The organism is Cohnella rhizoplanae (genome assembly GCF_948329515.1).
GTDB classification, from domain to species: Bacteria; Bacillota; Bacilli; order Paenibacillales; family Paenibacillaceae; genus Cohnella; species Cohnella rhizoplanae.
Genome location: NZ_CAOJCN010000002.1, coordinates 57,672 through 115,342, shown reverse-complemented (window position 1 = coordinate 115,342; position 57,671 = coordinate 57,672). Strand labels below are relative to the sequence as shown.

At 61.9% G+C, this 57,671-nt stretch carries 52 protein-coding genes and 1 riboswitch (1 of these 53 only partly in view); of the genes, 8 read left to right on the top strand and 44 right to left on the bottom strand.

Features of this window, described 5'->3' with window-relative positions; genetic code table 11:
- The first annotated feature begins 84 nt into the window (after positions 1–84).
- Entirely contained in the window at positions 85–453 is a 369-nt protein-coding gene (locus PQG80_RS04805) for a MerR family transcriptional regulator (protein WP_271750055.1), read from the top strand.
- A 13-nt stretch (positions 454–466) separates the two neighbouring features.
- A complete protein-coding gene (locus tag PQG80_RS04800) occupies positions 467–1,468 on the top strand; it encodes an oxidoreductase (protein WP_271750053.1) in 1,002 nt (333 codons plus the stop codon).
- Between the two features lie 204 nt (positions 1,469–1,672).
- On the opposite strand, the gene PQG80_RS04795 is transcribed toward PQG80_RS04800, so the two are convergent.
- A complete protein-coding gene (locus PQG80_RS04795) occupies positions 1,673–1,873 on the bottom strand; it encodes a CsbD family protein (RefSeq protein ID WP_271750052.1) in 201 nt (66 codons plus the stop codon).
- 251 nt (positions 1,874–2,124) lie between these two features.
- Here PQG80_RS04795 and PQG80_RS04790 point away from each other — a divergent pair, with 251 nt between their 5' ends.
- Complete coding sequence (locus tag PQG80_RS04790; protein ID WP_271750050.1) at positions 2,125–2,934, top strand: immunoglobulin-like domain-containing protein; 810 nt, start codon at positions 2,125–2,127, stop codon at positions 2,932–2,934.
- A gap of 32 nt (positions 2,935–2,966) precedes the next feature.
- Here the strand turns inward: PQG80_RS04790 and PQG80_RS04785 are convergent, their stop codons facing one another.
- The gene (locus PQG80_RS04785; protein ID WP_271750048.1) at positions 2,967–3,143 is read right to left on the bottom strand and encodes an H-type small acid-soluble spore protein; all 177 of its coding nucleotides are present in this window, start codon (positions 3,141–3,143) and stop codon (positions 2,967–2,969) included.
- A complete protein-coding gene (locus tag PQG80_RS04780) occupies positions 3,140–3,325 on the bottom strand; it encodes a hypothetical protein (protein WP_271750046.1) in 186 nt (61 codons plus the stop codon). The genes PQG80_RS04785 and PQG80_RS04780 overlap by 4 nt, the downstream gene beginning before the upstream one ends.
- A gap of 135 nt (positions 3,326–3,460) precedes the next feature.
- Here PQG80_RS04780 and ku point away from each other — a divergent pair, with 135 nt between their 5' ends.
- Both ku and PQG80_RS04770 read left to right on the top strand, forming a co-directional pair.
- Positions 3,461–4,459: a non-homologous end joining protein Ku gene (gene ku, locus PQG80_RS04775; RefSeq protein ID WP_271750045.1), complete on the top strand. Its 999-nt coding sequence runs from the start codon at positions 3,461–3,463 to the stop codon at positions 4,457–4,459.
- Positions 4,460–4,699: 240 nt separating this feature from the next.
- Positions 4,700–4,828: riboswitch (cyclic di-AMP (ydaO/yuaA leader) on the top strand.
- A gap of 7 nt (positions 4,829–4,835) precedes the next feature.
- The gene (locus tag PQG80_RS04770) at positions 4,836–5,603 is read left to right on the top strand and encodes a CAP domain-containing protein (RefSeq protein ID WP_271750044.1); all 768 of its coding nucleotides are present in this window, start codon (positions 4,836–4,838) and stop codon (positions 5,601–5,603) included.
- 94 nt (positions 5,604–5,697) lie between these two features.
- Here the strand turns inward: PQG80_RS04770 and PQG80_RS04765 are convergent, their stop codons facing one another.
- Positions 5,698–5,931 (bottom strand): hypothetical protein, encoded by a 234-nt coding sequence (locus tag PQG80_RS04765; RefSeq protein ID WP_271750043.1) that lies wholly within the window; start codon positions 5,929–5,931, stop codon positions 5,698–5,700.
- A gap of 182 nt (positions 5,932–6,113) precedes the next feature.
- On the opposite strand from PQG80_RS04765, the gene ligD reads away from it, so the two are divergent.
- Complete coding sequence (gene ligD, locus PQG80_RS04760; RefSeq protein ID WP_271750041.1) at positions 6,114–7,010, top strand: non-homologous end-joining DNA ligase; 897 nt, start codon at positions 6,114–6,116, stop codon at positions 7,008–7,010.
- Between the two features lie 14 nt (positions 7,011–7,024).
- Here ligD and PQG80_RS04755 read toward each other — a convergent pair whose 3' ends face one another.
- From PQG80_RS04755 to PQG80_RS04560, 40 genes are all read right to left on the bottom strand, one after another.
- Positions 7,025–7,639: an SGNH/GDSL hydrolase family protein gene (locus PQG80_RS04755; RefSeq protein WP_271750039.1), complete on the bottom strand. Its 615-nt coding sequence runs from the start codon at positions 7,637–7,639 to the stop codon at positions 7,025–7,027.
- A gap of 1 nt (position 7,640) precedes the next feature.
- Positions 7,641–9,014, bottom strand: coding sequence for an FAD-dependent oxidoreductase (locus PQG80_RS04750; RefSeq protein ID WP_271750038.1), 1,374 nt, complete (start codon positions 9,012–9,014; stop codon positions 7,641–7,643).
- A gap of 25 nt (positions 9,015–9,039) precedes the next feature.
- Positions 9,040–10,053, bottom strand: coding sequence for a glycoside hydrolase family 130 protein (locus tag PQG80_RS04745; protein WP_271750037.1), 1,014 nt, complete (start codon positions 10,051–10,053; stop codon positions 9,040–9,042).
- A gap of 37 nt (positions 10,054–10,090) precedes the next feature.
- On the bottom strand, positions 10,091–10,894 hold the full coding sequence (locus PQG80_RS04740) for a carbohydrate ABC transporter permease (protein WP_271750488.1): 804 nt from the start codon (positions 10,892–10,894) through the stop codon (positions 10,091–10,093).
- A gap of 123 nt (positions 10,895–11,017) precedes the next feature.
- Positions 11,018–11,917, bottom strand: a complete 900-nt coding sequence (locus PQG80_RS04735) for a carbohydrate ABC transporter permease (protein ID WP_271750036.1) — start codon at positions 11,915–11,917, stop codon at positions 11,018–11,020.
- A 71-nt stretch (positions 11,918–11,988) separates the two neighbouring features.
- Positions 11,989–13,419 (bottom strand): ABC transporter substrate-binding protein, encoded by a 1,431-nt coding sequence (locus tag PQG80_RS04730; RefSeq protein ID WP_271750035.1) that lies wholly within the window; start codon positions 13,417–13,419, stop codon positions 11,989–11,991.
- Positions 13,420–13,523: 104 nt separating this feature from the next.
- Positions 13,524–15,164 (bottom strand): response regulator, encoded by a 1,641-nt coding sequence (locus PQG80_RS04725; RefSeq protein WP_271750033.1) that lies wholly within the window; start codon positions 15,162–15,164, stop codon positions 13,524–13,526.
- Positions 15,151–16,917: a cache domain-containing sensor histidine kinase gene (locus PQG80_RS04720; protein ID WP_271750031.1), complete on the bottom strand. Its 1,767-nt coding sequence runs from the start codon at positions 16,915–16,917 to the stop codon at positions 15,151–15,153. The genes PQG80_RS04725 and PQG80_RS04720 overlap by 14 nt, the downstream gene beginning before the upstream one ends.
- 248 nt (positions 16,918–17,165) lie before the next feature.
- Positions 17,166–18,596: a cardiolipin synthase gene (gene cls, locus PQG80_RS04715; RefSeq protein WP_271750029.1), complete on the bottom strand. Its 1,431-nt coding sequence runs from the start codon at positions 18,594–18,596 to the stop codon at positions 17,166–17,168.
- A 618-nt stretch (positions 18,597–19,214) separates the two neighbouring features.
- Positions 19,215–23,273: a choice-of-anchor I family protein gene (locus PQG80_RS04710; protein WP_271750027.1), complete on the bottom strand. Its 4,059-nt coding sequence runs from the start codon at positions 23,271–23,273 to the stop codon at positions 19,215–19,217.
- A gap of 164 nt (positions 23,274–23,437) precedes the next feature.
- Entirely contained in the window at positions 23,438–24,253 is an 816-nt protein-coding gene (locus tag PQG80_RS04705) for an ABC transporter permease (protein ID WP_432432718.1), read from the bottom strand.
- Positions 24,237–25,160 carry an ABC transporter ATP-binding protein gene (locus PQG80_RS04700; RefSeq protein WP_271750025.1) on the bottom strand — a complete coding sequence of 308 codons (924 nt, stop codon included), beginning with the start codon at positions 25,158–25,160 and terminating at the stop codon, positions 24,237–24,239. Before PQG80_RS04700 ends, PQG80_RS04705 begins: the two co-directional genes overlap by 17 nt.
- Positions 25,161–25,286: 126 nt before the next feature.
- Positions 25,287–25,889, bottom strand: coding sequence for a P-loop nucleotide/nucleoside kinase family protein (locus PQG80_RS04695; RefSeq protein ID WP_271750023.1), 603 nt, complete (start codon positions 25,887–25,889; stop codon positions 25,287–25,289).
- A gap of 102 nt (positions 25,890–25,991) precedes the next feature.
- Positions 25,992–26,219 (bottom strand): hypothetical protein, encoded by a 228-nt coding sequence (locus PQG80_RS04690; RefSeq protein ID WP_271750021.1) that lies wholly within the window; start codon positions 26,217–26,219, stop codon positions 25,992–25,994.
- Positions 26,220–26,404: 185 nt separating this feature from the next.
- The gene (locus PQG80_RS04685) at positions 26,405–26,884 is read right to left on the bottom strand and encodes a PilZ domain-containing protein (protein ID WP_271750019.1); all 480 of its coding nucleotides are present in this window, start codon (positions 26,882–26,884) and stop codon (positions 26,405–26,407) included.
- Positions 26,885–26,935: 51 nt separating this feature from the next.
- On the bottom strand, positions 26,936–27,466 hold the full coding sequence (locus PQG80_RS04680) for a VanZ family protein (RefSeq protein ID WP_271750018.1): 531 nt from the start codon (positions 27,464–27,466) through the stop codon (positions 26,936–26,938).
- A gap of 203 nt (positions 27,467–27,669) precedes the next feature.
- The gene (locus PQG80_RS04675) at positions 27,670–29,064 is read right to left on the bottom strand and encodes a sugar phosphate nucleotidyltransferase (RefSeq protein WP_271750016.1); all 1,395 of its coding nucleotides are present in this window, start codon (positions 29,062–29,064) and stop codon (positions 27,670–27,672) included.
- Positions 29,061–31,487 carry a glycosyltransferase family 4 protein gene (locus PQG80_RS04670; protein WP_271750014.1) on the bottom strand — a complete coding sequence of 809 codons (2,427 nt, stop codon included), beginning with the start codon at positions 31,485–31,487 and terminating at the stop codon, positions 29,061–29,063. The genes PQG80_RS04675 and PQG80_RS04670 overlap by 4 nt, the downstream gene beginning before the upstream one ends.
- Positions 31,484–32,671, bottom strand: coding sequence for a glycosyltransferase family 4 protein (locus PQG80_RS04665; RefSeq protein ID WP_271750012.1), 1,188 nt, complete (start codon positions 32,669–32,671; stop codon positions 31,484–31,486). The genes PQG80_RS04670 and PQG80_RS04665 overlap by 4 nt, the downstream gene beginning before the upstream one ends.
- Positions 32,668–33,384: a CatB-related O-acetyltransferase gene (locus PQG80_RS04660; protein WP_271750010.1), complete on the bottom strand. Its 717-nt coding sequence runs from the start codon at positions 33,382–33,384 to the stop codon at positions 32,668–32,670. The genes PQG80_RS04665 and PQG80_RS04660 overlap by 4 nt, the downstream gene beginning before the upstream one ends.
- Positions 33,381–34,061, bottom strand: coding sequence for a CatB-related O-acetyltransferase (locus PQG80_RS04655; RefSeq protein ID WP_271750008.1), 681 nt, complete (start codon positions 34,059–34,061; stop codon positions 33,381–33,383). Before PQG80_RS04655 ends, PQG80_RS04660 begins: the two co-directional genes overlap by 4 nt.
- A complete protein-coding gene (locus tag PQG80_RS04650) occupies positions 34,055–35,233 on the bottom strand; it encodes a glycosyltransferase family 4 protein (RefSeq protein WP_271750006.1) in 1,179 nt (392 codons plus the stop codon). Before PQG80_RS04650 ends, PQG80_RS04655 begins: the two co-directional genes overlap by 7 nt.
- Positions 35,230–36,417 (bottom strand): glycosyltransferase family 4 protein, encoded by a 1,188-nt coding sequence (locus PQG80_RS04645; RefSeq protein WP_271750004.1) that lies wholly within the window; start codon positions 36,415–36,417, stop codon positions 35,230–35,232. The genes PQG80_RS04650 and PQG80_RS04645 overlap by 4 nt, the downstream gene beginning before the upstream one ends.
- Entirely contained in the window at positions 36,414–37,376 is a 963-nt protein-coding gene (locus tag PQG80_RS04640) for a glycosyltransferase family 2 protein (RefSeq protein WP_271750002.1), read from the bottom strand. The genes PQG80_RS04645 and PQG80_RS04640 overlap by 4 nt, the downstream gene beginning before the upstream one ends.
- 17 nt (positions 37,377–37,393) lie before the next feature.
- Positions 37,394–38,713, bottom strand: coding sequence for a lipopolysaccharide biosynthesis protein (locus PQG80_RS04635; RefSeq protein WP_271750000.1), 1,320 nt, complete (start codon positions 38,711–38,713; stop codon positions 37,394–37,396).
- A 29-nt stretch (positions 38,714–38,742) separates the two neighbouring features.
- Entirely contained in the window at positions 38,743–39,858 is a 1,116-nt protein-coding gene (locus PQG80_RS04630; RefSeq protein ID WP_271749998.1) for a glycosyltransferase, read from the bottom strand.
- Positions 39,855–41,312 carry an O-antigen ligase family protein gene (locus PQG80_RS04625; RefSeq protein WP_271749997.1) on the bottom strand — a complete coding sequence of 486 codons (1,458 nt, stop codon included), beginning with the start codon at positions 41,310–41,312 and terminating at the stop codon, positions 39,855–39,857. Before PQG80_RS04625 ends, PQG80_RS04630 begins: the two co-directional genes overlap by 4 nt.
- A gap of 54 nt (positions 41,313–41,366) precedes the next feature.
- Positions 41,367–42,449, bottom strand: a complete 1,083-nt coding sequence (locus PQG80_RS04620) for a glycosyltransferase family 4 protein (protein WP_271749995.1) — start codon at positions 42,447–42,449, stop codon at positions 41,367–41,369.
- A 39-nt stretch (positions 42,450–42,488) separates the two neighbouring features.
- Positions 42,489–43,856, bottom strand: coding sequence for a UDP-glucose dehydrogenase family protein (locus PQG80_RS04615; protein WP_271749994.1), 1,368 nt, complete (start codon positions 43,854–43,856; stop codon positions 42,489–42,491).
- Positions 43,857–43,889: 33 nt separating this feature from the next.
- Complete coding sequence (locus PQG80_RS04610) at positions 43,890–44,585, bottom strand: sugar transferase (RefSeq protein ID WP_271749993.1); 696 nt, start codon at positions 44,583–44,585, stop codon at positions 43,890–43,892.
- A gap of 9 nt (positions 44,586–44,594) precedes the next feature.
- Positions 44,595–45,485 (bottom strand): UTP--glucose-1-phosphate uridylyltransferase GalU, encoded by an 891-nt coding sequence (gene galU / locus PQG80_RS04605; protein ID WP_271749992.1) that lies wholly within the window; start codon positions 45,483–45,485, stop codon positions 44,595–44,597.
- A gap of 204 nt (positions 45,486–45,689) precedes the next feature.
- The gene (locus PQG80_RS04600) at positions 45,690–46,340 is read right to left on the bottom strand and encodes a CpsD/CapB family tyrosine-protein kinase (protein WP_271749990.1); all 651 of its coding nucleotides are present in this window, start codon (positions 46,338–46,340) and stop codon (positions 45,690–45,692) included.
- Complete coding sequence (locus tag PQG80_RS04595; protein ID WP_271749989.1) at positions 46,340–47,107, bottom strand: YveK family protein; 768 nt, start codon at positions 47,105–47,107, stop codon at positions 46,340–46,342. Before PQG80_RS04595 ends, PQG80_RS04600 begins: the two co-directional genes overlap by 1 nt.
- Positions 47,108–47,439: 332 nt before the next feature.
- Positions 47,440–49,239: an ABC transporter ATP-binding protein gene (locus PQG80_RS04590; protein WP_271749988.1), complete on the bottom strand. Its 1,800-nt coding sequence runs from the start codon at positions 49,237–49,239 to the stop codon at positions 47,440–47,442.
- Positions 49,236–50,447 (bottom strand): nucleotidyltransferase domain-containing protein, encoded by a 1,212-nt coding sequence (locus tag PQG80_RS04585; protein ID WP_271749987.1) that lies wholly within the window; start codon positions 50,445–50,447, stop codon positions 49,236–49,238. The genes PQG80_RS04590 and PQG80_RS04585 overlap by 4 nt, the downstream gene beginning before the upstream one ends.
- 30 nt (positions 50,448–50,477) lie before the next feature.
- Complete coding sequence (locus PQG80_RS04580) at positions 50,478–50,921, bottom strand: lasso peptide biosynthesis B2 protein (protein ID WP_271749986.1); 444 nt, start codon at positions 50,919–50,921, stop codon at positions 50,478–50,480.
- Complete coding sequence (locus PQG80_RS04575; RefSeq protein WP_271749985.1) at positions 50,908–51,228, bottom strand: lasso peptide biosynthesis PqqD family chaperone; 321 nt, start codon at positions 51,226–51,228, stop codon at positions 50,908–50,910. The genes PQG80_RS04580 and PQG80_RS04575 overlap by 14 nt, the downstream gene beginning before the upstream one ends.
- Entirely contained in the window at positions 51,225–52,175 is a 951-nt protein-coding gene (locus PQG80_RS04570; RefSeq protein ID WP_271749984.1) for a phosphoenolpyruvate carboxykinase (ATP), read from the bottom strand. The genes PQG80_RS04575 and PQG80_RS04570 overlap by 4 nt, the downstream gene beginning before the upstream one ends.
- Positions 52,176–52,253: 78 nt before the next feature.
- The gene (locus PQG80_RS04565) at positions 52,254–52,376 is read right to left on the bottom strand and encodes a paeninodin family lasso peptide (protein ID WP_110468933.1); all 123 of its coding nucleotides are present in this window, start codon (positions 52,374–52,376) and stop codon (positions 52,254–52,256) included.
- The gene (locus PQG80_RS04560; RefSeq protein ID WP_271749983.1) at positions 52,336–54,324 is read right to left on the bottom strand and encodes an asparagine synthase-related protein; all 1,989 of its coding nucleotides are present in this window, start codon (positions 54,322–54,324) and stop codon (positions 52,336–52,338) included. The genes PQG80_RS04565 and PQG80_RS04560 overlap by 41 nt, the downstream gene beginning before the upstream one ends.
- 279 nt (positions 54,325–54,603) lie before the next feature.
- Between PQG80_RS04560 and PQG80_RS04555 the strand changes: the two genes are divergently transcribed.
- Together PQG80_RS04555 and PQG80_RS04550 are read left to right on the top strand one after the other, a co-directional pair.
- Positions 54,604–57,417 (top strand): hypothetical protein, encoded by a 2,814-nt coding sequence (locus PQG80_RS04555; RefSeq protein ID WP_271749982.1) that lies wholly within the window; start codon positions 54,604–54,606, stop codon positions 57,415–57,417.
- A gap of 86 nt (positions 57,418–57,503) precedes the next feature.
- Positions 57,504–57,671: the start of a glycosyl hydrolase family 28-related protein gene (locus PQG80_RS04550; RefSeq protein ID WP_271749981.1), read on the top strand. It continues 2,496 nt past the right edge of the window; the window shows 168 of its 2,664 coding nt (coding positions 1–168); it begins with the start codon at positions 57,504–57,506; its stop codon lies beyond the right edge, outside the window.

Below are 57,671 nucleotides of genomic sequence, written 5' to 3'. Positions count from 1 at the left end.
GCAGACGGGCTTGACCTTAACCATGGTTCAGGTATTACGATATTCGAGCAGGCCGGCCGGGCTGCCGTCAGAAGGAGCGTCTAAATGGAAACCACTTATTCGATCGCCGATATATCGAACGAGACGGGGCTGAGCATCGATGTGATCCGCTACTATGAGCGTATCGGCGTGCTGCCTGCGGTGAAGCGCAAAGAAAACGGGCATCGCGCATACTCCAAGTCGGATCTCGCCCGCTTTACCTTTATCACGCAGCTTAAACGAACGCAAATGCCGCTCAAGGAGATCGAGCGGTATATCCGCTACTATAACGAGGGAGATTTCGAAGCCTGCTACCGCACGCTGCATGCTCATAAACTCGGCATCGAGCGGCAGCTCGCGGAGCTGCACGACATCCTCGGCGTGATGAATTATAAGCTGGAGAACTACCAGCAATTGATCCAGTCCAAGGAATAAGGAGCGATACCACATGCTGAAGACAGCTAACTATACAATTACGCCGCAAGCGCCCATCCCATCGGGGTTCGGAAGCGAGACGACCGCTGCCGAAGCGTTAGGCGGCCGAGATCTCAGCGGCAAGATCGCCATCGTGACCGGCGGCTACTCGGGACTCGGGCTGGAGACGGCCCGCGTACTGGCGGGAGCCGGCGCCACGGTTATCGTACCCGCGCGTACGCCGGACAAAGCCTCCGCGGCGGTCGCCGGCATTCCCCGCGTGGAGCTCGAGGCGATGGACTTGATGGACCCCGCGTCGATCGACGCGTTCGCCGCGCGCTTCCTCGCAACGGATCGCCCGCTCGACATGCTGGTGAACGGCGCCGGCATTATGGCGGTCCCGCTGACGAGGGACGCCCGCGGCTACGAGTCTCACTTCGCGGTCAATCATCTCGGGCATTTCCAGCTGACGGCCAGGCTATGGCCCGCGCTGAAACGGGCCTGCGGCGCCCGCGTCGTTACGGTGTCCTCGCGGGCGCTCCGTTTTGCGGGCGTCGATCTGGACGACCCGAATTACGAACGCCGCGAATACGAAAAATGGCAGGCTTACGGCCAATCCAAAACGGCGAACGTGCTGTTCTCCGTCGAGTTGGACCGGATCGGCTATGCGCACGGCTTGCGGGCGTTCGCCGTTCATCCGGGCACGATCGTCACGGAGCTGTCGAGACACCTGTCCGACGACGAGATGCGGGCGATGGGCGCGCTCGACGACCAGGGCCGGCGCACCGCGCACGACAAGAGCCGCGAGTTCAAGACGGTCGCGCAAGGCGCCGCGACGAGCGTCTGGTGCGCGGCCAGCGCGCAGCTGGACGGGCGGGGCGGCGTCTACTGCGAGGATGCCGATATCGCCGCGATGACGTCGCCGGAGTCGCCTCCGGGTCCCGGCGTCGTGCCGTGGGCGGTCGATCCGGATATCGCCCGGCGGTTGTGGACGCTTAGCGAACGCATGACGGGCATTCATTTTAGCGGCGATTAAAGTAGGGTTGGCCCCTTATCGAACCGAGATACGGCTTCATATGCGCTTATCGCAGTGACATGCCGGGTCGCCGCGACCTGCCGAGCCGGCATGCCGGCGGCGACAGACAGCAAAAACACAGCCTGCGGGTGCAGGCTGTGTTTTTGCGTTTCCCTCCCCGGCGCATAGGCCGGCTCGGAACGCTATATATCGGAGGATTACGGATTAGCGATCGGTGCGAGTTCTGGTATTTTCCTTCCACTCGCCGATCTCTTCCTGCACCTTGCCTTTGACTTTATCCCATTTGCCCTTTGCTTGGAGACCCGGATCGTCGGTGAGGTTGCCCCACTGATCCTTGGCTTCGCCCTTCGCCTGATTGACTGCGCCTTTGATTTTGTCGCTCCAGCCTTCCGTATTGCGATCCATATAGAGCCTCTCCCTTCGCGTGCTTAATTTTAGTATACGGAATATTACCCGGCGGACAGCGTTTTCAAACAGCGGACGACCCGCCGGATACGCTCTGAATTCCGGTAACATCAATACCTATTCCCCTATTGCCGACCTTATGCGAGTCCCGCCCTTGATTGGAAGCGGCAACCTTTGGATAACGAGTATCGTATAATTTGTAAATCTTGGGAAGCGATCGAGTCCGAAGGAGTGAGGGAGCTATGAAGAGCATGCGGAGACTGATACCGTTGATGGCGCTTGCCCTGACCGCGGCTTGCGACGGAGAAGCGAACACGGACTGGCGTCCGGATGCCGCGATCGCGCGAGGCGATGTCGTCAATGTCTACGGACGCATCTCCAACCCTGGGGCATTGTCAGCGTTCTCGGCGTCTGTCGGCGAACATCGCGCAGCTATTGTCCGTATCGTGGAATACGACGCCGAACGTAACCCGATCTTGACAACCGCCGAATACGACGGACAGCAGATACGCTGGGCCCGCGGGTCCGTCGACGACGGGGATGGATCGTGGCGGACGACGACCGACTGTGCCGGGATGGAGAATAGAAGCGGCGCGGTTGCCGACACTTATGTCCTGACGGGCTGCGGAGGCGCGGAGATGGAGCTGGCGGTCGTGCCATACCGCGCAATGCCTCAGCGGATCGAGACGGAAAATTATGCCGCAGAGCTGACGCTCTTGCCTGTTGCAGCGGAGGAAAATATAAACGAATTCGCGACCGCATACGACATCGTGATGCGCAATCTGGGCGGACAGACGCTCGAATGCGGTTCAGCGTATTCGATCGAGAAGCAAGAAGCGGGAACGTGGGTCCCCGTAAATTTAAAAAACAATGCATTTACGGCCGACCTTCACCAACTGGCTGAGGGAGAAGAATACCTCATATCCTTCCGTTTCGAACAGCTTAAATCCAGTCCGCAACCCGGGCGATACCGGGTGGTCAAGCAGGCCGCTTCAAAATCGATCTCGCGGCCGAGTTCAGCGTCCCGCCCCAAAAGTAAAAGCCGTCCTCGGGTCTCATGAGACCCGTGACGGCTCTTAAGCCTAGCGTATCGCTACTCGGTCAGCCGATCGATGGCCACCGTCTGCACGTTCGTCGGCTTCTGTCCGACCTGGACGGTCGCCACGCCGTTGGCAGCGTCTACCTTCTCGATCCAGACCGGCTGTCCCTCCAGCTGCACGGCGATCGTGTCCTTCGATTCGAAAATTTGCATTGCCCGCTGCGCGTTCACGATGGATCGTCCCCCTCTTTTTCCCGCATCGTTTCGGTCGTCGTCTCTTCGATCAGCCCGTTGTCGAGCGTCACCTGGCCGCCGCCGAGTCCTTCGTTGACCATCCGGTCGATATCCATGTCGTAATTGTCGCGGCCCTCGTAGGTGTGGTCGCTGCCGTCCTTCGTATCGTCTTCGCTCACGAACGCCGCTCCCTTCGCGTCTTTTTGCCCATCTTCTGCAGAGAACGTCCGGTTCAGGATGCCCAAGCAGTATGAATTGCATACCGACATGGGAACGCTAGATGGTATACGGAATCATGAGGAGGGTTATGCGTCATGCATACGGTATGGAAAGGCGCCATCAGCTTCGGGCTGGTGCACGTGCCCGTCAAGATGTTCACCGCGACCGAGGACAAGGACGTTCATCTGCGGCAGATCCACAAGGCCTGCGGCACCCCGATCTCCTATGCCAAAAGCTGCCCGCATTGCGATAGAGCCGTGGAGTGGGAGGAGATCACCAAGGGATACGAATACGAAAAAGGAAGGTTCGTGCTGTTCGACGAGCAGGAGCTCGAAGCCGTGAAGCCGGAGAATACGCGTACGATTCAAATCCTCGACTTCGTGGCGCTCGAAGAGATCGACCCGATGTTCTACCAGAAGACGTACTATCTGTCCCCCGATCAAGCCGGAGCGGGCGCATACGGGCTGCTGCTCGAAGCCATGCGGCAGTCGGGACGCATCGGCATCGCCAAGATCGCGATCCGCAGCAAGAGCAGCCTGGCCGCCATTCGCTGCGTAGACAACTGCATCTGCATGGAAACGATGTTCTATCCGGACGAGATCCGCGCCATCTCGGGCGTGCCGGGACTGCCGCAGAACCAGTCCGTCAACGAGCGCGAGCTGGACATGGCGAAGCTGCTGATCGAGCAGCTGTCGGCGCCGTTCGAAGCGGCCAAGTATACGGACGACTACCGGACGTCGCTGCTCGAAGCGATCAACCGCAAGGTGGCGGGTCAAGGCTTGGACGTCGTCACGGCGCCGGCGGCGGAGCGGACCAACGTCATCGACCTCATGTCCGCGCTGCAGGCGAGCCTGGCCGCGGTGAAGACGGGCGACGCCTCGGCGGGCGGCGACGCGACCGGGCGCGGCGCGGGGCGTACGTCCGCGATCCGTGGCGATACGGGCGCCGCAGATGCGACGGCGGCGGACAAGCCGAAGCGCTCGCGCGCGAAGACAAGCCCGGCGGGCGCCGCCGCAGCAGGCGGCGAGGCTGCCGGTCCGAGCGGGCCCGCGGCGCCCTCGAGGCGTCGCAAGACGACCGAGCCCAAGCCGTGAGGGTGCGCTGAAGGCTGAGATGGCCCTGGCAGATTCGGATCATGGCGCTTCGCGCCGTGAGATCAATCTCGGATAAATGCCGTTTTTCCGATCCGGCCGGCTTATGAGAATATTTTAAGAAGCGACTAACGCCCCTTCCAACCCCGCGCGGGACAAGGATCGGGCGTTTTTTGGATTTCCAATATATGGATCGTGGTAATATTTATGCCGTGATCCTGCCAGATTCGGCTGGTAGAATGTGAAGCATCCGAGCCGAAGCCCGACAGGGCGCGGGGGAACCGAGCATTCGGGGTGAAGCCGCTTAGGCGGCAGGGCGAACTCCGACCTAACCCGTCAGCTAACCTCGCAGGCTTATCCCAAGGAGGAATTTCATTTTATGAGAAAGAACCCTATCGGTCAGCTTGCAGTATCCGGCGCGCTTCTGTTGTCGCTGGCGGTGCCGTTCGGCGCTTCGGCGAACGCGGCGACCGTATCCGGCACGCCGACGACCCAGACTTTCACATATAAGTTCGACGCTTCTCAGCTGCAGCAATATCTCGGCTCGTACGACTGGCAGTCGCTGCTATCCCAGCTGAACGGCGGCGCCGGATACTCGCCATCGCGGCCCGCGGCTACGCCTCCCACTACGGTTAAGCCTACGCCGGCTCCAATCGTCACTCCGGCACCGTCGACCACGCCGGCTCCAACCGCCACGCCTGCTCCGACCGCCACGCCGGCGCCCTCGGCCGCGCCGACTGCGCCTTCCGTACCGGCCGGGTCCGGCACGAGCGCTCAGCAGTCCAACTTCGCGGCCCAGGTCGTCACCATCGTCAACCAGGAACGCGCCAAGGCCGGGCTGTCCGCGCTGAAGACGGACGCCAAGCTGACGACGGTCGCCGACGCGAAAGCCAAGGATATGTACAATAACAATTATTTCGACCATAACTCGCCGACGTACGGCTCTCCGTTCGATATGATGAAGCAGTTCGGCGTGTCCTACAGCTATGCCGGCGAGAACATCGCCAAAGGTCAGCAGACGCCGACCGAGGTCATGACCGCGTGGATGAACAGCGCCGGCCACAAGGCGAATATTTTGAGCGCCAACTTCAAGTCGATCGGCGTCGCCTACTATAACGGCGAATGGGTACAAGAGTTCACGGGCTGATATACAAGTCCGCTTAAAAAAGAGATGTCCCGCATGTCATGAAAGGCGACTGCGGGACATCTCTTTTTCTGCTCCGACGGCGCATCTTCCGGCGCTAAGTGAGCATCGGCAGCGCCAGCAAGATCAAGCCTGCCAGGCTCATCATCCCGCCCTGCAGGCGAATCCGGCCCTGGCGAGCCGGCGTCGCTTCGCCCGCCTCGCCCTGGTCCTGCCCGCCCTGGGCCAGCGCGAGCACGATGCGCGGGTGCAGCACGGCAAACAAGGATGACCCCGTCCAAAATACGAGCGCGAGCGACAGCAGCGCGCCGGCATGGTGTAGAAGCGGCATATCCGTAGAGATCCCTCCCCGAGCGCTTTCTCTATTGTTGTATGAGGAGGGCCGGGCAAAAGTGCAGGCGAACGCCCGATTATTCTGAGGGGGAATGCGGCGGAAGCGATCCGGCTACACTAAAAGGATCACCGCCTCGAAGCGACCGGCCGAAGAGGCGAACCAGAGCGGAGGAAACGCCCATGCCCCCTGCTGCGATGTCACCCGTCGCCCTGCGCCTAGGCGATCGGGAGCTGCTGATCTCCCATCCGGACAAGCTCCTATGGCCCGATATGGGCATCGACAAGCTCCAGTACGTCCGGACGCTCGCGGACTTGGCGCCCTATATGCTGCCCCATTGCGAAGGCCGATATCTCACGACGATCCGATTTCCCGAAGGCTATGCGGGGAAGTCCTTTTATCAAAAAAACGCGCCGGCCCCGGTGCCGGACTACGTCCGCACGGAGACGGATAACGGGATTCGCTACGTAGTGCTCGACTCGCTGCCCACGCTGCTGTGGATGGGCAGCCTGTACGCGCTCGAGTACCATGTTTCCTGCGAACGCATCGGCATGCCCATGCCCGACCGCTGGATTCTCGATATCGATCCGAGTCTGGAAGTCGAGCCGAGGATCATGGAGGCGGCCGACAAAGTCGGGGATCTGCTGCATTCGCTGGGGCTGGAGGCCGTCCCCAAGACGTCGGGCGCGACGGGCGTCCAGGTCGTGATGCGCATCGAGCCGGGTCCCACCTACGACGATCTCCGTCGGTTCGGCAAGTTCGTGTCCGAATACCTGACGGCAAAAAATCCGCAGCTCTTCACCGTAGAACGGCTGAAAAAGAACCGCGGATCGCTGATCTATCTCGATTATCTGCAATATTATCCGGGCCGTACGCTGGCCGCCGCCTATACCCCGCGAGCCCGTGCCGGCGCGCCGGTATCGACGCCGCTGGACTGGGACGAGGTGCGCGCGGACCCGCGCCCTGCCGATTACAACCTGCTGAACGTCGTTGCCCGCCTCCGGGAGCGCGGCGATCTCATCGGTCAGATGAGGCCGCAGCGGCTCGGCGACGTACTGAAGCAGATCGGGCGGGCTTAAACGGGCCGTTAGGCTCAGATCCGCATCAGAAAAGGAATCGCCATCTCGGCGATGCGCGCATGCCCGCGCGCGTTGGGATGAAGTCCGTCGTCGGTGAACCAAGGCAGCGTGAGCTTGTTCAGCCCGCTTTCCCCGTACAGATCAAGCACGGGCAGGGCGTACTCGCGCCCAAGCGCGCGCACCGCATCGGCATAGTCGCTTAGCCGGTGTCCCTGCGCGTTCGGACGAACGATATCATAGCCGTCCTTATCCCGTTGCAGCGGCGTCCACAGGCTGAGACGGCAGCCGGGAACTGCTGTCAGCACCGTCTCGACCGCCGTCCGGTACGCCCCGGCGAACGTGTGCGGATCGCGGCTGTCCGGTCCGCCGAGCGGCTTATCCAGCCGATAGTCATTGGTCCCGGCGAATATCGTCACGCAGTCGAGCCCCGGGGCGAGGCGCTGCGCCATCCGCCAAGTGGAGCCTTCGTCCGTCGGGCCGCCGGCCGTCATGGGACAGCCGCTCTTGCCGTAATTCAGCACCTCCGCGAATTGGAGCGCGGCAGCCACGATCGGCTGATAACCGTTGGCCGCCGTGATGCTGTCGCCGAGCGTACCCCACCTTTTATGGCGCCACTTCGCGAGCTCCATCCTAGATACCGCGCGCCGAGCTGCCAGACGGAGCCGGCTCGCCCAGCCAGGCGCCCTGCTCGAGCAGCACCCGCTGCAGCTCGCCGATCTCGACGCCCCTGGCGCCGACGCCGTCCCGCAGCGCCAGCGCCGCCGCCGTGCCCGACGCCTGGCCCATCGCGAAGCAGTTCGGCATGACGCGCAGCGAGCCCTGCACCGCGCGGTCCGAGGACGCGGCCCGGCCCGGCACCCACAGATTGTCGATGCCCAGCGGCAGCAGCACGCGGTAGGGCACGCCGTGCGATTCGCCTGGCTTCAGATGCGTGAAATGCATGTTCGCCTTGCTATGCGCCATATGGATATCGATATAATATGCGTTGCGCGCGATATCGTCCGGGAAGGTCCGCGCCTCCATGAAGTCCTCCGCCGTCAGCACGTAGTCGCCCTGGATCCGGCGCGTCTCCCGGATGCCGACCTGCTCTCCGCTCGCCACCAGATGCGCCTGCTCGAAGCCGGGCACGTAGTTCTGGAAAAATGCCAGCTGACGCCGGGCCAGCCTCCGCCCTTCGATCGCGCCGCGGGTCAGATCCTCCGCCTTGGTCCCATCGATGCCGAACACGTGACCGAAGTTGACCCCGACGAGATAGTCGTTCACCCAGGCAAGGCCCGAGATCGACTTGCGCCCTTCGGGCAGCGCGCCCTCCGCGATCGCCCGCTCCACGGTTCGGTGCAGCTGTCCCGTATCCCCCGATTCCTCCAGGAAGCGGCGGAAGCGGCCGCGGTCCACGTTCGCCAGCAGATAACACATCGAGCCAGGCTGGAGTTCGCCCTGCTCGCCGCCCTTCTGGAACGGCACGCCGGCCAGCGCGGCGATATCCGCATCGCCCGTCGCGTCGATGACATAGCTGCACCGCACTGCCGAACGGCCGGTCTTGTTGACGACGACGATGCCTTCGATGCTCCGTCCGTCTCCGGACTTGATCACGTCGTAGACGAACGAATGGAACAGCGGCTCCACGCCGCTCTCCAGCAGCGCGTCGTCGTAGACGCGCTTGAGCGCCTCGGGGTCGATCGGCACCCAATCGAGCGTATCCGCGTATTCGCGGCGGTAGTCGGCATTGCATGCCTCCTTCATCCGCTCCATCAGCTCCATGCCGATGCCCCGGATGATCGGTTTTTCCTTGTCCGTGAACGGGCAGAAGGCCGGCACCAGCGATACCGTGCCCATGCCGCCCAGGAAGCCGCGCTGCTCGATCAGCAGCGTGCGCGCGCCGTTGCTCGCGGCGGCGACCGCCGCCCCGATCCCGGACGCCCCGCCGCCGACGACCACCACGTCGACCTCGCGGGATACCGGAATCTCCTGCGCGGGCAGCGATATATGCTTGACGTCGCTCATTGAATTCACTCCCCTCTCCTCTTCTCTACGCTTGCTCGCCTTCCAGGCAGAGCCGGACGAGGTCATCGACGTCGGCCGTAGCCAGGCACTCGACCGTATCAGCGGCGCCGTAATAGATCTTCACTTCGCCGCTGTCCTCGAGCACCATGCCGCCCGGGAAGATGACGTCGTTGCGGAAGCCGCCGTCCGTCTCGTAGACCGCTTCGGGCGCCAGCAGCGGCTCGCGGTACATGCCGACGATCTTGCTCGGGTCCTCCAGATCCAGCAGCATAATGCCTGCCGTATACCGCTTCTTCCACGAGGCCTCCCAGCCGTTCTTGCCGCGGCCGCCATCGATGTCGACCGCGTGGAAGGTCGTCAGCCAGCCCTTGTCCGTCCGGACCGGCGGAGCGCCGGGACCGACCTTGTCGTTGGCGAACGGCACGTGCTCCACCCCGAGCAGCAGCTTGGAGCCGCCCCAGTATCGAAGATCGGGCGAATCGCTCATCCACATGTCGAAGCGGTCGACGCCGCCCCGGCTGTACACCGGGAACGGCCGCTCAAGACGGACGTACTTGCCCCCGATACGCTCCGGGAACAGCACCATGTTGCGGTTGTCCGGAACGGACAGGCTCAGCACGTCGAACTTGGCGAAGTCGTCCGTCACGGCGATGCCGCCGCGCACGCCGTGACGCGTGTCGACCGCGAAGCACATATGGCAGCGGCCGTCGATGACGGTCAGCCGCGGATCGTACACGCGGACGACCTCTTCGTCGTGCCAGCTCCAGCACGGCGCGGGCTGGACCTCCCAGCGGATGCCGTCGTCGCTGAACGCCAGCCCCAGATTCGTGGTGCCGTGCGGCTCGATCGTACCGAGCTCGGCGTTGCCGTAGTCGTTGCGGAATACCATGACGTACTTCCCATTATATTTGACGACGCCGGCGTTGAAGACCATGGCCGGACCGTAAGGGACGTCGCCCGGGCTCAGGATCGGGTTGGCCGAGTGGCGCCGGATGAGCGGGCTGGAAGTCAGCGCGCCTATTGTCGTGGTTGCGTTCATCGGTGGGTTACCCTCCATTTCGGATAAAATTGCGCGTCTAACCTTTGACCGAGCCTGCCGTCGCCTGCATGAACGATTTGTTCGCGAGCGCATAGACGATCAGCATCGGCAGGATGGACAAGCAGGCGCCCGCCATCATGAGATTGGTCTGCATCGCCGCCGAGGAGCCGTAGCGGAGATTGGCGAGTCCCACGGTCAGCGTCTGCAGCTTGGGATCCGTCATCGTGAAGACGAGCGGCAGGATGTATTCGTTCCACGCGTGGCGAAAGGCGAACAGCCCCGACACGCCGAGTCCCGGCGCCAGGAGCGGCAGGATGATCCGGTAGAACGAACGGATAAAGCCGGAGCCGTCGATCATCGCCGCCTCGTCCAGCTCGCGCGGAATGGACTTGAAGAAGCCCAGCAGGATGAAAAACGTGCTGGCGTGGGCGCTCATCAGGATGAGGATGACGCCCCACAGCGACGAGTTGAGCCCGACGGCGACCATCAGGTCGAACTGGGGACGCAGGACGATGGCGCCCATCGAGATGAACATCGTCGAAGCCTGCAGCCCGACGTAAAGAGACTTGCCGGGGAAGCTGCGCCGGTCGACGACATAGGCCGCGGCCGCGGCCACGAGCAGCGTGCCGACCATGGACACGATGCTGATGAACAGGCTGTTCCAGGTGTAGCGCGCGAAGTTGCTCTGCTGCCAGGCGTCCGCGTAGTTGTGGAACTGCCACGTCTTCGGCAGGATATTGCCGCCGCTCATGAGCTCCGAGTTGGTCATCAGGGAGCCGACGATCGTCATGAGGATCGGGAACAAAGTAAGCGCCCCGACGACGAGCAGGAAGATCCACATGATCGCCCGGCCTGCGATCGTGAAGAACCTGGCAGCGCCGACGCTGGCGGGAGCGCCCTGCTTCTGGGCGGCGCCGGATGGCTTTTTGAGGATTGCCGTTTGTTGGGTCATCGCTGCAGCCTCCTAATACACTTTGTTCATCTTGCGGCTCAGCCAGTAATAGAGCAGCGTGATCGCGCCGACGATGAGCGCCGTCGCGAAGCCTACCGCGCTGCCGTAGCCGAACTGCTGGTCGGCCGGCGTGCCAGACGTGGCGAGCGGGAACAGCAGCTTGTACAAATACAGATACATGACGTCCGTCCTGCCGATCGGGCCGCCCTCCGTCATGACCATGATGCTCTCGTAGCCCTTGAACGAAGCGATGATCGCCAGCATGATGATGATCTGCATGACGGGTCCGAGCATCGGCACCGTGATGCGCCAGAAGCGCTGCGCCGGACCCGCGCCGTCGATCGACGCGCTCTCGTACAGATCCTGCGGAATGCTCTGCAGGCCCGCGATGAACAGCAGCATGTAGTTGCCCACGGCGCCCCACGCGGCGGCGATGACGACGGTCATCATCGCATGATCGGGGCCTAGCCATTCGAACGGTCCGCCGAGCAAGCCGAGCTTCATCAGCAGCTGGTTGACCATGCCGTTGTACGAATTGAAGATCAGGTAGAAGACGACCGAGATGACCGCGGTACTGATGACCGTCGGCATGAAGAATACCGCTCTCATGAAGTGCCGGCCTCTGAGCTTGCCGTTCAGCATGACCGCGAGGATGAGGGACAGGGGGATGGTAATCAGCAGCTTGCCTCCCGCGAATACGAACGTATTGCGGACGGACGCCCAGAACGCCGAATCGCGCAGCAGGCGGCGGAAGTTATCGAGACCGACGAACATCTCCTGGCCGTAGCCCGGGTAATCGTAGAACATATATCGGAGCACCCAGAGCAACGGATAGATGCCCAGGGCCAGCGTGAGCGCGATGCTCGGGAACAGCAGGAGGGAATTTTCCCACAGGCGCGTCCAGCGTGTCATCTCTATACTCCACTCCCTTCGGGAATGCGAAGGGCCTTCGCCAGTAATTCACGAAAGCCCCCGCTTCCTTTCTATGAATTCGTCTTCAGCTTGGATGGATCGAAGGACGGATCGGCCTCGGCCTTGACCTCGCCCTTCTCGACCGCTTTGGCCAGCGCGTCGTTGTAGCGCGCGTTCAGATCCGCGGTCACCTTGGCCAGATCGCCGCCGGACAGCATGTACTTGAAGAAGGCGTCGCCGTAGTTGGCGCCTTCCGGCGTCACGGTCGGAGATACCGGCCAGATCGAGTCGCTGTCGCCGACCAGGAAGCCCTCCATGCCGGGCACGTCCGGATTCTTGGCCTTCTCCGCGATGCTCGGGACGACCGAGATGCCGAAGCCCTGCTCATGGTAGGCAGTCAGAACTTCATCGCGATACAAGTACGCCATGAACTTCCACGCGGCATCCTTGTTCTTGGACTTGTCGCTGATGCCGAGCCAAGTGCCGGCCGATACGATCTCCGAGGTGCCCTTGCGCTTGCCGTCGATCGTCGGCGCGAGCGCGCCGCCCCAGTTGATCGTCGTCGGGAACTGGTCCTTGTAGACGCCGGGCTCCGTGGAGAACGACAGGTACATCCCGATCTTGCCTGCGGCGAATTGGGCGCGCATCGGATCGATGTCGAGCGTCTCTGCGCCCGGGAGGATGCTGCCGTCTTCCCACATTTGCTTGAAGTAGTCGATGACTTGGCCATACGGGCCAAAGTCGAACTGCGCCGTCTTGAGGTCGTAGCCGAGGCCTTGGTACCCGCTCAGCGACAGGATCTCGCGGATCGAACGGTCGAAGGCGCTCTTGGGGTTCTTGAAGTTCAGCGCGAATCCGTAAGCGCCTTCGCTCTTGCCGGCTTCGGTGATCTTCTTGGCGTCGTCGACCATCTCCTGCAGCGATTCCGGCGGCTTGGCGATGCCCGCTTTGTCGAACAGATCCTTGTTGTAAACGAGGCGCAGCGTCTGGCCGGAGTTCGGGAGGCTGTACAGCTTGCCGTCGAACCGGTTCACGCCGTCGAGCAGCAGCGAGGAGAACTTCGTCTTCATCTCGTCGGTGACGTACGCGTCGATCGGCGCGAGATAGCCTTTTTTCACGAACGTCCCCGTGTTGGCGCTCTTCAGGCGGAGCAGGTCCGGCGCCTTGTTGCTCGAGAACGCGATATCCACGCTCTGGTTGAAGTTCTCGGAGAGCACGGTCAGCTCGACTTCGATGTTGTCCGCATTGTCGGCGTTGAACCGATCGATCAGCGACTTGATGTATTCCTGGTCGTGGCGGTCGTCCGTCCAATACGAGATGACCTTCTTCTCTCCCGTCGCGGCCTTGGAGGCGGGCGCCGAAGCAGGCGCAGACGCCGATGCCGACCCCGATGCAGGCGCAGACTGGCTTGCGCCGTTGTTGTTGTTCGAGGAATTGCCGCAAGCCGCCGTGCCGACTGCCAGAACGGCCGTCAATGCCAGACCCATACCCCTTTTCCACATGTAAAACGACCCCTTTAAAATGTTGATTTGTTGTTCGTGTCCCCATTATAAAGCCCCGTTATAAAGAGGATGGGACGGCAACTCCACTCTCCAGGGCGACTATTTTATTGTCTTTCCTGCTTCTTCCCTTCGCCCTGATAGCTGTCGCGGAATTCCGAGGGCGTCATACCGGTCACCTTCTTGAACGTCTCGCTGAAGTACCGCCGCTCCTCGTAGCCGACCTCGGCCGCCACGTCCTGAACCGGTTTGCCGCTCAGGATCAGCGACTTGGCTTTGGCGATCTTCTCGTTCGTCACATATTGGGTGAAGGTCATGCCGGTCACGCGCTTGAACAGGCTGGAGTAATAGCTGACGCTAAGATGCACGTGCGCCGCGCACTCCCCCACCGTGACGTTGCGGTCGAGCAGCGTCTTCATATGCTCGATCGATCTGTATACGACGGCCTGCCCTTCGGACAGCGTATGGCTCCTCACGAGCTCGGCGCCGCCCGCGCACAGCCGGAGCAGCTGCTGCTGCAGATCCGCCAGCGTGGCCCCGGGCGCGATCCGGTGCGCCTTGTACCGGTCCACGAGCGGCTGAAGCTCCGCCTGGGGGACTAGCTCATACAGCGTGCGGATCGCCGCTGCGGCAAGCTCCTCATAGAGACTGCGCAGGTAATCCGGATTGGGCTGGGGCTTCATCGCGAGCAGGGACTGCGCGAGCTCGTCCAGCATCGCGGCAGCCCGGTCGCCGCTGCCGGAGCGCAGCAGGAGCAGCAGCTCGTCCTGACTGCCGAGCGCGAGCGGCTCCTGCAGGCCGGCGTTGGGCAGGCTGTCGTAGCCGATCGCCCCGTTGCCCCCGGTGAACAGGTGATAGGCCAGCGCCGACTCGGCCTGCCGGTAGGAGTCGGGCAGCTCGTGCACCGACGCTACGCGTCCGCCCGTGCCGACGGAGACGGTGAACTTGGTATAGCGCTCGATATTCTGGCAGCACCGCTCCGCGATCTCGTCCGCCGAGAACAGCTGAGGATCGTTGAGCACCGCCGCAAACCGGTCGTCGCCCGCCCGGAACACCACGGTCCGGGCATGCTTGCCGATCGTCTCCTCCGCGATGTTCTGGAGCGAGAAGCGGATGAGTTCGATCTCGCGGACCGACATCCCGGCGACCCGCTCCGGGAAGCCGTCGATCTTCAGCAGCATGACGGTGAAGCCGCTGGGGGCGAGCTCGATGCCGAGAAACGCCCACCGCTTAGCGGCGTTCTCCCAAGCCGTGCGGTGATGGACGAGCAAGGAGAAGTATTCCTGGCGGAGGAGCGGCATGCTCTCGCGGACCTTGCGCTCCATCTCCTTCTGCCCGAGGAATCGCGTCCGCTCGCTCTCGACCTGCTGCTTGGCCCGGCGCACGGCGTCCACGATCTCTTCCTCGGTAAAGGGCTTGACGACGAAGTCGAACGCGCCGAGCTGGACGGCCTGCTTGGCATATTCAAAATCCGCGTAGCCGGTGATCAGGATCACCTTGCATGCCTGCCCCCGCTCGAGCAGCGCCTTGAACATCGAGAGCCCGTCCATGCGCGGCATCCGGATGTCGGTGATGACGATGTCGGGCTTGACCCGGCCCGCCAGCGCGAGCCCGTCCTCCCCGTTCGACGCGACGCCGGCCGGCTCGATGCCGTGAGCGGCCCAGTCGATGGCGGTGAGTCCGGCGACCACGCTCTTGATATCGTCGATTATAATGAGGGTTGCTGCGTTATCGCTAGACGCGTTCATCTTCGGATCGGCCTCCATTCATCGGAAAGATCAAGGTGACGACGGTGCCCCGACCGGGCTCGCTCGCGACCGACAGCTCGGCCTCGTCGCCGTAGACGAGCTTGAGGCGGCTGATCAGATTGCCGATCGCGTAGCCGCCCTCCGCGTCGGGCGGAGCCGGCTGCATGGGGAGCGGTTCGTCCATCCCCCGCCCGTTGTCCTCCACCCGCAAGGTCCATCGGCGGCCCGCAGGGTCCAGATCCGCGTCGATGCGGATCGAGCCGCCGGTCTCCATGTCCTCGAAGCCGTGCAGGATGCTGTTCTCGACGAGCGGCTGCAGCACGATGCGCGGCACCGGCTGCGCCAGCAGGGACGGATCCCGGACCGCGATGTCGTATTCGAACAACCGCTCGTAGCTGTAGCGCTGAAGCTCGAGGTATTGGCGCACGTGCTCCAGCTCCTTGTCCAGCGTCGTCATCTCCTGCCCCTTGTTGAGCCCCAGCCGGAATAGACGGGACAGCGACATGACCATACGCTGCGAGGGCTCCACCTCGCCCACCTTCAATTTCCAATAGATCGTATTCAGGGTGTTGTAAAGGAAATGCGGGTCCATCTGCGCGGACAGCGACTTGATCTCCGCCGCCCGCTTGCTCGCCTCCGCGGACTTCACCTCGTCGATCAGCACGACGATCTGCTCCAGCATCCGGTTGAACCGGAAGCCCACCTGCGCCAGATCGTCCTCCCGGCCGCTCTCGAAGCGGGCGTTCAGATCGTTGCCCTCGACGCGCTTCATGACGAGCTGCAATCCCTTGAGCGGGCGAAGCAGATAACGCGTGAACCAGCCCGACAGCAAGAAGGTCACGACGAAGCTGATGCCGGTAATGCATAGAATCGTCCACTTGATGACGTTCAGATCCTTGAGCACGTCGTCCTTGGACTGGATCGCCACGACCGTCCATTCGTTAAGGCTCATCTGCGCGTAATTCAGCAGATAGTCGTCCCGGTCGAGCTTGATCGTCGTGTAGCCTGCGCCAGGCTCGTCGCGAAGGATCCGCGCCGCCTGCCCGCTGCCCGCCGCCTGCCCGATCAGCGGATCGCGCTCGGCGTATACTAGCGTGCCGTCCGCGTTCAGCAGGAACGTCTTGGAGTCGCCGTTCGAGGCCGGGGATACGATCTTGCGCAGGCCATCCTCGCGGATGTTGACGACGACATAGACGTCGCGCACCGGATACTCCGCGATCGGCTGGAGGATCAGCGACACGACGCGCTGCTGTCCCTTGAACAGCGGGTCCTCATGTCCCTCGATCCAGATATTCCGCTTGGCCGCCGCGACGCGCTGGTAGAGCGCCGTGTCGGTGAATGCCACGGACCGATTGAGATTCATCGACAACGGATAGAAGTCGCCGATCGGCGTGGAGATAAAGATCGACTGGATGAGCGGCTCCGCGATACGCGCCTGAGAGAAGACGTTGTCCATGTTGGAAAGATGGGTGAAATAGGCGGCGGAGTTTCCCCCTTGGGCGTCGCGCAGCATGTTCTGGAACGAATTGCTGATCATGAAGGTCATCATGACGAGCATCAGATTGTTCAGCTTCTCGTCGACGACCTGCGCCGACTTCTCGACGGTGTCCTGGGTCAGCGTCAGCGCCTTGTCCTCGAGAATGCCCGCCGTCGTCGTGTACGAGAACAGACCCGTGATCAGGATCGACAGGACGGAGATCACCATAAAGGCCGACTTGAGCTTGTTGCGAAAGGATAGCTTGCTGATGTCCATCGGGATCTCGCCTCGCGTATTGGGGTCAACAGAATATCACGATTATGTCACTGACCGGATGCCTGCACAACCGCGGCGCGGGACAGACGCTACCATTCTAATCCGGAGGGAGGCGGAAGGGGGAGCGGCGGGCATACGGAATAGGGGGACAATCCGACGGCGTTGCGGGGAAAACGAAAAGGGGACGGCGCAGCGTACGGGTCTGCGCCGTCCCTCATTAGTTTGGTTCGTTAGACCGGTCAGGTCCGTTACAGCAGCGGCGACAGCATCCGGCAGAGCGCCTCCGCCGCCTTGCGCCCGCCCGAGCGCTTGCGAAAAGCGGACAGCTCCAGCTCTCGGCTGTCGCTCAGATCCTGCAGGAAGTCCCGCTCGAGCGGCGCGATCGCATCCGGGCTGAACAAGTAGGCGTTCGTCTCGAAGTTGCTGAAAAAGCTGCGCAGATCCATGTTCGCCGTCCCGACGGAAGCGAACAAGTCGTCGACGATGACGACCTTCGCATGGATAAACCCCCGCTTGTACTGCCAGAACCGGATGCCGCAGCTCATCATCTCGTCCACGTAAGACATCGTCGCGGCATGGACGAGCTTGGTATCCGGGATGAGCGGCACGATCATGCGCACGTCGACGCCGCTCAGCGCCGCGGTCTTGAGCGCCATGACGACGCCGGCGCTCGGAATGAAGTAAGGCGTCGTGATCCAGATCCGCGCCTGCGCCGCGGAGAGCGCCGCGAACAGCGTCTCGTGAATCGCGTCCGCCCGCCTGTTGGGGCCGCCTGCGACGATCTGCACGACCTCGTTGCCCTTGCATTCATGCAGGGGCATAAAGCCCGGATCGCTGGGCCGCTGCTTGGTCGCCAGCTCCCAGTCCTTCAGGAACACCTCTTGCAATCCGTATACCGCGTCGCCTTCGAGCTCGAGATGGGTATCGCGCCAGAAGCCGAGCTTCTTGTTCCTGCCTATGTATTCCTCGCCGACGTTGATTCCTCCGACGAAGCCTTTGGTGCCGTCCACGACAAGAATTTTCCGATGATTACGGTAGTTCATCCTCTTCTTCATGAACGCGGGCCTGAGCGGGAAAAAGCAGGCGTACTCCGCGCCGGCTTCCTCGAACGCCTTGAAGAAGGACTTGCTGAGCTTCACGCTGCCGATGCCGTCGTAGATCAGTCTGACCTGTACGCCCTCTCTGGCCTTCTCGATCATCGCATCGCGGAACATCCGGCCGATCTCGTCGTCGCGGTATATGTATGTAGAGAAATGGATGTGATGCTGCGCGCCCCGGATCGCCTTCATCATCGCGTCGTAGGTCATCTCTCCGTTCGTGAGCACCCTCGACCTGTTGCAGCCGGTGATCGGGGACGCGCCAGCCTTGCGAAGCGTGCGGAACAGACGCGCCTCGCCGGCGAACCTGCCGCCCGGGATGTCCTCCGGGTCATTGATCAGATGGCTCTTCGTCAGAATCTCGCCGCGGCGCTGCTCGTCGATACCGCCTCTGCGCCTCACCTTGCGCCGCCTGACGTACTCGCGGGCGAGGAAGTAATAAAGAATGAAGCCCACGATCGGAAACAAAAACAAGATGAACAACCATGCCATAGCGTTGGCAGGGCGCCTATACTCCAGCACGAGGATCGTGCCCGACTGGAATACGAATACGATAAGTGCCAGCAGCAGCCATGTCGTCATCCCTCACCCCTCCTCCGTATGTATGCGCGGTGCATGTCTATCTATCCTTACCCATAGTTGATGCGGGCAATCGAACCATCGGGAGCTGGGGGCCGCTGCCGGCACGCGCGCTTAATGTCTACCAGTATAACCTTGAGGACGGGGCTGCGCACATTTGAGGAGGCGGACATGGGAAAAAAGCGGAGCCGCGTCCATGTCAGGGGAGGACATGGGCGCAGCTCCGCTTGGATGGTATGCGGGAGCGCGAGAGCGGTTGATCGGATCGCCGCTCGCGACGATGGCGATGGAGCAAATTGCTCGCCCGAGGCGGCGATCGCCTCTTTCTAGTGAAGGCGTTGGGCTAGTTTGCCCGCCCGAGGCGGCGATCGCCTCTTCTAGTGAAGGCGTTGGGCTAGTTTGCCCGCCCGAGGCGGCGATCGCCTCTTCTAGTGAAGGCGTTGGGCTCAGTTGCCCGCCCGAGGCGGCGATCGCCTCTTCTAGTGAAGGCGTTGGGCGAGTTTGCTCGCCCGAGGCGCCCATCGCCTCTTCTAGTGAAGGCGTTGGGCTAATTTGACCGCCCGAGGCGGCGATCGCCTCTTCTAGTGAAGGCGTTGCGATGTTGCCCCGGTGCGAGCCCCCTTAGTTCTGCGCCGACAGCTTGACGAACGCGGCCAGCATCTTCGCCAGCTCCTCGCGCGTGGCCGTCGCCTTAGGCGCGAACGCCAGGCCGGATCCGCCGGCGGACGGCCTGCCCGACGCGATGCCGGCGCGCTGCACGGCCTCTACGGCCTGCGTCGCGTACGCCGGGATCGCGGCTGCGTCCGCGAATGCCGCGGACGGCTGCCCGGACGGCAGCGCGATGCCTTGGGCCGCGGCGAACTTGACGAGCATGACCGCGAGGTCCGCCCGGGTCAGCGCGGCACGCGGTTGGAAGCGGCCGTCGCCCGTGCCGGTGACGATGCCGTCGTCCGCCGCCCATGCGACGGCGCCGGCGAAGTAGTCGCCGCCGTTCACGTCGGCGAAGCCGGTGGGCTTGCCCTGGTAGGCGGTCAGATCCGCGTCGGCGATACGGGCGAGCATGACCGCGAGATCTGCGCGCGTCACGTTACGCTTCGGCGCGAAGGCGTTCTGGCCCACGCCGTCCAGGATTCCGCGAGCCGCCAGATAGGCGATGTCGCCGACCGCGAAGCTGCCCGCGGTATCGGAGAACGTACGGGCCTCGTAACCGATGCCGTAAAGGGAGAAATGCGCGACGGCAAAGCGCAGCGTCCCCGATGCCGCGTCGTAGACGCCGCCGGGCAGCGTCACGATCCGGCCGTCGTCCGCGATATACCGGACGACGATGCCGGATGCGTCTTCGCCGGCCGGCTTCGCGTAAGGCAGCGCGATCTTGACGCGGCCGCCGCCGAAATCGTGCACGGACTTGCCGCCAGCCGTCAGCTGCAGATCGATCACGGGGCGGTCTCCCACCGCCGCCAGCAGATCGTCGCGCGCGCCGGCCGGCAAGCCGGCTGCCGCGTCCGCCGCGGAGAGCTTGCGAATATCCAGCTTGAGCGCGCCGGCGCCCGCCGCAGCGCCGATCGCCGCGATGGCGTCGGCGTCGAACGAGAGCGATGCCGCGCCCGTCTCGACGGTCAGCTTCTTGAGCGCGCCGCTCGTCAGCTTGGCGACTGCCTCTGCCGGCAGCTCGACGACGGCCTTGGAAGCATCTCCTGCCGCCTCGCCGGACAGCTTGATGACAGCGGCACTGCCATTCACGTTAACCGTCACGTCGCCGTACGTCTCGGTCTGGCCGGACGGGGCCGGCGAAGGCGTAGGCGTCGGGCTTGGCGAAGCAGGCGGAACGTAAGGACCGCCGGACGAAGTTACCGTCGCCACGGCTTCGGCCTTGGCGTAGCCGTCCGCCGTGACCGCCGCGATCACCGCGGTGCCGGCGGACAGCGGCGTCACGCGCCCTTGACCGTCAACCGCGGCGACGGCCGGATTCGAGCTGGTCCAGGCGACCGTCGCGGCCGAGCCGTCGGCCTTGGTCGCCGTGGCTGTCAGGCTTCCGCTAGAACCTCCCGCGGCAAGAGAAAGCGCCGATCGGTCGAGCGTTACTTTGGATACGTTCAACTTCAGGACGGACACCGTGCCGCCTACTTCGTTGGCGACCAGCAGCAGCGGGTACCCCGTCAGGTTCGCCGCCGCCGGGATGAATTCCAGACCTTCAGGCGCGCTGTCCGTGTTGACGCCTGCGCCTGCCGTGAAGTCCCGCGTATTCGCGTAGTTCAAGAATAACGGATGGGACGGATCGGTCACGTCGTACGTCATGACGCCGCCGATGCGCTCGAGGCCGGCGAAGGCCAGCGTTTTCGTGCCGACGAGCGCCGTCTTCACGTCCTCGGGCTCGGGTCCCTTTTTGCCGCTGCGCTCGTCGACGCCGGTCTTGCTGCTGCTGTTGCTGGCGTTGAAGTTGTTGGGCAAGCGCTGCGCCGTGATGCGCTCGAAGTCGCTGCCCGTGTCGGATACTTGCTTCATCGTCTCCGCGTCCCAGATCGAGAAGGAGCGGCCGCCGTACAGATACAGGCTCTCATGGCCCATGTCGCTCATGACTTCTACGCCGTCGTACCTCGTCGTGCCGCCGAGGAACTTGGCCGCGGCCGAGTCCGGATCGAGGCTGCCCCTCATCGACTTGACCGTGCTCACGGTGACGCGGTCGTCCCACTCGGTCGCATCGCCTTCGTTCCCCGTCACCAGGTACGTCTTGCCGCCCGCCTGGAAGGATGCGATACCGTCCGGCATGTACACGCCCTTGAACGGCGCGTTTTCCAGCTGAATGACGCCGTCCTTCACCAGGTCCAGTCGGTTCTCCGGCTTGGCGAGATCCTTCAAGCCCAAGCCTTTGACCCACAGCACCTTCCCCGCGTCGACGTCGATCGCGGCTACGGCATTGTTCTCCTGCAGCGTCACGTAAGCCGTGCCCTCGTCGGAAGAAAGCGCGATGTACTCCGGCTCTAGGTCGCGAATCGCGTCCGCCTTCGTGCCGCTGCCGGTAATCTGGCCCGTCGCCGGGTCGCCTGCGCCGCGGATATGCACGTCGTCCGCGATAACGGACGTGTCGCCAAACTTGACATGCGATACGGCGCCCGTCTGCGTATCGACGATCGTGATGCTGCCCTCCGGATCGCCTGCCGTCGTGCGAGGCTCGCCCTCGTCGGCGGTCAGGATGTACCTGCCGTCGCTCGTCGACTTGATCATGTCCGGCTGCACGCCGGTAACATAGGAGCCGAGCGGCTTGCCGTCATAGTCCAGCGTCAGAATCTTGCCGGGCTTCATGGGGTCGGCTTCCTGCACCGATACCGCGATCCGCTTGGCGGCCGTATTGATGTCGACGCTGGTCAGATCGCCGTAGACGAAGCCGCCCGTCTCGGCCAGCTCCTTCACTTCAACCTCGCCCGTCTGCTTCGGATTGGCGCCGTCGCCCAGCTCGACGATCTTCAGCGATGGCGGATCGCCCGCGCCGTCCACTAGATAGAACTTGCCGTTGTCCTTGTTGTACTTCACGATCTCGGCGACGCCGCCGTCGTCGTTGGGCTTGTCCGCGACGAACCCGCCGAGCTTCGTGACCTGAATGCCGTTTTCAAAAGGCGCGCCCGTCGTCGACGCGTTGATTCGCAGCGCAACATTCGCAGTTACCGCCTTGCTCGTCGGATAAACCGCGTCCTTCACCGATAGCAGAAGCGTGAACTGTCCGGCAGCCTTCGGGATACCGACAATCTTGCCCTTCGGCGCGTCGAGCATCAGACCCTCGGGCATTCCCTCGATCGTGTAAGTATAGGGCGGAGTACCGCCGTACACGGAGATCGTCGCCGAGTAAGGCGAGCCCGCGTAGGCGTCGGCCAGCACGCTCGTCTTCAATCCAAGCGGCTGCGCGATCGGCTTCAGATGGGGTCCCACCGCCGCCAGGTCCAGCGAACTCGAGGAGTAGTCGATTTGGACGAAGTCTGTCTGATTGTTGTCCGTATCGGCGCCGCCGACGCGGCGGATCGCCTTTTTCTTGGACGTGCCCTGGGTATCTCCGCTCGGATAGGCCGTCTCGTAACCGTCGATGTCGCTGCCGCTGTCGTTGCTGCCGGAACCGACCATGTCCACATAGCCGTCGGCCTTGTCGTGCGTCGCGCCGATGTCGAACGGATTGACGGCCGTCAGCAGCGTTTTGTTGTTGACGAGGGCCACCTTGAGCCCTTTGTTATTGATATAACGGTCCCAAGTCAGGTCGGCTCTGCCCGTCAGATCGACCGCGGGCGTCGCGGCGCCAGTCGCCTTGCCGGCGATGACATAATATCCGCCTGCCGGAATCGAGCCGGCGAGATCGAGCTTCTCCCATGCCTGCGTCGGACCGGTCTTGGCGTTGCTGCCTCTGTCCGCGTATTGCATCGACCACCCGGTTAGATCAACGGCCGCTTGCGTCGGGTTGTACAATTCGATAAAGCCGTGCGAAGCCCAGGCATCGGACGCGGCAACCAAGCCCGCGCCATACACCTGATTGATCACGATATGCGGTACCGCGACATCGTAATGCCCCGCAGCATCGCAAGGCGTGCCTGCTGCCACAGCTGCCGCAGCCGTCGCCACGCCGCCCGCCGAACCGATCGTGCCCGTCAGCAGCGCCGCCGCAGCGACCAACGCCGTTTGTTTACGCCATCCTTTTAACATAAGACCGCACCCTCCTCGTCTAACGATACACTTCATCGTAGTAGAGAAGTATTATCGCAGACATGCGTATCGCGTTAACGGAAGGTTAAATCGTGCCCGCGCATACAAAAAACGCGGCCCCCGCTAAAATAGCGGAAGCCGCGTCTTGCGAGCCGTCCGGCGTATCAGGCCGATACGTCGCGCTTGGTGAACACTGTCCAAGAGATGACGTTAAAAATTACGAAGTAGACGGCGAGGACGCCGAGCGAGAACGCATAGGTGGTCGGGTGGTCCTGTACCGGCGTCCCCCCGTTCACGTAGGTGGAGAGACCCAGGTGCGGGAACAGCACGAACTTGACCCACTCCTTGTCCGTCAGCGACAGCAGACCCGAGATCATGCTGCCCGAGAACAGCAGGAACAGCGACAGCCCGATCGCGAGTCCGCTGCTGCGGAACGCGGAGGACAGCATGAATCCGAAGGTCACGACGACGATCAGGACGATGAATTCATCCAGATAATAGCGCAGCGCGTACGCCCACGGCGAGCTGCCCGCCAGAGGCGACTGCTCGGAGATCAGGTTGGCCGGATGGGACGTATAGCCGAACGCGACGACATTGGCCAGCCAGGTCACGGCAAAGCTGACGACGGTGAACAGCAGCGCAAAGAGGACGATGGAAATGAACTTGGACAGCAGAATCGCCGAGCGGCTCCAGGGACGGATCAGCAGCAGCTTGATCGTGCCCCGCGAGAACTCGCCCGCGACGGTCTCCGAGGACTTGACGACCGCGAAGATCGTGATCAGGAGGAACAGAATCTGCGACTCCAGCATCATCGCTTCCCAATTGTTCGCATTTTCTTCCTCGGCCAGCAGGACGAACGCGAGCGTGAACAGCAGCGGAATGACGACGGTGATGCCCAGCATGATCCACGTGCTGACCCGGCGGTAAATCTTCATATTCTCGTTCTGCACGAGATTCCAAAAACTAGCCAATGGTCTCACCCCCGGTCACCTCGAGGAACTGATCCTCGAGCGACTTGATCTTGACGCGGATTCCGTAGACCCGGATCCCCGCCGCGACCAGCCGGGCGTTCATGTCGGCGATCGTCTCGCGGTCGGCCGTCACGCTGAAGCCGCCTTCGACGAAGCGCGCGGAACCCCTGCCTTCCAGCACGGTCACGGCTTCGCTCGCGCGGTCGACCTCGAACACGACTTCCTCCAGCCCGATCGAGGCGCCCGCGGACTCGGCGCGCAGCGAGCGGATGTCGATGAGCTCGCCCTTCTGGATGATGGCGACGCGGTCGCACATGAGCTCCATCTCCGAGAGCAGATGGCTCGACACGAACACGGCGGTGCCTTCCTCCCTGGACAGCTTGCGCAGATAGTCGCGCAGCTCGCGGATGCCCGCCGGGTCCAGCCCGTTCGTCGGCTCGTCCAGGATCAGCAGCGCGGGACGGTGCAGGATCGCCTGCGCGACGCCGAGCCGCTGGCGCATGCCGAGCGAATACTTTTTGACTTTGTCGTGGATGCGGTCCTGAAGGCCGACGAGCGCGACCACCTCGTCGATGCGCGCCTTCGTGATGCCCGGGTTCATGCGTCCGAAATGAATCAGATTCTGATAGCCCGTCAGGTATTTGTACATCTCCGGGTTCTCGACGATCGCGCCGACCCGGGCGATCGCTTGGGGAAAGGATGTCTTGACGCTATGGCCGGCGATCGAGATATCGCCGCCCGACATCGTGATCAGGCCGACCATCATGCGGATGGTCGTCGTCTTGCCGGAACCGTTGGGGCCGAGGAATCCGAACACTTCTCCGGGATTCACTTCGAGCGTGAGACGATCGATGATCGTCCGGCCGCCGATGCGCTTCGATACGTTCTGCAAGCTGACGACGGGCGCTTGGGACATAAATTCTCCTCCATATGTATATTTGTCAATCATCGCCATTATAGCAAATATCGACAGTACCGACCAAAAAAGGTTGAAAACCGGGCGCGACGCCGAGCGAATGCCGGGGACGGCCGTCGCAAACGGTCAATCCGCGTTTTGGAGGCTGCCATAGATAAAAAGTTCGATCTCGTCGGCCGCGCGATCGGGAGACGCCGTCGAATTGTCGAAGTATAAGACGGCATTCGGCAAAAGTCTCCAAGTTACTTCCCTGCGTCCCAGGGTCGTCTTGAAGCGCTCCCAATGCTCCAGCTTCCAGCGGTCGAGCCCGCCGCCCCTGCCGGCGATCCGCGCCTTGTAGCCTGCCTCGTCCGCAAGATAGACGGATATCGCCTTCACCGTGACGGATGCGGCATCGAGTCCTGCGCGGGACAGCTCCGCCGATACCCATGCGGGATCGTTCAATTCTCGCGAAAAGGGACCGATGACGATCGCGTCCGTGCCGAGCGCCACGTTCTCCAGCGCGGCGTCCATCGTGATTCTGTAGCCCAAATCCCTGCACAGGCGCTTGTACGCCTCCGAATCCCGGTCGGCCGGATCGAGCCCGGCCTGGGCCATAAGCGCCTCGGCCGCCGGGCGGAGGAGCGTGTCCATGTCGAAAAGGGCCGCATGGCGTCTAGCCGCGACCCGTTTGGCAAGCGTCGTTTTGCCCGCGCCCGCCCCGCCTACCACAAATACGAGATTTGCCATCGTATCCCCCGCTCGTCCGATCTTTTTCATTCATTATCGGGCCGCAAGGGGCACGGGTCAAGGGAGGGAGGCCGTGCGGCCCGACGGGCCGGACGATCGTCCTCAGATGGCGATCATGGCCGTGGGCGGCGCATGCCAATCCTCGCTTTTCTGCAAGCGGAGCAAGTCCGCCGAATTTCCCGCTTCGCTCAGGCCGTGCCTGGCGCAGCAGCTCTTGCAGCACCCCAAGGGATAAATGACCGCGTAATAACCCGACTTGAACAGCAATCTCGCCTCTTTCAATCCGATCAGCTCGTTGCACGCCACGCAGTAAAATTGACCTTGGTGCATCGCGGGCCGCCTCCGTTCTAGACTCAGGATCGTCTGACCATTACACATTCTGTCAGGTATTGATACACATCGTATCTTATTACTTGATCTTACTTACCCTCATGTATCTTGTCAAGACACAATCCGCAATAAAATTTGATCTTCTCCACTGAAATGGTAGCGCTTTCTATAATAGGCAAAAAAAACTACCGCCTCAGCAATTGGTCCAGCTGCGTGCGGTAGATGCGGTGAATACGCTCCTGGCGCGGGCAGGTCTTGAGAATCAGGGCATTGAGCAGGCGAACGAGCAGGATCGTCTCCGCCGCGCCGGAAGCGAATTGTACGCCGTAGCGGTATCCGTTCTCCTCTTCGCGGCACCAGCGGAGCTGTCCTCTCATCTTCAGCGAGATGCCCTCCAGCTGCCACTCGAACCGGTAATAAGCGTCGTCGCGGACAGGAAGCCGCAGGCTTGTGCGGAAGGCGCAGCCGCCGGGGCTAAGATCGGCCAGTTCGACGGAGGCCGGCGGCAGCTGCGGCCGGATGGCGCCGATCCGCACGATATGGACGCTGGCGGCGGCGCTTCCTATCAGCCGCAGGCGAATCTGGCGGCGCTGCTCCCGGCCGGATACGCCCTGCGCCGCCGGCGCGGCGGCCGATCTGTCGATATCGGTAAATTCGAATGACATGGGCTGAAGCCTCCAAACGAAGATGGATTGCGGCGGTAGCCGCATGAATCGTCAAGTCGATGCCGAGCCGAAACGCCGTCGGGCCGCCTTCAAGCCCCGGGCCGCAGCCAGGAAAATCGCGGTCAGCAGCAGTCCTCCGGCCGCGTCCAGCAGGACGTCTACCGGCTGGCCGGTCCTCCCGCCGACGCGCGCCTGGTTCCACTCGTCGACGGCGGCCGCCGCAGCCAGCAGTCCCGCCGCCGTCCATAGCCTGGCGACGGGCCTTGCGGCGAGCCGCGGCAGCGCCTTCAGCGCCAGGTACAGACAAGAGCAGAGCAAGGTATACCAGAATAGATGCGCGCCCTTGCGGAACAAGAATTCGACGAATGGATACGGCGCCTGCTTCGCGGAGAGCAACGAGCGGCCGTATCGGAACGAGATGTCGGGCAACATCCCGGACAATTGGTACTCGGAGATATGGCGCCGCAGCAGCGGAATGATCGTCTGCTCTCCGTACGTCTGGGACGAGAAATAAAAAATCAGCGCGAGACATGCGACGGCCGGCAGCGTCTGCGCGAGCGTCGCGATACGGTTACGGCTCATGCTTCCCGGCCTCCGCCGCCGTTCTCCCGGGCCATTGCCGACGCTCTGCGGCGGGTGCCGATCGGCACCACGGACAGCCCGTTCACGCAGTAGCTCAGGCGGTACAGCATGTCATGGGCTTTTTTCTTGCCATATACCGGGCAATACGTGCCGCCCTTGTAATGAAGGCCCCATTTGACGAGCTTGTTCGTGCCAATCGTGTATCACTCCCCTCCGCCGATCGACGCCCTATCCTTCCCGTCCCACGCCGTCTCCCTGAAGTCTTCGACGGACAGGTCCGCCCCGATCTGCACCTCGATCAACGTCAAGTCCGTCACGGCGAGAAGGCCGTGCTTCGCAAAAGCCGGGATGTGGACGGCATCGCCGGGCCGCAATCGCCGCCAGACGCCGTCCAGCAGCAGCTCTCCCTCGCCCGAGGACACGGTCCAAGTCTCGCTGCGAAGCCGATGGGCGTGATACGGCAGCTGCTTGCCGGCATGCATCTGGATCAAGCCGACCTTGGTATGCGTCTCGTCATCCGAGACGTTGCAGTCGAGCACCCGGTAGGATCCCCACAGGCGTTCCTCGAACATCGGCGCGTCGTCCCGGCTTCCGATCAGCTCTTTTACCTTGGGACTTTTCTGCTTGTCCGCGACCAATATCCCGTCCGGGCCGGCGGAGACGATGACGTTCGGCAGGCCGAGCAGGACGATCGGCAGACCGAGCTCGTTGACGATATGCGAGCCGCCCGACTCCCCGCACATGGTCCCGTTGCCGATCACGCCCGTCTTGATCTCCTCGGTGAGGGTGTTCCACGTGCCGAGGTCTTTCCAGTAGCCGTCGTATTCCGACACCGCGATCGCGTCCGCCTGTTCGACGACCTCATAATCAAAGCTGATCTTGGGCAGGCGCTCGTAGTTCCGGGCCAGCTCCTCGTAGTTGATGGGCAGCTGCTTGTCGATCAGCAGATCGATCAGCATGCCGAGGCGGAAGGCGAACACGCCGCAATTCCAAAGGGCGCCTTCGGCGATCAGGCGCTTCGCCTCTTCTTCGGACGGCTTCTCGGTGAACCTGGAGACGAGACGATACGCCGTTCCTTCTTCCCGAGCCTCCCCAGGCGCATCCGCGCTTGCTGTCTCCGGCACGATATAGCCGTATTTCTCCGACGGATGCAGCGGCTTCACGCCCATCAGCGCGAGCGGCGCGCCGGACGACCGGAGCACCCCGTCCAGTTCGGCCACGCGATCGAAAAAACGGTCCTCGACGTACGGATCGACCGGCAGCACGACCACCGTCTCCTGCAGCGATACGCCTTCGATCGCATACAGGTAGACGGCGGCAAGCGCGATCGCCGGGAACGTATCGCGCCGCACGGGCTCCAGCACCATCGGCACGTCGCCGAGCTGCGAGCGGATCATCTCCGCCTGCCGGCTGCCGGTCGCGATATAGGCGTGCTGGTCAAGGCCCGACGCCGCGAGCTGGCGCCATACGCGCTGTACCATCGACTCCATCGTGCCGTCTTCGCGCCCTAGCACCTTGAGGAACTGCTTGGACCGGGTCTCGTTGGACAGCGGCCACAACCGCTTGCCCGAGCCTCCCGACAATAAGATCAGCTTCATACGACCGCTTCCTTTCTGGAGCCCGCCGGACTCGCCGCCGGCTGTTCTCTTGCGGACAGCGCCGCAGACACGGCCGCCCTGAATTCCCGTTCGAACCGCTCCTCGCCGAAGCTCGCCGCGTATTCGCGGATGCGCGCCGCATCCCAGTTCCACGCATGGAATCCAAGCAGCGTCCTGGCGAGCGATTCGCGCGTCTGCTTGTCGAAAAACAAGCCGTTCAGGCCCTGACGGACCGTATCCTGCGCGCCGCCCTCGCGGTAGGCGATCACCGGGCGCCCGCAAGCGTTGACCTCGAGCGGCGTAATGCCGAAGTCCTCGATCCCCGGGAACAGGAGCGCGCGGCATCCCCGCATGAGGCGCTCGACCTCTTCGTCCGGCAGTCTGCCGGCGAAGGTGACGTTCGGGCTCGCCAGACGCGTCAGCCGCTCGCGGTCCGGGCCGTCGCCCACGACGATCAGGCGCTCGCCCAGCAGGGAGCAGGCTTCGACCGCAAGGTCGATGCGCTTGTAGGAAACGAGCCGCGATACGACGAGGAAGTAGTCGCCGACGCCGGCTGCGGCCCGCGCCTTGACGCCGTTTTTGGTTCCGGATGATTGTTGGCGTTGCGTTCGGATCGCAGGCTTCGCCTCGCCGGCGAACCGTTCCGTGTCGACCGGCGGATGGACGATCGCGGCCTGCCTGCCGTAGTGCTCGCGGATCCGCTCCTGTACGACGCTCGAATTCGCGATGAACGCGTCCACGCCGTCGGAGTTCGCCGCGTCCCAGCGGCGCAGCGGCCCGACCATGAGGCTGGACAGCTTCCGCACCGGGGCGGGCAGCTCCATGCCCTTCACGTATTCGTCGAAATTCCAGGCGAACCGCATCGGCGTATGGCAGTAGCAGACGTGGACGGCGCCCTTGGGCACGCGGACCCCTTTGGCATACGCGCTGCTCGAGCTGACCACGAGGTCGTAACCGGTCAGGTCCATCGAGCGCACCGCCAGCGGATACAGCCAGAAGAACAGCTTGAAGCGCTTCTGCACGCCCGGGATGCGCTGCATCCACGTCGTCCGGACGTCCGCGGCGCGGAGATCCGCCGGCAGCTTGGACGGATCCGCGATCGTCGTGAAGATCGGCGCGTCGGGGTACATGCGCCGGAGCGACGAGACGACGCGCTCCGCGCCGCCCATCTGGTTCAGGTAATCGTGGACGATCGCCACGCGCGGGCCTGCCGGCCGCGCAGGCCGCAGCGCGCGGTAGAGCGCCTCGACCTTGGCGACCGTAGACGAGATGCCGAAGTTCTCCCGTACGCGGCGAGAGGCCGCGCTTCCCATCCGCAGCCTGCGCTCCGGATCGGTCACGAGCGCGCCGACGCGGTCGGCCAGCGCCGGAACGTCGCCGATCTCGTAGAGCGATCCGGTCTCGCCCTCCGTCACGATCTCGACTACGCCGCCCGCCCGCGTGCCCACCACGGGTATGCCTTCGGCCATGGCCTCGATCAGCACGCGTCCGAAGGGCTCGTTGTCCGAACAAAGAACAAGGAGATCCGCCGCCCGGCAGATCTCCTTGATATCGCTTCTGAATCCCGTGAATACGACGCGCCCCGCCAGCCCGGCACCGGACGCCATCGCCCTCAGCCGCTCGGCGTACGCCATGTTTTCCTCGCGGAACTTCGGCTCGCCGACCACCCACAGCATGACGTCGAGGCCGCGCGCAAGTAGCAGCTTGACCGCTTCGATCGCGTCCTCCTGCCGCTTCCATGGCGCGATCTGGCCGATGATCGTCACGACGGCGGTGCCAGGGGAGGCGCCGAGCTCGCGCCGGATGCGCGCGCGGTCCGCGGCGTGCTCGGCGGCGCGGTCGGTTCCGTCCTCGCGTTCCAACGGAACGCCGTTATGGATCACGGCGACGAGCTCCCGGGACATGCGGCCGTCCTTGCCCGCAGCGAACTTGCGGGCGGGCCGGCGCGCGAGTTCGCCCGTTCCTTCCCGCACCGCCTGGGAGATGCACACGAGAGAAGCGGCGCTGCGGGCGGCTACCGCCCTCACCAATCGCCCGAGCATGCCTTTCGGCATATGGTCCCGGATATGCCAGACGACGGGAAGCTTCTTGGGCCGGGCGAACAGCGACACGATCAGGCCTGCCCGTATCGAATTGGCGTGCACGATATCCAGCTCGAGCTCGCGGATCGCGCGCGCCAGTCGCCTCCCCTCGGCAGCCATGCCCGCCAGATGCCCGATCAGCTTGAGCGGATTGCGCGTCATGCGTGGCCGATAGCCGGGCACCTCCACATACTGAATGCCTCCGGCGCGGGCGCGATCTGCCAGCTCGCCGGGCGGCCCCAGCACGACCGCTTCGTCCTCCCGCAGGTGGCCGGCCATCGAGAGCAGGCTGATCTCCGCGCCGCTCACGTCGGAAGTGTGGTTGTAATAACCGACCTTCATCTGGCCGACCTCCTCCTGCGCGACGACGTCGCGGCGTTGAATACTTCGGTAACTTGCTCCGTTACTTTGACCCACGTATAGCGCTCGAGAACGTGCGCTCTGCATTGCTCCCGCGCCGGGAGCGCCAAGCGGCCGCCCAGCCAGCGCTCGATCGTGCTTGCCATCGCCGAAGCGGAGTCGTCGGCGAACAGCAGAGAAGGCGCGAAGGGCTCGAGTATTTCTTTCGTGCCGCCGTTCGGCGTACCTAACACAGGCGTTCCGCAGGCCAGGGACTCTACCGTTACCAGTCCGAATCCCTCCAGCGTCACCGTCGGCACGACGCTGCAATCCGCCGCTTGGTACCATTTCTCCAGATCTTCGTTGGATACGCGTCCGACGAACCGCACTTGGGCGCCGAGTCCGAGACTGCCTGCCAGCTGCTCCAGTTCCCCCCGCATCGCTCCGTCGCCTGCAACGACGAGCAGCGCCTCCGGATGGCTCGGCGATACCTCGGCCATCGCCCGTATGAGCCTGTCGATTCCCATCCGCCTCACCAGCCTGCGCACGCAAAAGAGTACCTTGCGCCCCTCCGGGATGCCGAGTTCAGCGCGGACGCGCGAGATGTCTTGGGCGGGCCGGAAACGTTCGACGTCCACCGCGCCGGGTATACGGACGATGCGTTCTCCGGGAATGCCGTAATCGCGCTCCAGCACCCGGGCGAAGTGCCGGCTTAGGACGATAAAACGGTCCGAGCGTCGGTATGCCAAGCTTTCGACCGACTTTTTCATCCTGTACCGAAGCAGGCGCGCAGGCGAGGCGCCGCGGTCCTCGACCATCGACTCCTCCGCCCACGGTCCGTGGAAATGCGTAACGATCGGTATATCCTGCGACAGCGCCCCCCTGTTGACTAGGGAAGCATACAGCGCAAAGTGGGGATTGTAGACATCGGGCACCCAGGCGCCGCCTGTCCCGCTGCCGACCGCGCGCCGGAAAGCCCGCATGCGCGCCCAGGTTCCCGCGCCTTCCCCGCTGCCGGGAACCGCCTCCACGTAGGACGGAGCCGTGAGACGGCCGCCCCCGGCGGTAACGAGCGCTCTCAGATCGTGTCCCGCCGCGGTCATCGCCTTGGAATAGTCCGAAAAATAGCGATTCAACCCGCCTGGCGCGTGGTCGATCCATCCCATGCCGGTCGTCAATATGTTCATACCGCTTCCCCCTTTTTCGCAGCCGTCTCTAATCCTGTCCCTTCAGCGGCATCAGCGTCTTCATTGCGGGCGTCCTTCTCCAGCGCAGCCAAAAAAGCCTGCGGATCGGCGAACAGGGGCCGCAAGCGCGCGATCTCTTCCGCCTCCTTCTCCCACCAGCGGGATTGAAGCAGCCGTTCCCTCGTCTCGGCGTCGAAGCGGTACCTCACGACCTTGGCCGGCATGCCGACCGCGATTCCGTAAGCCGCCACCCGCCCCGTCACGATCGCCCCCGCGCCGATGACCGCGCCGTCTTCGACGACCGCGCCCCGCAGCACCTGGGCGCCGGCGCCGATCCAGACGTCGTTGCCGATGACCGGCGCTTCCTTGGGCTGCCGCCACCCGGCCGCCGCCGAATCTTGCCGGGGAAGCGTGAGTCCGTCCCGTGCATACCAGAACGGATGCGTGGACACGGCATCCAGCGGATGATCGTCTCCCCCGATGAGAACGTGAGGCCCGATGGAGCAAAAAGCGCCGATCCTCCCGGCATCGATCAAGGCGCCTCCGCGGACGTAACTGTACCTTCCCACGGACGCTTCCGGCGACACCCTCGCCGACTGCAAAATAAGCGCGGTCTCGTGAATCAACGGCTGCTCCTGCACGGCCCGGGCGCTCCAGTATTGGAGGAATCTGCTCAGGGCCAACGCTGCGCGGCGCTTCATGCCTCCGCTCATATGGCCTTGCCCCCCGGCCTGGCGTCGCCGGCTTCGGGCGAGCGCACGCAGCGTTGCAGAAAAGCCTCCGGATCGCCGAATAATGGGGCCATCGCCTGCAGTCTGCCGGTATCCCACTCCCACCAGCGCGTCTCGCGAAGCTGTCCGGCCGTCTTCTCGTCGAACAAATAACGGATCACTCTCGCCGGCACGCCGCCGACGACGGCGTACGCCGGCACGCGGCCCGTGACGAGCGCGCCGGCGGCCACGACCGCCCCGTCTTCGATGACCGCCCCTCGCAATATGGTCGCTCCCGCTCCGATCCAGACGTCGTTGCCGATGACCGGAGCCGGTTTGACCTGGCTCCACCTTCGTTCGCTGGCCCGCAGTCCCCGATGATCCGGCGCGTACCAGAACGGGTGCCTGGATACGCCGGTCAGCGGATGTTCGTCCGCGCCGATGGTTACGTTCCACGAGATCGAGCAAAAGGCGCCGATCGTGCCGGCGTCCGCGTGCACGTTATGGCCGACGTACGTATGCCGCCCTATGGTTACGTCCGGATGGATCCGGCTCCCGCTCTCGATCGTAACGGTCGGATCCGCGTCCGCGCCTTCCCGCTGCACGGTCCAATACTGGATGAACCGGATCCAGCGATGCATCCTGCGGGCGAGTGAAATCTTCATTGAACGCATCAGCATGGCGCCGCCTCCCATGCAGGCCGCATAGCATCCGCGTAACGTCTCGCGGCAAGCTCCGCATCGTAGCGCCTGGCCTTCGCCGCCGCAGCCTCGCCCATCGACGCCCGCAAAGCCTCGTCCCCCTTGAGCCTGGAGATCGCCTCCGCAAGGCTGGACGGATCGCGGCTCGGCACGATCAAGCCGTCTCGGCCGTGGTCGATGAGATCCTGCATCCCCGTCTGATCCGTCACGATCGCCGGCAAGCCGGTCGCCATCGCCTCGAGCGGCGCCAGTCCGAAGCCGTCTTCGACGGACGCGTGAACGTATAGATGCGCTTCGCGCAGCGCGGGCAGCGGGTCGCCTCCCGCTTGACGAATCTCGATGCCCAGCCGCCTGTAGCGGTCGATCGTATCTCGTATCGCCCGCCAGCCGATGCCGCCCAGGAGCACGACTTCGATCTCCGGATCGTCCAGCCGGCGGACCGCTTCCAGCAGATAAATAAAGCCTTTGCGGAGCGTGATCTGTCCGACCTGCACGACGCGGAACTTCGCTCCCTTTTCCCTCCGCCTGGTCTCCGGGCCGGGGCCCGCAAATCTCGCGGTATCGATCCCGAGCGGCGCGTAGAGCAGCTTCTCGGGCGGGAATCCCCGACTGATGAAGCTCCTCCGTTGAAGCTCCGAGGCGATCGATATATAATCTGCCAGCTCGTATTCTCTCCGCACCTTGCGCACCCACTGCCTGGAGAACGGAGATCCGCCCATCCGGTAACGTCTGTGCTCGGCCTCGGTCACGCCGTAGACATGATCGGCGTGCGTCGTCGCGGCCTCCAGCACGGTGATGCCCCCCCATCGCTTCACCTTGCGGAAGGAGGCTTCGGCAAACCCGGGGAAGCTGTGATAGACGATCGGACGATCGGGCAGACGGTCTGCCGCCAGACTGTCGAATTGACGGCCGGTCAGACTGGTCTGAAGCGCAGGAGACCACCTGAGCGGCGTATACTTCAGCGCGGACGCCCACCTGGGCGAAGGAACGGAATCGTAACGCTCGCGCGGCAGAGCGTCCGCTTCGCCCCGGCATAAAATATGAATCGGCCGGCCGGCGGCGCTTGCGGCTCTCTGGATGAAGCCCAGATGTCCGCCGAGACCGCCTTCGCCGAAGCCCGAAGAACTTCCGGCGTATATCGGTAAATTCATCGGCCGGCCGCCTCCTTTCGAATATCGATGCTCATCGCCAGCAGATCCTCGACCAGGTCGATTCGCGCCGATGTATTGGATTTGTCCCGGCTGCGTTCTTCTTTATAAGAGCCGTCCTTCGCCGCTTCGATAATCTTGGCCGCCAGGTCCTGCACATCGGCGTGCCTCGCGGCATAGACGCCGTCCATGTAGGAACGCCATTCGGCGAGCCCGCCCGCGTCGAAGACGACGACCGGCTTGCCTCTGCGCCTGGCCTCCGGCACAACGAGTCCGGCCGGCTCCGGCCAGATCGACGGCACCACGAGGATGTCGGAGCGGTCGTAATAGGCGTCGATCGCGGAGCCGTGGACATGCCCGGTAAAGCGGACCTCGCGCGCGAGCCCCAGCCCGGCCGCAAGCTCGCGCATCTTGTCGACATACCAGCCATCCCCTACGATCGTGGCCCGAACGCGCTGGCCGCCGTCCAATAGCTTCCGGACCGCTCTAAGCAAATATTGCACGCCCTTGGTGTAATTGATTCTGCCGACGTACAGCAGCTCCAGCTCCTCTTTGCCTTGGAGCGGGCTCAGCGGCGGATAATCCGCGGCGCCGCCGCCTCCGAACGAGTTGTCGATCACCCGCAGCCGGACCGGGTCGATCCCTTCAAGCGCCAAAAAATCGCTCATCGACCGGCTCACCGCGTATACGCGGTCGCTGCGCCGAAGCGCGCCGATTAATCCGCCGCTCCGCTTCAGCGCCCGCAGCGCCTCGAGCGGGGAGATATCCGTGCCGCACTTGCGCGCGTACCAGCGGATCAGGCAATTCGCGCCGGTGGGATGGACGCATATCTCGTCCGTGTCCCTGAAAAGCCGCGCGCCGGACGGACACAGCGGCCGATGCACGGTGGCGGCCACCGGCGCATGCGCCGACAGATATTCCGCGATTTTGGCCGTTTCGGGTCCTGCGTGCCATACGATCAAGTCGGGCCGCATGCGCATCGCAAGCGCGTCCCAGCCTTCCCGGTCGTCGGCATGCAGGCAACGGACGTCGATGCGATCCGCCCCCCAATCGTGGCGGTCGTCCAGATCCTGCACGACGACGGTCGTGGCGATGCCCCGATCGTTCAGGCGCTTCGTGAATTCGTAAATAAACCTCTCCAGCCCGCCTGTCGGACCGAAATGGTCCGCGATCTGCAAAATGTTCAAACCGGATCACCCATCCCTACGTTTGCCGAATGGCGCTCATCGCGTTCGGGCCGGCGCAGCCAATGGCTCAAGCCCTGCCAATAACCCCGCTGTCCCGGAAAAAAGGAAGATACGACCGCGCGCTCGCCGCGCAGCCATGCCGCCGCCAGCCGTATTAGCCCCGGCGCGGTCCGGTCGCCTGCCAGCGCAGCATATGCGAGCCGGGCGGCCGCCCTGAACGGCCCGCCCCGTCCGAGTATGCCGAGCTGCAGGTTATAAGCCGCGTTGGCCGTCGCCTCCGGTACGGCCTTGCCGCGCTGATCCTCGTCGAAGCGGGCCGCCGGGTAATGATCGACGACGGCGTCCGGATCGTAGACGAGCGTATAGCCCAGACGCCTTGCCCGCAGGCACATATGGACCTCGAAGTGAACCTGCGCCCCGGTTCCCCTCAGGCCGCGCGGGAATATGGCCAGCGGCTTGCGGAACGACATGTTCACGCCTTTCAGTACGTCCGCTTCCCGCGAGGGACCGTCGCCCACGTGATGGTTGCCGATCAGCTTGCCGTACCAGGTCACGATGCCGACGGCGCATCCCGGCTTGACCGGTACGCCCGGCTGGACGTCCCTTCCTCCGGCTCCGCCCACGCGAGGATCCTCGTAATGGCGGACCAGCTTCGCCAGCCAGTCAGGTCGCGGCACCGCGTCATCGTCAGTGAAGGCGACGATATCCCCTGCCGCCGCATCCGTCCCTGCCCGCATCGCCGCGAGCACGCCGGTCTCGGACACCTCCGCAACCGACTTGCCGTAGTCGGCGGGGGACGCCAGCCACTGCGCGGCGAGGGCTTTCGTTTCCTCGTCGGTATTCCTGGCCACGATCACGATGTCGAAGTGCGGGTATTGCTGGCGGTCAAGTCCCTCCAGGCAGCGCGACAAATCGCCGGGGCGCTTGTACGACGGGACGACGACGGTTACTCGATGCACGCTATACACCTCATTATTCATTGGACTCGACCCTCTGTACCGGTCTCCGCAGCCGGTCTGACCCTTGCACGGATACGTGATAAGCGCAGCATCCCGGCGTCGGGCTTGAACAATGACGCTACGGACAAACCGCTGCGGACGGCTACGATGGCCGCGTACAGCCATTTGACCGCGGAAGCGGCCAGCATGCCGATCGCCGCGGACATTCCGCCGGAGACGGGGAGCAGGGTCAGCATCACGATGAATCCGGCGGACAAGCTGGCGATCTCCGAGAGCGTTACGGCGTGGAACTTGCCCGCCGTGTTGAGATAGTTAATGAGAACCGCGCTGCCGATCCGAAGCGGCGATCCTGCCAACAACAAAAGGCCCATCCAGACGGCGGGCTCGTACTCGCGGCCGTAGAGCAGCGGCAGCGCAAAGGGAAGAAGCGCGGCGCCCGCGGCCGTAACCGCAGTGCTGCCGTAAAACAATCTGGCGTGTATGCTCTCCACCTTGCGCTGGCGTTGTTCAGTGCTCAGGTCCATCAACTTAGGCCATAGGAATACGCCGAGCGCGCCGAATACGATGGACGGCAGCAAGCCGCCTACGCTCGACGCCACCGCGTACAGGCCCAGCGAGTAAGGCGACAGGGCGAGCGAGAGCACGAGCTGATCCAGATTCCCGCCGAATATGGCGACGAGCGAGCCTCCGAATATCTTGAAGCCGTTGGACGTCAGATCCTTGGCTTGCCTGCGGAAGCCCGCCAGCGAAGGGCGTATGGTCCGGACGACCCACGCGATCGTAAGAGCGAAAGTCAATCCGCCCCAAAGGACCGTATTGTACCAAATCAGACCCGAGACGGTCAGCCTGCCGGCGGCCTCGAGCGCGCCGATGACGGCAATCTGGCCGAGCGGGCTGAGCACGCGAAGCGCGAGCACCTTCCGGAACTGATCGCGGCTCTGCAGCGCTCCGATGAGGCCGTCCGTCAACACGGCGAACGGAAGGCAGAGCATGGCGATTCTCGCGTATGCGAGCACGCTCTCCGAGGCTCCGTTCAACAGCAAGGGCAGCGCCAGTTCGCCGACGATCAATCCGAGTATGCCTATGCTGAGGCCCAGCGCCAGATAAGCGCCGAGCAGCTCCCGCTGGCGCTCCCTGTACTGCTTGCCCAGGTAGATCATGGCCCCGGGCAGGCCGACGGCGAACAGGCCGATCAGCAGCATCGTCCAGCGGGTAGCCGCGGCGAATTCCCCCCTCGCATACGGCCCGAGCCATCTTGCCATCATGATGCCGGTAACGATGTTAAGCGCCATGACTGCGATATTAAGCGTAAAGCTGGATATGAACAGGCGCCTCATTCTGCCTTCCCCTTTCTGATCTCCGGCGGTCATGACGTCAGCATTCCCTCGAGAAAGCCTTCGAACCTGTCGCTCATCGCCCGGGCGGCATAGGTCCCCCGCGCACGCGCCAAGGCCGCGTCTCCTAGCGCTTCGAAAGACTGCGGATCTGCCGAGATCCGCCCCATCCAGCGCGCCAAGTCTTCTTCGCTGCCGTCGTAAAGGATGCCGTCCCGGCCGCTCCGCACGATCTCGGCCGGACCGCCCGCGTCTACGGCGAGCACGATGCGCCCCGCGGCCATCGCTTCGACGACGACCATCCCGAACGGCTCCGAAGCGGAGCTGCTGATCACGACGTCGCTGGCCCATAGATAAGGCTCTATCCTGCTCTGGTGACCTACGAAATGCACCCGCTCCGCCAGTCCTGCGTCTTGGACGAGCCGCTTCAACTCCTCTTCGAAGTCGGCGTCCACGCCGAAAAGCGCGCCGCCGACGATCAGCAGTCTGGCGTCCTGTCCGCGAAGCGCTTGCCTGAAAGCGCGAATGACCATGTCCGTGCGCTTCCATCGCTGCAGCCGGCCGATAAACGCGAACACCGTCGTCCGATCGCCGATGCCCAGAGATTCGCGAATCGCGCGCCGGGTTCCGGCGTTCATCTCATAATCGGCGACCGGAATGCCCGGCGGCTGGACGAACGTCGGGCGGGACGCCCGTACCTTGCGCTGCGCTTCGGACACGATCGTCGACGGACAAACGACGGCCTGTGCGGGAAGCAGGCTGACCGACTTGTCGAACAGCCCTCCGGAAGGCACGCCGTGCTGCCACCACAGCGCGGGGATGCGTTCCATCCAGGCTGCCGTGCCGCCATAGAAATGCGGCTTGGGCGACCAGCTCACGACGAGACGTGCCCCCGCGCCGCGGATGACGCGCCGGATCGCGCCGACGGTCCTGGCGAACCTGACCGGCTGCCGGATGCGTCCGGACGGAACGACATGCACGTCGAATCCCAGCGCTTTTACCTGCGCCTCCATCGGACCGCCTTCCAGCAGCACGAGTTCCGGCAGGAAGCGCGCGCGGTCGACTTGTTCCAGCCAATTCATCAACACGCGCTCCGCGCCGCCCAACATGGCGACATGATTGACAATAACGATTCGCGCCGCGCTCATAACGTTCTCCTTTCCGGTGCTGCTGCCCGTTCTTGCGGAGACGGCCTCTCCTCGCGTCCCCCGCCGGGCGTGATATCGTTCTCCGGCAGGGCGTCCGGATCCGTCCTTCCCAGCGCCAAGCCCGTGAACAGCCAGAATATGACGGCCTGGAACTTGGCCAGCTCTCCGCCAAAGAAAAAACTCGCCATCAATCCGATTAGGGCGATCAGCCCGACGGTCCGCAGCGGGCCCCCGGGCCCCCGGCGGATCAGCATGCCCTGCAGGGCGAACGCCCTGAAGACCAGCACGCCGCCCAACACGCCGAAGGTGGCCAGGATGCCCAGATAACCGTTGTCTACGGAGGACAAGCTGGAGAATTCGGTAGCTCCGCCGTTCAGAAGCGTGCTTCTGCCGATGCCGCCGAACCCGCTCCCGAGCGGATGGGATAATAGGTCCGGGATCGTATTCAATACGATCAAGAGGCGCGCATTCGCGGACGCGTCCTCTTTCAGATTGCCCATCGTCGATATGCGGCTGGACAGATCCTCGCCGCCAGGCAGATGGGGGAACACCAAGAACCCCGCAACGACGAGCACGCCCACGATACTGATCATCCGGAACCGGCTGGCGCCGGACGCGAGCAGGATGTAGAATACGATCTCGATGATCAGGACGATCCATGAAGCCCTCACTAACGTGATGGACAACGCGGAGATCATCAACAGAATGCCGACCCAGCCGAAAGGACCTCTCCAACGGCGGTTGATGATCGCGGGCATGATCGCGGATACGAGGAAAATCGAGAGGGAGCCGTTCGCGTTCAAGGTTGAAAAGGCTCTAAATTGCATCGGTTCCGCCACTCCGAGCGATACCATTCTCGCGCCTTCGATCCACATCTTGTCCCAGGCGGGCAGATAGAGGAACTGCAGCCAAGCGTAAATCGACAGCAGCGCGCCCATCGTGACGTAAAATCGGATCCACCTGCTTCTCTCTTCGTCGTCGGAGCGGCGAAGCAGCATATAAACAAAAATGAACAGCGGCGCTACATAGTTGAGCAAGCCGTAGAAACCGGCAAGCTTGTTAAGCAGCAATCCGACGGCCCCCGCATAAGCGAACGGAACCAAAAAGGCTTTAAGGACGCTCTCCTCTCTGCCCAGAAGCTTGCGGTCTCTGCGGAGCAGCGACACCAAGAGCAACGAGGTCGCGAGTACGGGAGACAAGCTAAGCAGCGTAATCGTCGAAAAAGAGCCCAGTACCGCCCAGTCTATGACTCTGCGAATCTCGGGACCGATCAGCCAGACCACGATAATATAAGGTATGAGCTTAGAAGAGTTGGTCGCGGCCAGAATAAACCCCGGTATCAGAATAAGCAGCAAGACAGCAGCCTGAAGCAGCCACTCCGGCTCGAGAATGACCGATTTGCCTATCCAAGCCGCGACGATCAGTCCGAAAACCAGCATCGCCGTATTTTGCATCCATCGGCTCCTGGGCCTTATCCGAATGCTTGCTACATCCGTCGCTCTCAACAGCTATCCCTCATTTATCGCGTATTGGTCCCGTCGGGTACGATTGCCTGCCTGCAGAAGCTCATTCACCATGACCGACCAGTCGTGACGTCTGGCCCAGCGAAGCGCCGGCTCCGTCCACTTGGCATGGCTGCCAGGCGAACGCAGCGACTCGATCAGCGCGTCGGACAAGCCCTCGTCGTCGACGATTCTCCCGTATTGCCCGCCGCCCAACACCTCGACCGCGCCCGGATTGGGCGTCGTGACCACGAGCGTGCCGCTGGCCATGGCCTCCAGATACGGGATGCCGAAGCCTTCGTAGGTCGATGGCATGCAGAATACGTGCGCTTGCCTGTACAAGTCGGCGAGCTGCTCTTGCGAAGCCATGCGGATATAGGTGACGCCCTCCGCGGATTCGGACGGCTCGCATACCATCCACAGCTGGGCTTGGGGGACTGCCGGACGAATTCGCGTGACGAATAGCTCGAGCAGCCATCTTCCCCGCTTCCGGCTGTCGAGGCCCCCGACGAACAGGATCGTGGGCGCGCCGTTTTTGACGCCCGGCGTGAATCGTCGCGTATCGACCGGCAAGTGCACGACCCGGTCGCCGGATCGCTTGGGATACAGCTTGCGGGTATCGCCGGAATTGAACAGCGTGATGTCCGACCGGGCGGCGGATACTTGTTCAAGCGCGTACTGCACCAGCAGATTCGCTTTCCTGAGCATTCTCTTGTTATGCGTCATCTCCCGCCACGCGCTCCCGTGCATGATTCGCACCCATGGCCGCCGCGACCGCTTCATCGCCCAATCGTCCCCGCTCGATAGAACCAGATCGTAGCCGTCAAAGTTCAGCTTCCGCCCGACTAACGGCGCGGCGTAATAACGCCGCAGCCTACCGCCCGCGGCGTCTCGCGCCACGGTGACGATGCGGTAGGATGCTTCCTGCACCTCGTCCGCGGTCCTGACCGAATAAGCGGTTACGCGATGTCCCATCTCGACCAGCCGATTGCACAACCGGTGGTTAAAATGGCTCACGCCTCCCGTCCGTTCCCTGTCCGACGGGAGCTCGTAGGCTATGACCGCGATCGTCATGCTTGTATCGCCCAACCTCGTTCACCCTTTCGCCATTCCTGTTTTGCGCGTCCCTCAAGTAGCCAGCGAGGCCGATCTCGCTCCCCGCAGCCCGACGCCGTAATAATCCAACCAACCTCGGTCCGCCATCGGCAGGGCGTTGCGTCCGTCCACGAAGACGGGCTGCTTCATCCTCTCCCGGTAATTTCGTCCTCCGTAGCCGAGATAGACCGGCCACTCGGTCACGAGCACCGCGGCGTCCGCGTCTTCCAGCGCTTCGTCCAGTTTCGGCGCCGCGCGGACGAGTCCCGGGAGCAAGGGTCTCGCCTTGTCCAGGCCGACCGGATCGTGGGCAGTGACGATCGCGCCCTCGGCGATCAACGCGTCGATAATGGACAGGCTGGGCGCTTCGCGCATATCGTCCGTCTCCGGCTTAAACGTCAGCCCCAGGATCGTCACGCGCCGACCGCTCAGCGGTCCGAGCGCGTGCCTGAGCTTGCCGACGAGCGCGTACTTCTGGAACCTGTTCACTTCGATCACGGCGGAGAGCAGTTTAAAATCGTATCCGCTGGTGCCGGCGATATGATGCAAGGCTTTGGTGTCCTTGGGAAAGCAACTGCCGCCGTATCCGATGCCCGCACGCAGGAAGGCCGCCCCGATTCGCGAATCGGCGCCCAATATGGCCGCGATCTCCGAGACGTCGGCGTCCACTCGGTCGCAGAGGTTGGCCATCTCGTTAATAAAGCTGATCTTCATGGCCAGAAAGGCATTCGCGGCGTATTTGGCGAGCTCGGCGCTGCGCAGATCCACGGCGTAAAAGGGGACCGAGGTCAAGCCCGGAGGCCTGGGAGCGAAGCGAGGGGAAATAAAGTCTTGCCGGAGCAGAGGCGCGTATAGCTTTTCTAGCGTCTCGCGACCGGCAGGGGAGCCTCCGGCAACGATCCGTTCCGGATACAGCGTATCCGACGCGGCGCTCCCTTGGCGGAGAAATTCGGGGTTGGAGGCGATGTCGACCAGCGGAGACATGCCTCTCGCCGCGACCAACGCCGCCAGCTTGTCGCCGGTGCCGACGGGCACCGTGCTCTTGTTGACGATCAGCGTAGGCGTCGGTTTTTCCGCCAGGCCGTCCAATACCGTGTCCAGCGCGGCGAACAAATACCCGAGATCCGGCGCCCCTTCCGCTTTGGCCGGCGTTCCGACGGCCAGAAGAACGATATCCGCCCCGATGACCGCCTTCCGGCAGTCGGTCGCGAAGGCGATCCGGCCATTAGAGGCTTCGAGCAGCTCCTTCAAGCCCGTCTCGTGAATCGGAATGTCGCCGTTTCGCAGTCCGTGAATTTTGTCTTCGTCGACGTCCGCGCATATGACCTCGTGCCCGATGTAGGACAGGCATATGCCGGTCGTCAAGCCTACGTAACCCGTGCCTATGACCGTTACCTTCATCATTCGCCTCCGGAATGGCAAGTGCCGTTTCGTTTAATACGCATCGCTTTTTAGGATCATGACCTTGAACGTACGGAGGATTAATCCGATATCCATGCGCAGGTTCCGGTGACGGATGTAGAATAAGTCCAGTTCAACCATCTGCTCGAAGCTGAGTCGGCTCCGGCCGCTGACCTGCCACAATCCCGTGCATCCCGGGATGACGTGGAGACGCTCGCGCTCCGCCGGGGTGTACAACTCCACCTCGCGCGGCAACGACGGCCTCGGACCCACGAGACTCATGTCTCCGGCCAACACGTTCCACAGCTGAGGTAGCTCGTCAAGGCTCGTCTTTCGCAGTATTCTGCCGATCCGGGTGATTCTCGGATCGTTTTTCATTTTAAACATTTTGCCTTGAATCTCGTTGTGCTGCAGCAGCTGCTCCAGCCGGCCTTCCGCGTCCGCGGTCATGGAACGGAACTTCAGCATGGTGAACGATTGTCCCCATTTGCCTACCCTCACCTGGCGGAACAGGACGCCGCCGCGGGGGTCGTCGATCTTGATCAGCAGCGCGACGACGAGCATTAACGGACTGAGGACGAGCAATCCGAGCAAGGAGAGCGAGATGTCGAGCATCCGCTTGGACCGCTCGTAGAAGCGATGGGGGCGCGGTCGGCTTCTGGCGAGTCCGGCCGGGTAATAAGGCACGCCGGCGTAGGCCATCTCCATCTCTTTCGAAGATTTTGCCATGGCTCCCCCTTAACCGATGACGCGAGTCATATATTCCGACTGCATAATTCTCTCCATGGCTTCAAGCAGCGGCTTGCGGAGTTCGTCGCTTTGCAGCGCGAAGTCCAGCGTAGTGAGAATGAAGCCCAGTTTCTCCCCCACGTCGTACCGCATGCCCGAGAAATGGTAGGCGTACGCCTGCTTGACCTCGTTTAGCCGGGCGATCGCGTCCGTCAGTTGAATCTCGCCGCCGACGCCTTCCTCCTGCAGCTCCAGGAATTTGAAGATCTCCGGCGTCAGCACGTACCGTCCCATGATGGCCAAGTTCGAGGGCGCCGTCCCGAGAGCCGGTTTTTCCACGAAATTCGCCACTTTGTACATCCGGCCCTCTTTGCCTGCGGGGTCGACAATGCCGTACCGCTGCGTCTCGAGGTCCGATACCGGCTGGACGCCGATAATCGGAGACGCGGTCAGCTCGTACTGGTGAATCAGCTGCCTCAAGCAAGGAACCTCCGAACGAACGATGTCGTCGCCCAGCAGGACGGCGAACGGTTCGTCGCCGATGAACCGGCGCGCGCACCACACCGCATGCCCCAGGCCCTTCGGCTCCTTTTGCCTGATATAGTGGATCTCTACCTTGGACGAGCGCCGCACTTCTTCCAGCAGCTTGAGCTTGCCTTTCTCGGCCAGCGTGGTCTCCAGCTCGAAGGCGTGGTCGAAATGGTCCTCGATGGCCCGTTTGCCTTTGCCTGTCACGATGATAATGTCTTCGATTCCCGATTCCACCGCTTCCTCCACGATGTATTGAATCGTAGGCTTGTCGATGATCGGCAGCATTTCCTTGGGCATGGCTTTGGTCGCGGGCAAAAAACGCGTACCTAGCCCCGCCGCGGGAATGATCGCCTTGCGGACCTTGTTCATGAAATCGTGTCACCTCCGGACAACATGCGGAAATAAATTTAAAAAATCCAGGGCATCAAACCCTCCCTCACGCCACACTCTTGACGATATACGCTAAGGTGAATATTCACCCACAGCATGGCCGAGTGCCTACGGTGATAAAGGTACGGTAGACATTACCTAGCGCCGCCGGACGACGCCATCGTTATATAGGAGACATTCTCTTTAAGCTTGCCTCGCTGCTTTGTTCAGGACGATGCCAAGCAGCGGCGTTCCGTTTTGGGACAGCGTTTTTGCCGTCTTCTGCAGTTCGGCCCGCTTGGTGCTGGCGTACGCAACGACCATCACCACGCCGTCGGTGGCCGCGGCGACGATCTGCGCATCCGCTGCCGCAGTGAGCGGCGAGGCATCGACGATGACGCGGTCATAGCGTCCCCGGAGCTCTTCGAACAGCTCGCTTAGTCTGCCGGAAGAGAGCAACTCCGTCGGACCCGGGAGTTGATCCCCAGCCGTTATCACGTGCAGATTCGAGTAGCCGGATTCCTTGACGATATCTTGCAGCGTCTGCTGATTCGCCAGGTAATTGCTGAGCCCGTTTCTCCGAATCTGTCCAAGTACCGCATGCAGGGCGGGCCTGCGCAGATCCGCGTCGATCAGCAGCACCTTTTTGCCGGACCGGGAGTAGGCCAGCGCGAGATTGACGGCCGTGGTCGTTCGCCCCTCGCCCCAATCGGTCGAGGTGACGGTCAGCACCTCGATTGCGCTTTTATTCGCGAGAAATTCAATATTGGCTCTCAGGGTATGGTAGGTTTCCGAGACCGGGGAGAAGGGATTGCTGTCCATAATCGTCGCTGATTTCAAGGCTGGGGTGGTCATTAAGCTTTGCCCTCCGTTCGAATGGCGGTCGAAGCGTGAACGGTCCGCTCGGCGGCTTCGGTTTTTTTCGTTTTGCGGCGAAAGTCTCTTGTTCGCATGCGCGGCACCACGGCAAAGGTCTGGACGCCGGCCAGCTGCCAGATCTCTTCTTCCGACTTGATCGTGGTGTCCAGGTATTCCAGCAAGATGAGGACGCCGGCTGACAGCATGAGCGCGACGAGGAAGGCGATGACTACGTTTTTGCTCGTGTTTTGCCCCGTCGGGGAGGTCGGTTCGTTCTCCTTCGCCTTGTTCAGGACCGTCACGTTGTCTACTTTCATAATTTTGGGGATCTCCGCTTGAAATACGTCCGTCACGGCGTTAACCGTCTGTGCCGCGCGGGCATAATTCGTATCCCTGGCGCTGATGACCATCACCTGCGTTTCGCCGAGGGGTCTGACGCCGACCATGCCCATCAGCCTGTTCGACGACAATCCCAGCTCCGGATATTGAGCGACGACTTTATCCATGATGGCGGGCGATAAAATAATTTGCGCGTAAGTGCCCATGAGCTGCATGCTCACGCCGATCGCGTTCAGGTCCATTTGCTCGCCGCCCAGCACCTGGGAGGTTTTGTTCACGATCAGCTTCGTGCTGGCCGAATAATAATCGGACTCCATGCTGCGCGAATAGAAAAAGGCCGATGCGCAAGAGACCAATACGGCCAGAAGAACGATCCAGAAACGTTTTTTTAATGCCGTCATGTACTTTTTGAACTCCAGATCCATGGTTATCCGCTCCTGAGGTTTCATTTGGTGGTGCCCGTTTCGAGTGGCGATGGCTCCGCACTTTAGATACATTTTGTATCCTTTTGACAGGATTAGTTTATGATACATTTTGTATCCTGTCAATCGGTTTTTTGGAGTTTTGTCGGCATCGGCATAGCGCCGGTCATAGCCATAAAACTGCGATATGACTGTACATAATGCTTAAGCGCTTCCAATTACGGGGGCTCCGTTTCGCAAGCATTTGTCGAAAACGCGAGGTTCGGCAAGGACAAAAAAAATGAAGCGGAGACCGCTTCATTTTTGTATGCCTATAGGCTGCATGCGACCCGCCATCAGCCGGAGGCGGCCAACGTCTGATTATCCAGCAGGCTGCCGAACAACCCTCTTTTCTCGGCCGCCAGCTCGGCGAACGAACCGCACTGCACGACCGTGCCCTGATCGAGGACGACCACCTGATCCGCGCCTCTGATCGTAGACAGCCGATGCGCGATGACGACCAGCGTCATGCGTCCGCGCAGCTTTTCGAGCGCCTCCTGAATTTTCGACTCGTTCTCCGAGTCCAACGCGCTGGTCGCTTCGTCCAGAATAAGAATGGCAGGCTTCCTGAGGATCGCCCTCGCCAGGACGAGACGCTGACGCTCGCCGCCTGACAACCGGACGCCGCGGTCTCCGATATACGTATCCAGGCCCTGCGGCAATCTTCGGACGAAGTCGGCGGAAGCGGAGAACGCCAAGCACTCCCACAGCTCCTCCTCGCTCGCCGACGGCTTGACCATCGTCAGGTTATTACGAATCGTATCGTTGAATAAGAAAGGATCCTGCGGCACGTATCCGATCGATTGCCTTAACGCATGCAAGCGCTCGCCGGACAACGGGACGCCATCGATCAGGATTTGCCCCCGTTCGGGCACGGACAACCCCATGACGAGATCGATCAGCGTGCTCTTGCCTGCGCCGGAGCGTCCGACGACGGCTGTCATGCCGCAAGCGGGAATCGACAAGTTGACGTTCCGGAGCGCATAGTTCGGCCCTCCGGCATCGTAACGGTAATATACGCCGCGGCAGTCCAACGATTGACGCACAACCAGGCCGGCGTTTCGCTCTTCTTTGTCGAATATGGCTTCCGCCGCCGCTCGGCAGTCGGATTGAATGGTCAGAATCGACCGAAAGGACGGCAAGTAAGACGAGATCTGCTCCAAATTGGACTGAATGCCCGTAAACCGCGGCCATAAGCGAGAGAAAATAAGCACGACCAGGATGAGCTGCTCCAGGCTCGTATCCAGCAGATGCACGAAAACGAACAAAAAGAGGGCGATCAGGACGGCGGAAGCCGCCTGGTATGCGGACTGGGATTTGTTCCGAAGCTTCAGGAACGCATACTGTTCTTCATGAATTTTTGCGCTGATCGATTCAAGCCACGATAGTCGCGAACGCTCGAGCGCATTGGTCTTGATCTCCCGAATCCCGTTCAGCTGATCGGAGATCCCGGCCAGGTATTGTCTGGCCAAGTCGGTTGAACGGCTGCCCAGGCTTTTGGCTTTGCGAAGCGAACGCCTCATGAAAAACGCCAAGGCGGCGCCGCACAGCAAAACCAGAAGGGTGATAAGCGGCGAAAGCCACAGCGCGAGGCAAACCTGGATGACCGTAAATATGACGGAAGCCAGCAGCTGCAGGGACAGCGCGATGCCTCCGTTCACGCGCGCCAATTCCCCGGTCAGCGCATTGATCAGGTCCGACTTGCGCGTGCGGATAAAGTACTCCCATTTAGCCTGCAAAATGCCGCGATAAGTATCGCTCCGGAGACGAAATTCAAACTTATGGTTCATCCTGGCATTTTGCAGGGAGACCCTCTGCTTGAGCAGCGTTTGCGCGAGTACGATCGCGACGAACAGTCCAAGCACGGTCGGAAGACGCCATGCCGCAGGAAGATGGCCCAGCGGGGCAAGCCATTCGGACAACGGCGTAGAGGCCGCGTCGATACCGGCGATGCCGCCCATGCCCAGCATCGGAATCAACAAAATAATGCCGATCCCCTCGAGCAAGCTGACCATGATCATGCCCAGCACGTTCCAGTAGAGCGTCCTGCCCGCGACCGTGCGCAGCTGCTTCAGAAAAAACGAAACGGATCTCATAAGAGTTTGGATTCACCGCCTTTGGCGAGAGAAGGCCTGCCATTTCCGGATAGCTTCCTCCACGCCCACAATACGGGTCGCAGCGGAAAGTACAAAAAATGAACGGACTTAGGCAGAGGAAGGGTTTTGGCGTCCATCGGATAAGGGTACAGCAGGCTGAGAAAATACAAAATCCGTTGGCTGAACGGCTTGATGGCGATCAGGTAACGTTCGTAAGCCCGGGCGCGATCCGGCGGCGCGTTTTCCAGCGAGTCGCGGATAAAGGAGAGGACGGCCGGAATGTGCGCGGAGGCGCGCTTCCTCCGGGTCAGACCGGCAAGTCCGCCCGGTACGGGCGTGCCCAGCAGCGCGGAGGCGAGGAGCAGCGCTTGCCCGACCAAGTGGTCGGTGCGGTATCGCTCAGCCCGTCTGACGCATGCGGCCCAATCCAGGTCGCGCCGCGCCAGCACGTCGATATCGCATAGCCAGCGCAGCCGAAACCATCCGTGCCTGGCGCCGTGGTGAATCAAATATAAGAATTGATCCTCCTGGCCGAGATAAGCGGCATTGCCGCTTCCGAACGAGTGCTCGCGTCTGCGCGACCACAGCTCGTCGAAACCGGGCTCGCGGCCGGGGCCCGGGGCCAGCCGCCAATGGATCTCGAGTTGAAGCGAATGCGACGGATGGAAAAAAGAAACGTGGTGGTGCCTCCATTTCCAACCGTTCAAGACGTTCGGCAGCTTTTGTTTCTCGCAGACGTATCCCAGTTCCGCCAGCAGGGACCTCACCCGGTCCAGCTCGTTTGCCGGTATGAGGATATCCAGGTCCTTGGACGTCCGCATCGAGAGGTCGCCATATAGATCCTGCGCCAGCAGCGGGCCTTTCAAGATCAACGAACGTATGCCGGCGGAAGCCAGATGCGCCGTTGTCCTGCTCATCTCCGCGGCCAGCGAGAGCATTTTCAGCCTGTTGTGGCGGCGCTCTTTATTCAAGTCTTCTTTTACGCGATCGGGCAGCCACGGAGCCTCTACCTTGCTTAGGGTGGCCGATAAAGCCGGATACACCCGATGATGTTTGGCCAACGCAAGAAATTTCGACCAATCCGCGGTTCGATCTCCCGTGGATGCGGGGGCTTCTCGCTCTCTCTCGTCAAGGCGAACCAGATCGAGCAGCAGCGCCAGTTCATCGCGAACGAGCTCAGCATGCATAGCACGTATCGAAGCAGTCATTGCAATCCCTCTTGTTCTACTGGAATGGATCTATCGCGCGAACCTGCCGACGACCGTAAAACCCCTCATTTCCTCCGCGCCCGTCACGTACCGGCTGCCGCACCGAAGCCAAGCATGCGCGATCATCCGGCCGTCCTTGTCCTTCGCCGTACCCAAGTACAACGTGCTCTCCACGCCTCTGCGACGCAGCATCCTCATCGCGGCCATCGCCCGCACCAGGCATCGGGTGTCGAGCGGAGACAGCTTGGCTGCCCTTCTTACGGCCAACGATACGCGGTCGGCGAGCGCTTCGCACACGCCTCCTTCCTGCAAGGAGGATTCTGTCATGGGCCGGCCGAGATAACGCGAATACCTCGCGTATGGAAGAAGAATAAGCACTCGCGCCCACATGAGATAAAATAAAGCCTCCAGGGCCAATCTGCGCTCCGTGCCGTCCGCGGCGGCGATCCGGGCTGCCCGGCTAAGCGCGTTCACTCGGCGTTCCTGCGGCCGCTACCGTAATTAACTTCTGCTGCAAGAGCTGCTGTAAAAAGGCATGGACATGCTCCTCGCACATCGACCGTTCGATGGCGTATTCTTCCGTGAGCCGACCGACCAACGCTTCAAGCGTCGTCTCGTCGCCGATGAGATCCCAGATCCGCCCGCCGGTCGCGCCCAGATTGAAGTACTTTCCATGCTCGACGTTCAGCATCACCTTCTCGCCGTCCATATCGCTAACGATATTGCCGGGCACCTGGCGGATCATGCTCTGCAGCGGAATCGTCGTCGTTCCTGCCGTCATGGGGACCAACCTTCCTTGGATAAAGTGTGCAGCATGCGCTTTACGAGTTCGGGAGCCGTAAAGCCGCTGAGGGGACGTACCAGCCGGTACACGTCTATGTTTGTCGCAAGCGCGGCGGTCGCGCGAAAATGCCAATCCGTCATTCCCAAACGGTCCAGCCAAAACTGGCGGTACGTATGATGGCGCAGCAGCGACAGCCGTTCCAGCTTGGGGACGGGCGTCAGCAGCGGTTCGGTTATCTCGGACTTCGACAGTTCGAACAGACCGGCAAGCGGTATAGGCTGGGCATGGTAACCGACCGATAGGGGCACGGCGAACTTCGTCTCGCGCTTGAATAGGGGCCGAAGCGACTCATTGGAGATTCCGAAGCCGTCGAGGCTTTGCTGCCATAGTTTTTGTTGCGGGTACGAAGGGATAACGAGCGGCCTGCGGTGGCCTCCGGAAAAATCGAGGGCGATCACGTCATCGCTGACAAGGGGAAAACCGGCTTGAAGGAATGCGGCTGCCAGCGTCGACTTCCCCGCTCCCGAATCGCCGACAATACCGTAAGCCTGTCCGTCGATGGCGACCGCGCTGCCGTGAAGCGGCAGTATGCCGCGCTGCATGAGAGCGGCTCCCATGCAAGACCCGAGAATGAATAGCCGCAGCTCGTCCGGATCCGCGTCTTCGTCGGGACATACCTTAATTCGATTTCCGCCGCGAATATCGTAGATCGCGGCTCCCGGCACGCGAAACATCACTCGGCCAGGTATTGCGTATGAGCTGCGGCCCGGCTCGGACAACGCGGACCATTCCTCGGACAAATCGGCCAGTTCGACCTCGATCGCATTTCCTTGGACCGTATCCCCCGCGTGCTCCCAGACAGGCAGCTCGGGGAAGGCGATGTCGCTGCGCACCAGGCAGCCGAACGCCTTATAGCCCTGTTTTTTCAACGTACTTATCGTCATTGCGCTTCACTCCACGAGGAAATGTCATTGCAAAGGCCCTCATACGTTTCTCGTATAAGGGCCTTTGCGGAGGCTTCATTAGCTGTGGTGCTGCGTAGCCTCGTCCGGATCGAGCGAGTCGGGAATCGTGACGCCCGGACCTGCGAAGGTCAGCTTTACCTCAAGCACTTCCAGCGAAGGCTTCGTCCATTCTTTGTTCATTGAAATCACCTCCTTTCAAGCGGCTTAAGAACCTGTATAGCACGAGGCTGCGCATGAGCAGCGTCATGTCCGTTTCGTAGATGGCTGCGGGGCCGGGTATCTCCTTGTACTTCGAAGCCGCCGCCCGGACGACCGGCACATGGATCCACTCGGCCATCGCCTCGTCCCGGCACATCTGCTCGATCTCTCTGAGAAAAGCCGGCCATGACGGCGCCAGCCGCGCGATGCCGTCCGCGCCCTGAATCCCCCTCGTCCGTCCGTTGAGCCTCACCTCGTCGGGCAGCAACCCCGCCGTCGCCCTTCGAATTAGCGCGCGGTCCATGCCGTTCCCGACGTATTGGCTCATCGGCACCGACAGACAGAAGCGCACGACTCGCAGATCGTTGGTCGGATCGCGATACCAGATGCCGTGGCGGAGCGACAGCTTGGTCCCGCTCGTGCCGCTGTTCGTCCAATGGTGCACCTGATCGAACTGATCGCGGCGAGCGGAGATCATATCGGGCAGCCGCCTGCCGGACAGATCGATGCCCGCTTCCTCCAATCTCTCGAAGATGCCCGTGCTCGAAGCGAATCCCGGCGCGATGAGACGGGTCAGCCCGCTTCTTGCGCCATCGGGGATTTTCGGCGGAAACAATCGGTCCTTGACATAGGCCAGCACTCTTCTTCGCCCAATTCCTTTAAACCGGCTGTATTGATAGATTTCTCTATAAAAACGTACCAGCTTCAACCGCTTAAGCAGCGCGGCGTAATACTCCAGCGCCGGACCGAACGATACCGTGAAGTTGCCGCGCGCGCCGTTAAGCAAGACGCCGACGCCGTCCTTGGCCGCTTGCTCGAAGATGCTGCCGAACCAATAAGAGTTTTCTATGAACTTGTACGGCATCTCCATCGTGTCGAGCCAGCCGTCCATCTCCGTAAGCGGGCTCCGTTGCTCGAATCTCAAGTATTGCTCGCGAATGTTTCCTACATGGGCCACCGTAGCGGCAATCATGGGCCGCTCGTCGGCGATGCGGCTTTTGGACGTCCAATCCGCGCCGGACTCGAGCGGTATCGCGCTGTACGTATGCAGCGTTTTGCCGCGAAGTCCAAGTTCTCTTGCCGCCAAGCTCGCCACCGTCCCGGAATCGAGACCTCCGCTCAGGAAGGATCCGACCTCTCTGAACGTACGCAGTCTGCCCGACACAGCTTGACCGAAGACGCTCAGGAAAGCCTCATGGTACTCGGCATCGGAGGATAGCTTCAGCGGACTCGTCTGTCCGAGCGCGTCGTACCTTCGCAGTCTGACGGCGCCGCCCCGGACCGTGAACGCGTGAGACGGGGGGATCTGCTTAATATGCCGATATACGGTGGAGGAAGCGTCGATCGTCTCCAGTCTGCTCGGGCTAGCCAGATACTCCGCGATCCATACCTCGTTAAGAGAAGGATTCGAACCTGGGAGCCGCAGCAGCGGCATGATCGTCGTGCAGAATGCAAACCGCGAACCGTCGTCGTTATAATACATCGTCCGGTTTCCGGAGAAATCCCGGGCGCCGAACAGTTTGTCTTCGGCTTCGTCCCAGATCGCGAAGGCAAAATCCCCGACCAGGTGCAGCGGCATCTCTTCTCCCCATTTGGCGTATGCCAGCAGCAACAACCGGGCATCCGTGATTTCTGCGCGCTCGGACTGCCTGATTCCGAGCTTGCCGGCCAGTTCGTCGCGATTGTCGAGGATTGCGTCCGCCGTAAGCGCAAGCTTTCTTTCGTCATCGTAGTAGGGCAGGATCTCGAGAACGGATTCCGGCGTTATCCATTGCGCATGACATCCCATAAATAACCGCTTGCTGCTCCATAGACGAACGTCGTCCGCGGGGTATCTGGAGAGCGACGACATAAGCGACAACCCTTCTTCATACAAGCCATATCCGCTACTACCGTTGCCGTAATTGAAGATCCCCGCGATCGCGCTCATGTCGTTCCTCCCCCCCGGATGATCCCTTATGTATCGAGTCATTCATAATTTGATACTATCTGTATCGTTTGTGGTTTTAATTTAACTTACGGGTCGAGAAGTGTCAACCACTTTTTTTAAAAAGGCAACTGCAATGCGATCTCGATTTTTTTGCCTTCATATGATACATTATGTATCAACACATCTAAACAATTCGTAAGGCAGGTGCTGATTAAATTGCTTGTCATCTTATTTAAGAGGTTTGGAAAGTTACGTTCGCTATCGATGGGAGCGCTAATATTGGGAGGCGTGCTGCTGATCGGGGGCATTGGCTACGAACTTTTAAGCAAAAGGGAGCCTCATACATCAGCGGCCATCAATGAGAATGAGAGGGCGCTGGACAGACCTTATGCGGACTGGAGGCAACAAGAGGTTCCGTTCGGCGTCTCCTCGATCGATCTCGCGCCATGGCGTTCTTACATGGATACATGGGACGGCAGCCGCTTTCTCGATACGCTCGGCGTCGTGCTGAACGGCGTCAGTCCGGAGGAAGCGGATGCGACCGCCCAGCTGCTGGCGGAATCCGGCATACGCTCGGCCCGGATCGAGATCGGATGGGGCAATATTTCGTTCGATAACGAGACCTTGTTCAATGAACCTCAGGGCAGCCGATTAAGAACCATCCTTTCCGCGCTTAAAAACCATCGCATCCGGCCGATCATTCTGCTTAACGCGAATGCCGGCAATCCCGTCCCCAGCAAGAAGCTCAAGCTTCGGTTAAAGAAAAACGCTTCCAAAGGAAGCAAGGAAATTTACGTAGACAATGTGGCGGGCATCGTCCCGCATTATACCGGCCTAAGCGGACAGGCCTACCAGACGATGTATCCGGTCGTGACCGCGGTCGACGCCAAGACCGGCAAGCTGACGCTCTCGGCTCCGCTTACAAATGCGCTGAAAGCCGGCGATTTGCAGCTGACGCGCCTTAAATACCGCCCTTTGTCGGGGACGCAATTCTCGAACGGAAAAGAGAATCCCGCCGCGCAGCAGACCTTGGCAGGCTGGGGCACATACTTGAGCACCGTAACCAAAGCCGTCATGCGCGCGCTGGGGACGGAAAATAACGCTATGGATAAGGGCTTCGATCTCGAGGTTTGGAATGAAATGACGTTTGGCAGCCAATTCCTGGATATTGGGAACTATTATAACCCAAAGCTCCAATTCACCCAGTATCCCGTCTATGCGATCGGAGACCGCAAAGCGACCGGAGGCGAAGTATTGCTCCCGATCACGGTCGCATTCGCAGCGCAAAAAAAGTTGTCGGGCGTCCGGGTCATAAGCGGCTTCTCCAACCAACGTCCCTGGGAAAACGGTACCGAAATTTTCGACGGGCAAGCCGGATTCAGCAGGCACTATTATACGGGCTACAGCGGGCAATCGACGTTCGCCCATACCCCGCAGACCGACAAGAGGAAGTACGTTTCGGCGACCGGAAAAATTAACGTCGGGGCATCCGATTATTTGCCTACGCACACGTACGCAATGCCGGAATATTGGTTTTATGCCTATCATACCGAATATGTCGTGCGGGATCTTCAACCTTATCCCGGTCCGTTCGTCAATCATGGCCGCTACGCGAATCCGGGAAACGGGGAGACCGCCGAGGTGTGGATGACGGAAACGAATTGGTGGCGGAGTCCGTTCGCCGACAAGCTGGCCTTGCAAACCGGAGTCAGCAAAACCGACATGCGGCTCCGCTCTCTCCTGCAGCAGATCGGCGCCAAGGCCTCGCTTCGAATATTCACGTTCTACAGCCATAAGGGCGTGCAAACCGTCGAGCTTTATTCCGCCAAAGGCGGGGATTCAAATTACGGTTTGATCAATGACGCGTTTTTCGAGGAGCTCGGCAAGAACGGCTTTAAGCTGACGGACAGAGCCCGCATGTTGGCCGGCCCTCAGATTGCTGCCATCTCGCGCGTCTCCAAGATCATGCAGCAGGGCCGGAAGATTGAAAATCCAAGACCTCTGCAAGTCACGGGGCTGGTCGAGGAGAAGCCGCGGATCGCGATTCCAGGCAACGGTACGGCCGACCATCCGGATACTTATCATGCCGATGATTTCGCCGTCTTGCCGTACCAGCTCGACGCCAACAAATTCGCAATCGGTTTTTACGTCGTCACGCGCGACCTGACGCGGGAGTGGCAGTCCGGCAAGTCTGCGCTCGACCCTAGCAAGTATGCCATGCCCGCTCAAAAGTATAAAATTTCTTTATCCAACATCGATGGCGAAGGCGCGGCGGTATATGCGTACGATCCGATGACGGATCAGCGTATTCCCGCGCGTATTGTAGAAGGAACGTCACGTACGATGACCGTCGAGGTAGAAAGCGTCGATTATCCGAGATTTTTAATCGTGGAAGAAAACAAAACGAGCGTCGGACCCTTGATCGATCAGGTCAAGCTCGCGAGAGAAGCGCAAGAAACCGGTCTTTCATTCCGGGTGAACCGCGCGGGTACCGCCAAAATTACTTGGGGACCTTATCCGATCAGAACCGGCGGCATGTTTACGTTAAGCAAGTATGAGAGCATGTCTGCGCCATCCCCCGTTTCCAGCACGACCGTGTCCATGATCTCCAGCCAGAAGGCCCCGTTAACGAAAGGCATATGGGTGTTCAAAGGTAAAATCGAACCTCGCTTTACGGAGGATTACGCCTTTATCGCGGACACGAATTCTTGTAAATTCTCGCTCATGATCGACGGCAAATACGTGTTAAACGGCTGCGGGAAGGATAACGTTAAGAACGGATCGATCCGCCTTGCGGCAGGCCAAGCCTACGAGATTACTTTTACGATTGAAAATATCCAGGATAAGTCTTTGGATTATACCGTTTACTGGGCGAGCGCCAGTCAGTCCAAGGCGCCTGTCTCCAGCATCGGTTCAGGCACGGACACGATGGAGTTGACCGTGGACGCAGGCGCCCCCGTCAGCGTGGCGCTGCCCGGATTCAAGGTTGGGGACGGCGTGAGGATCGCTTTTAAGTCCGACGAAGAATCCGTGGAGACCCGCTTCCCTCAATGGGATTATGACCCTAAGGGCGTGCTATGGCCTTCCGGCTAGTACATGCGCCGTGGACCTGCTCCCCCATCCCGAATACCGTAGAGTAGCCGGCAATTTCGGCCACTTCTGGATAGGCGGGAGATGTGATGAGATCTATGGTCGGATATGTAAATGTCCAGGACCACGGGGCGCTGGGGAACGGCGTGAATGACGATGCGCCCGCGATCGCCAAGGCGATAGCCGCAGCGCTCGGATCCAACGTCGGGAACTTGCCAAGATCGGCTGGAATTGTTTTTTCTCCGGGACGCTATCGC

Coding starts and splice junctions, on each gene's coding strand:
- PQG80_RS04735 (WP_271750036.1), bottom strand. CDS start 11,917: ATGACACGCTGGACGCGCCTGTGGGAAAATTCCCTCCTGCTGTTCCCG.
- PQG80_RS04695 (WP_271750023.1), bottom strand. CDS start 25,889: ATGGCAAATCTCGTATTTGTGGTAGGCGGGGCGGGCGCGGGCAAAACG.
- PQG80_RS04740 (WP_271750488.1), bottom strand. CDS start 10,894: ATGTGGATCTTCCTGCTCGTCGTCGGGGCGCTTACTTTGTTCCCGATC.
- PQG80_RS04685 (WP_271750019.1), bottom strand. CDS start 26,884: ATGTCATTCGAATTTACCGATATCGACAGATCGGCCGCCGCGCCGGCG.
- PQG80_RS04710 (WP_271750027.1), bottom strand. CDS start 23,273: ATGTTAAAAGGATGGCGTAAACAAACGGCGTTGGTCGCTGCGGCGGCG.
- PQG80_RS04680 (WP_271750018.1), bottom strand. CDS start 27,466: ATGAGCCGTAACCGTATCGCGACGCTCGCGCAGACGCTGCCGGCCGTC.
- PQG80_RS04600 (WP_271749990.1), bottom strand. CDS start 46,340: ATGACCACCCCAGCCTTGAAATCAGCGACGATTATGGACAGCAATCCC.
- PQG80_RS04750 (WP_271750038.1), bottom strand. CDS start 9,014: ATGAGCGACGTCAAGCATATATCGCTGCCCGCGCAGGAGATTCCGGTA.
- PQG80_RS04565 (WP_110468933.1), bottom strand. CDS start 52,376: ATGAACAAAGAATGGACGAAGCCTTCGCTGGAAGTGCTTGAGGTAAAG.
- PQG80_RS04560 (WP_271749983.1), bottom strand. CDS start 54,324: ATGAGCGCGATCGCGGGGATCTTCAATTACGGCAACGGTAGTAGCGGA.
- PQG80_RS04700 (WP_271750025.1), bottom strand. CDS start 25,160: ATGTCCCAAGCGCCCGTCGTCAGCTTGCAGAACGTATCGAAGCGCATC.
- PQG80_RS04650 (WP_271750006.1), bottom strand. CDS start 35,233: ATGAATTTACCGATATACGCCGGAAGTTCTTCGGGCTTCGGCGAAGGC.
- cls (WP_271750029.1), bottom strand. CDS start 18,596: ATGACGACATGGCTGCTGCTGGCACTTATCGTATTCGTATTCCAGTCG.
- PQG80_RS04630 (WP_271749998.1), bottom strand. CDS start 39,858: ATGAGCGCGGCGCGAATCGTTATTGTCAATCATGTCGCCATGTTGGGC.
- PQG80_RS04570 (WP_271749984.1), bottom strand. CDS start 52,175: ATGACGATAAGTACGTTGAAAAAACAGGGCTATAAGGCGTTCGGCTGC.
- PQG80_RS04795 (WP_271750052.1), bottom strand. CDS start 1,873: ATGGATCGCAATACGGAAGGCTGGAGCGACAAAATCAAAGGCGCAGTC.
- PQG80_RS04800 (WP_271750053.1), top strand. CDS start 467: ATGCTGAAGACAGCTAACTATACAATTACGCCGCAAGCGCCCATCCCA.
- PQG80_RS04755 (WP_271750039.1), bottom strand. CDS start 7,639: ATGGAGCTCGCGAAGTGGCGCCATAAAAGGTGGGGTACGCTCGGCGAC.
- PQG80_RS04790 (WP_271750050.1), top strand. CDS start 2,125: ATGCGGAGACTGATACCGTTGATGGCGCTTGCCCTGACCGCGGCTTGC.
- PQG80_RS04585 (WP_271749987.1), bottom strand. CDS start 50,447: ATGACTGCTTCGATACGTGCTATGCATGCTGAGCTCGTTCGCGATGAA.
- PQG80_RS04725 (WP_271750033.1), bottom strand. CDS start 15,164: ATGAACGCGTCTAGCGATAACGCAGCAACCCTCATTATAATCGACGAT.
- PQG80_RS04655 (WP_271750008.1), bottom strand. CDS start 34,061: ATGCTGATGCGTTCAATGAAGATTTCACTCGCCCGCAGGATGCATCGC.
- PQG80_RS04765 (WP_271750043.1), bottom strand. CDS start 5,931: ATGCCGCTTCTACACCATGCCGGCGCGCTGCTGTCGCTCGCGCTCGTA.
- PQG80_RS04730 (WP_271750035.1), bottom strand. CDS start 13,419: ATGTGGAAAAGGGGTATGGGTCTGGCATTGACGGCCGTTCTGGCAGTC.
- PQG80_RS04720 (WP_271750031.1), bottom strand. CDS start 16,917: ATGGACATCAGCAAGCTATCCTTTCGCAACAAGCTCAAGTCGGCCTTT.
- PQG80_RS04770 (WP_271750044.1), top strand. CDS start 4,836: ATGAGAAAGAACCCTATCGGTCAGCTTGCAGTATCCGGCGCGCTTCTG.
- galU (WP_271749992.1), bottom strand. CDS start 45,485: ATGAACAAGGTCCGCAAGGCGATCATTCCCGCGGCGGGGCTAGGTACG.
- PQG80_RS04615 (WP_271749994.1), bottom strand. CDS start 43,856: ATGAAGGTAACGGTCATAGGCACGGGTTACGTAGGCTTGACGACCGGC.
- PQG80_RS04595 (WP_271749989.1), bottom strand. CDS start 47,107: ATGGATCTGGAGTTCAAAAAGTACATGACGGCATTAAAAAAACGTTTC.
- PQG80_RS04635 (WP_271750000.1), bottom strand. CDS start 38,713: ATGAGGCGCCTGTTCATATCCAGCTTTACGCTTAATATCGCAGTCATG.
- PQG80_RS04660 (WP_271750010.1), bottom strand. CDS start 33,384: ATGAGCGGAGGCATGAAGCGCCGCGCAGCGTTGGCCCTGAGCAGATTC.
- PQG80_RS04805 (WP_271750055.1), top strand. CDS start 85: ATGGAAACCACTTATTCGATCGCCGATATATCGAACGAGACGGGGCTG.
- PQG80_RS04665 (WP_271750012.1), bottom strand. CDS start 32,671: ATGAACATATTGACGACCGGCATGGGATGGATCGACCACGCGCCAGGC.
- PQG80_RS04670 (WP_271750014.1), bottom strand. CDS start 31,487: ATGAAGGTCGGTTATTACAACCACACTTCCGACGTGAGCGGCGCGGAG.
- PQG80_RS04610 (WP_271749993.1), bottom strand. CDS start 44,585: ATGGCAAAATCTTCGAAAGAGATGGAGATGGCCTACGCCGGCGTGCCT.
- PQG80_RS04690 (WP_271750021.1), bottom strand. CDS start 26,219: ATGCACCAAGGTCAATTTTACTGCGTGGCGTGCAACGAGCTGATCGGA.
- PQG80_RS04745 (WP_271750037.1), bottom strand. CDS start 10,053: ATGAACGCAACCACGACAATAGGCGCGCTGACTTCCAGCCCGCTCATC.
- ku (WP_271750045.1), top strand. CDS start 3,461: ATGCATACGGTATGGAAAGGCGCCATCAGCTTCGGGCTGGTGCACGTG.
- PQG80_RS04575 (WP_271749985.1), bottom strand. CDS start 51,228: ATGACGGCAGGAACGACGACGATTCCGCTGCAGAGCATGATCCGCCAG.
- PQG80_RS04625 (WP_271749997.1), bottom strand. CDS start 41,312: ATGCAAAATACGGCGATGCTGGTTTTCGGACTGATCGTCGCGGCTTGG.
- PQG80_RS04675 (WP_271750016.1), bottom strand. CDS start 29,064: ATGAAGCTGATCTTATTGTCGGGAGGCTCGGGCAAGCGGTTGTGGCCG.
- PQG80_RS04590 (WP_271749988.1), bottom strand. CDS start 49,239: ATGAGATCCGTTTCGTTTTTTCTGAAGCAGCTGCGCACGGTCGCGGGC.
- ligD (WP_271750041.1), top strand. CDS start 6,114: ATGCCCCCTGCTGCGATGTCACCCGTCGCCCTGCGCCTAGGCGATCGG.